The 57,671-nt window shown below is 46.9% G+C and carries 44 protein-coding genes (1 of these 44 running past the window's edge); 36 read left to right on the forward strand and 8 right to left on the reverse strand.

The features are described from left to right. The 5 genes from DSCA_RS25985 to DSCA_RS26005 all read left to right on the forward strand — a co-directional run. A protein-coding gene (locus DSCA_RS25985; RefSeq protein ID WP_155319220.1) for a phage tail protein crosses the window boundary here: on the forward strand, window positions 1-383 show its end. 5,626 nt of this gene lie to the left of the window's left edge; 383 of the gene's 6,009 nt are visible here — the last part of the coding sequence; the start codon falls outside the window, past its left edge; its stop codon occupies window positions 381-383. A gap of 256 nt (window positions 384-639) precedes the next feature. Continuing rightward, window positions 640-1,371: an InlB B-repeat-containing protein gene (locus DSCA_RS25990; RefSeq protein ID WP_155319221.1), complete on the forward strand. Its 732-nt coding sequence runs from the start codon at window positions 640-642 to the stop codon at window positions 1,369-1,371. A 61-nt stretch (window positions 1,372-1,432) separates the two neighbouring features. Continuing rightward, window positions 1,433-2,686 (forward strand): Lcl C-terminal domain-containing protein, encoded by a 1,254-nt coding sequence (locus DSCA_RS25995; RefSeq protein ID WP_167527958.1) that lies wholly within the window; start codon window positions 1,433-1,435, stop codon window positions 2,684-2,686. A gap of 338 nt (window positions 2,687-3,024) precedes the next feature. After that, on the forward strand, window positions 3,025-5,103 hold the full coding sequence (locus tag DSCA_RS26000; protein ID WP_155319223.1) for a trypsin-like serine peptidase: 2,079 nt from the start codon (window positions 3,025-3,027) through the stop codon (window positions 5,101-5,103). Between the two features lie 311 nt (window positions 5,104-5,414). Next, complete coding sequence (locus tag DSCA_RS26005) at window positions 5,415-6,482, forward strand: LamG domain-containing protein (protein ID WP_155319224.1); 1,068 nt, start codon at window positions 5,415-5,417, stop codon at window positions 6,480-6,482. 114 nt (window positions 6,483-6,596) lie between these two features. On the opposite strand, the gene DSCA_RS26010 is transcribed toward DSCA_RS26005, so the two are convergent. From DSCA_RS26010 to DSCA_RS26020, 3 genes are all read right to left on the reverse strand, one after another. After that, window positions 6,597-7,436 (reverse strand): hypothetical protein, encoded by an 840-nt coding sequence (locus tag DSCA_RS26010; protein WP_155319225.1) that lies wholly within the window; start codon window positions 7,434-7,436, stop codon window positions 6,597-6,599. A gap of 512 nt (window positions 7,437-7,948) precedes the next feature. Next, window positions 7,949-9,379, reverse strand: a complete 1,431-nt coding sequence (locus DSCA_RS26015; protein ID WP_155319226.1) for a hypothetical protein — start codon at window positions 9,377-9,379, stop codon at window positions 7,949-7,951. Between the two features lie 22 nt (window positions 9,380-9,401). Beyond that, on the reverse strand, window positions 9,402-9,665 hold the full coding sequence (locus tag DSCA_RS26020; RefSeq protein ID WP_155319227.1) for a hypothetical protein: 264 nt from the start codon (window positions 9,663-9,665) through the stop codon (window positions 9,402-9,404). Between the two features lie 420 nt (window positions 9,666-10,085). Between DSCA_RS26020 and DSCA_RS26025 the strand changes: the two genes are divergently transcribed. Beyond that, entirely contained in the window at window positions 10,086-12,017 is a 1,932-nt protein-coding gene (locus tag DSCA_RS26025; RefSeq protein WP_155319228.1) for an FG-GAP repeat protein, read from the forward strand. A gap of 218 nt (window positions 12,018-12,235) precedes the next feature. Further along, a complete protein-coding gene (locus tag DSCA_RS26030; protein WP_155319229.1) occupies window positions 12,236-13,366 on the forward strand; it encodes a linear amide C-N hydrolase in 1,131 nt (376 codons plus the stop codon). Window positions 13,367-13,955: 589 nt separating this feature from the next. On the opposite strand, the gene DSCA_RS26035 is transcribed toward DSCA_RS26030, so the two are convergent. Next, entirely contained in the window at window positions 13,956-14,984 is a 1,029-nt protein-coding gene (locus DSCA_RS26035; protein ID WP_155319230.1) for a C-terminal binding protein, read from the reverse strand. 925 nt (window positions 14,985-15,909) lie between these two features. Between DSCA_RS26035 and DSCA_RS26040 the strand changes: the two genes are divergently transcribed. Next, complete coding sequence (locus tag DSCA_RS26040) at window positions 15,910-16,512, forward strand: hypothetical protein (protein WP_155319231.1); 603 nt, start codon at window positions 15,910-15,912, stop codon at window positions 16,510-16,512. A gap of 535 nt (window positions 16,513-17,047) precedes the next feature. Here the strand turns inward: DSCA_RS26040 and DSCA_RS26045 are convergent. After that, window positions 17,048-18,091 (reverse strand): IS110 family RNA-guided transposase, encoded by a 1,044-nt coding sequence (locus DSCA_RS26045; protein ID WP_155314958.1) that lies wholly within the window; start codon window positions 18,089-18,091, stop codon window positions 17,048-17,050. 698 nt (window positions 18,092-18,789) lie between these two features. Here DSCA_RS26045 and DSCA_RS26050 point away from each other — a divergent pair. Continuing rightward, window positions 18,790-19,107 (forward strand): hypothetical protein, encoded by a 318-nt coding sequence (locus tag DSCA_RS26050; RefSeq protein ID WP_155319232.1) that lies wholly within the window; start codon window positions 18,790-18,792, stop codon window positions 19,105-19,107. A 535-nt stretch (window positions 19,108-19,642) separates the two neighbouring features. Here DSCA_RS26050 and DSCA_RS26055 read toward each other — a convergent pair. Next, a complete protein-coding gene (locus tag DSCA_RS26055; RefSeq protein ID WP_155314958.1) occupies window positions 19,643-20,686 on the reverse strand; it encodes an IS110 family RNA-guided transposase in 1,044 nt (347 codons plus the stop codon). Window positions 20,687-21,185: 499 nt separating this feature from the next. Between DSCA_RS26055 and DSCA_RS26060 the strand changes: the two genes are divergently transcribed. From DSCA_RS26060 to DSCA_RS32730, 21 genes are all read left to right on the forward strand, one after another. After that, a complete protein-coding gene (locus tag DSCA_RS26060) occupies window positions 21,186-21,941 on the forward strand; it encodes a hypothetical protein (RefSeq protein WP_155319233.1) in 756 nt (251 codons plus the stop codon). A gap of 251 nt (window positions 21,942-22,192) precedes the next feature. Continuing rightward, complete coding sequence (locus DSCA_RS26065; RefSeq protein ID WP_155319234.1) at window positions 22,193-22,885, forward strand: DUF2971 domain-containing protein; 693 nt, start codon at window positions 22,193-22,195, stop codon at window positions 22,883-22,885. Window positions 22,886-23,158: 273 nt separating this feature from the next. Then, entirely contained in the window at window positions 23,159-24,052 is an 894-nt protein-coding gene (locus DSCA_RS26070) for a DUF2971 domain-containing protein (protein WP_155319235.1), read from the forward strand. A 173-nt stretch (window positions 24,053-24,225) separates the two neighbouring features. Beyond that, entirely contained in the window at window positions 24,226-25,140 is a 915-nt protein-coding gene (locus DSCA_RS32045; protein WP_197904666.1) for a PD-(D/E)XK nuclease domain-containing protein, read from the forward strand. A 268-nt stretch (window positions 25,141-25,408) separates the two neighbouring features. Then, window positions 25,409-25,783, forward strand: coding sequence for a hypothetical protein (locus DSCA_RS26080; protein WP_155319236.1), 375 nt, complete (start codon window positions 25,409-25,411; stop codon window positions 25,781-25,783). Window positions 25,784-26,132: 349 nt separating this feature from the next. Beyond that, window positions 26,133-26,675: an AbiU2 domain-containing protein gene (locus DSCA_RS26085; RefSeq protein WP_167527959.1), complete on the forward strand. Its 543-nt coding sequence runs from the start codon at window positions 26,133-26,135 to the stop codon at window positions 26,673-26,675. A 547-nt stretch (window positions 26,676-27,222) separates the two neighbouring features. Next, the gene (locus DSCA_RS26090) at window positions 27,223-28,887 is read left to right on the forward strand and encodes an IS1634 family transposase (protein WP_155315006.1); all 1,665 of its coding nucleotides are present in this window, start codon (window positions 27,223-27,225) and stop codon (window positions 28,885-28,887) included. Between the two features lie 42 nt (window positions 28,888-28,929). Next, window positions 28,930-29,697 (forward strand): DUF5677 domain-containing protein, encoded by a 768-nt coding sequence (locus DSCA_RS26095; RefSeq protein WP_155319238.1) that lies wholly within the window; start codon window positions 28,930-28,932, stop codon window positions 29,695-29,697. A gap of 125 nt (window positions 29,698-29,822) precedes the next feature. Then, window positions 29,823-31,109 carry a coproporphyrinogen-III oxidase family protein gene (locus DSCA_RS26100; RefSeq protein ID WP_155319239.1) on the forward strand — a complete coding sequence of 429 codons (1,287 nt, stop codon included), beginning with the start codon at window positions 29,823-29,825 and terminating at the stop codon, window positions 31,107-31,109. Then, window positions 31,109-32,002: a radical SAM protein gene (locus DSCA_RS26105; protein WP_167527960.1), complete on the forward strand. Its 894-nt coding sequence runs from the start codon at window positions 31,109-31,111 to the stop codon at window positions 32,000-32,002. Before DSCA_RS26100 ends, DSCA_RS26105 begins: the two co-directional genes overlap by 1 nt. 136 nt (window positions 32,003-32,138) lie before the next feature. Beyond that, window positions 32,139-32,816, forward strand: coding sequence for a M15 family metallopeptidase (locus DSCA_RS26110; protein WP_155319241.1), 678 nt, complete (start codon window positions 32,139-32,141; stop codon window positions 32,814-32,816). Between the two features lie 425 nt (window positions 32,817-33,241). Continuing rightward, window positions 33,242-33,484, forward strand: a complete 243-nt coding sequence (locus tag DSCA_RS32725; RefSeq protein ID WP_331457174.1) for a transposase — start codon at window positions 33,242-33,244, stop codon at window positions 33,482-33,484. 661 nt (window positions 33,485-34,145) lie between these two features. Beyond that, window positions 34,146-34,811 carry a hypothetical protein gene (locus tag DSCA_RS26120; protein ID WP_155319242.1) on the forward strand — a complete coding sequence of 222 codons (666 nt, stop codon included), beginning with the start codon at window positions 34,146-34,148 and terminating at the stop codon, window positions 34,809-34,811. Window positions 34,812-35,201: 390 nt separating this feature from the next. Then, window positions 35,202-35,687 carry a hypothetical protein gene (locus DSCA_RS26125; RefSeq protein WP_155319243.1) on the forward strand — a complete coding sequence of 162 codons (486 nt, stop codon included), beginning with the start codon at window positions 35,202-35,204 and terminating at the stop codon, window positions 35,685-35,687. A 294-nt stretch (window positions 35,688-35,981) separates the two neighbouring features. Continuing rightward, window positions 35,982-37,646 carry an IS1634 family transposase gene (locus DSCA_RS26130; protein WP_155319244.1) on the forward strand — a complete coding sequence of 555 codons (1,665 nt, stop codon included), beginning with the start codon at window positions 35,982-35,984 and terminating at the stop codon, window positions 37,644-37,646. A gap of 267 nt (window positions 37,647-37,913) precedes the next feature. After that, the gene (locus DSCA_RS26135; protein WP_155319245.1) at window positions 37,914-40,004 is read left to right on the forward strand and encodes an ATP-dependent nuclease; all 2,091 of its coding nucleotides are present in this window, start codon (window positions 37,914-37,916) and stop codon (window positions 40,002-40,004) included. Then, window positions 39,986-41,911: a UvrD-helicase domain-containing protein gene (locus DSCA_RS26140; protein ID WP_155319246.1), complete on the forward strand. Its 1,926-nt coding sequence runs from the start codon at window positions 39,986-39,988 to the stop codon at window positions 41,909-41,911. Before DSCA_RS26135 ends, DSCA_RS26140 begins: the two co-directional genes overlap by 19 nt. Before the next feature lie 444 nt (window positions 41,912-42,355). Beyond that, the gene (locus DSCA_RS26145; RefSeq protein ID WP_155319247.1) at window positions 42,356-44,536 is read left to right on the forward strand and encodes an NACHT domain-containing protein; all 2,181 of its coding nucleotides are present in this window, start codon (window positions 42,356-42,358) and stop codon (window positions 44,534-44,536) included. A gap of 78 nt (window positions 44,537-44,614) precedes the next feature. Then, a complete protein-coding gene (locus tag DSCA_RS26150) occupies window positions 44,615-45,151 on the forward strand; it encodes a GNAT family N-acetyltransferase (RefSeq protein WP_155319248.1) in 537 nt (178 codons plus the stop codon). 223 nt (window positions 45,152-45,374) lie between these two features. Further along, a complete protein-coding gene (locus tag DSCA_RS26155) occupies window positions 45,375-46,118 on the forward strand; it encodes a hypothetical protein (protein ID WP_155319249.1) in 744 nt (247 codons plus the stop codon). Window positions 46,119-46,410: 292 nt separating this feature from the next. Then, on the forward strand, window positions 46,411-46,653 hold the full coding sequence (locus DSCA_RS32730; protein ID WP_331457174.1) for a transposase: 243 nt from the start codon (window positions 46,411-46,413) through the stop codon (window positions 46,651-46,653). 844 nt (window positions 46,654-47,497) lie between these two features. Here DSCA_RS32730 and DSCA_RS26165 read toward each other — a convergent pair. After that, on the reverse strand, window positions 47,498-48,901 hold the full coding sequence (locus DSCA_RS26165; RefSeq protein WP_155315350.1) for an IS1380 family transposase: 1,404 nt from the start codon (window positions 48,899-48,901) through the stop codon (window positions 47,498-47,500). Between the two features lie 134 nt (window positions 48,902-49,035). Between DSCA_RS26165 and DSCA_RS26170 the strand changes: the two genes are divergently transcribed. Then, on the forward strand, window positions 49,036-49,566 hold the full coding sequence (locus DSCA_RS26170; RefSeq protein WP_269434690.1) for a GyrI-like domain-containing protein: 531 nt from the start codon (window positions 49,036-49,038) through the stop codon (window positions 49,564-49,566). A gap of 411 nt (window positions 49,567-49,977) precedes the next feature. Further along, entirely contained in the window at window positions 49,978-51,369 is a 1,392-nt protein-coding gene (tnpC, locus tag DSCA_RS26175; RefSeq protein ID WP_155319251.1) for an IS66 family transposase, read from the forward strand. Between the two features lie 649 nt (window positions 51,370-52,018). Here the strand turns inward: tnpC and DSCA_RS26180 are convergent. Beyond that, window positions 52,019-53,062 carry an IS110 family RNA-guided transposase gene (locus tag DSCA_RS26180; protein WP_155314958.1) on the reverse strand — a complete coding sequence of 348 codons (1,044 nt, stop codon included), beginning with the start codon at window positions 53,060-53,062 and terminating at the stop codon, window positions 52,019-52,021. 328 nt (window positions 53,063-53,390) lie between these two features. Here DSCA_RS26180 and DSCA_RS26185 point away from each other — a divergent pair, with 328 nt between their 5' ends. From DSCA_RS26185 to DSCA_RS26200, 4 genes are all read left to right on the forward strand, one after another. Continuing rightward, complete coding sequence (locus DSCA_RS26185; protein ID WP_155319252.1) at window positions 53,391-53,795, forward strand: VOC family protein; 405 nt, start codon at window positions 53,391-53,393, stop codon at window positions 53,793-53,795. Window positions 53,796-54,239: 444 nt separating this feature from the next. Then, window positions 54,240-55,643: an IS1380 family transposase gene (locus tag DSCA_RS26190; protein ID WP_155314716.1), complete on the forward strand. Its 1,404-nt coding sequence runs from the start codon at window positions 54,240-54,242 to the stop codon at window positions 55,641-55,643. Between the two features lie 290 nt (window positions 55,644-55,933). Continuing rightward, window positions 55,934-56,311, forward strand: a complete 378-nt coding sequence (locus DSCA_RS26195) for a M15 family metallopeptidase (protein ID WP_155319253.1) — start codon at window positions 55,934-55,936, stop codon at window positions 56,309-56,311. Between the two features lie 71 nt (window positions 56,312-56,382). Beyond that, entirely contained in the window at window positions 56,383-57,180 is a 798-nt protein-coding gene (locus DSCA_RS26200; protein WP_155319254.1) for a GDSL-type esterase/lipase family protein, read from the forward strand. The last annotated feature ends 491 nt before the right edge of the window (window positions 57,181-57,671 follow it).

The raw sequence follows: 57,671 nt of genomic DNA on the forward strand, positions 1-57,671 counted from the left end.
ACACTCTGGAGGCGTCCATGTGCACGCAGCCCGATGACGCCGACAGCGACGATGACGGTATCCTGGATGGGATCGAGTACGCCGGCGAAACCAACCCCTGCAACGCGGACAGCGACGACGACGGCATCCAGGACGGCACCGAGAGCGGCCTGACCGACGCTGACATCGGGCCGGACACCGACCCGGGTGTTTTTGTTGCCGACGCCGATCCGTATACGGTCACCGATCCCACCCTGGCGGACTCCGACGGGGACGGCACGGATGACGGTGATGAGGATACCAACCACAACGGCCGGGTCGATGCGGGTGAAAGCGATCCCAACGAGATAGAGGAACTCGCGAAACCGTTGCCGTTCATACCGTTGCTGCTGCTGGGGGATTGATACGAAACGAAAATCGACACGGACCGGCCCTTTTGTTCGGGGTGGTCCGGTCCGATATCACGGCATTTTAATCCGTCGGGTAAACAGGTGTGGCTGGGGCATGCCGGACTTGATCCGGCATCCGGAAAATACCGGAGAGCGCCAACGCTTCCCTGCGTGCCCTGTCTTCGCCGGGATGACGGGCGGTTGCGTATTCAATCCACTGAGCAATGCTGGAGGGATATCTGTTTGAAACGCTTTTGATTTGGAGGAAACCATGAAAAAGTGTTTTTTGACCGGTGTTCTTGTATGGCTGTCATTTTTTCTTATTTCCCCAATCCATGCCGCCACCTGCGATCTGACCGGCACCTGGAACTATACCCTGTCCGACTGCTGGGCCTATGGCGGTATTAACTGCAATCCCGGGCCGGAAGCATCGGGAACCTGCATCATCTCTCAGGCCGGCGACGACTTCGCTTTCGCCTTTACGTCCGGCGCTGTCTGCGATCCTCCGGAAAGCTGTACTTTTTCCGGAACGGCAATCGATAATGTGTATACGTGCGCTACCACGGATATTGTTGACGATGAAAACGGATCGGTGACCAGCACGATCGTGTTTACCGCCGCATCGGCGACATCCGCTGACGGCACGGGAACTTCCCGGTACACCCATCCAAGCGGCCTCTGGGAATGCAACTGGGGCAATACCATTTCATTGACCAAAGCCAGTGACTATGTGCCGGTCATCACCTGTACCCTCACGGTGGATCAGACCGGCGATGGCAGCGTCACCCTCGATCCGGCCGGCGGTGTTTATGATTTCGGCACGATCGTGACCCTTACGCCGGATCCGGATGCGGGATGGGCGTTCGATTCCTGGTCGGGAGATGCTCAAGGGTCGCAAAATCCGTATGACATCGTCATGGATGAAGATAAGACCGTAACGGCCATTTTTACCCGAACGGGAGGGACGTCGTCCGGCGCCTTGCATTTGCTTCTCGACGATTGAAAACCCTTGCCTTCCATTGGGGACGGATTGCGGTTCTATGAGGATCGACAAGGGAGGGCTTATGATGTCTCGTTCATTTCCACGTTTTTTTCTCGTTTTGCTTCTGGTTGTTTTTGTCTCCACCATTACTGGAACGGCCGTGGCCGGTCGCGCGGCCCTGCCCCGAACCGGCCAGACCCAGTGCTACGGCAGTAATGGATCGCTCGTGGCCTGCACCGGTTCCGCGCAGGATGGCGAGCTGCAGGCCGGGCAGGAGTGGCCGGCGCCCCGCTTTGTGGAAAATCCGGACGGCACCCTGACCGACAAGCTGACCGGTCTGACCTGGCTGAAGGATGCCAACTGCCTGGGGACCCATTACCAGGCAGACTACGGCAACCATGACACCGTGACCTGGGAGCAGGCCCTGGGATTCGTGGCCGGCGTCAACAGCGGCATGTATAGCCTCTGCGGCGCGGGCCATACGGACTGGCGTCTGCCCAATGTGCTGGAACTGGAAAGCCTCTGGCAGGACGGGGCCGCCAATGCGGGCTGGCTGGAAAGCCAGGGGTTCGCGAACGTGGGCGGCGGGTACTGGTCCTCCACCACCAGCAGCCTTTACCCGGATGGGTGCAACGCCATCTTCGTGGACCTGGAATTCGGGCAAATCGCCAACGTCGATAAATCAAGCTACGGCACTGTTCTCCTCGTGCGCGGCGGTCAACTCGACGGCACGCCCGACAAGAATTTCCCAGCCAACGTGTGGCGCACCGGTCAGACCGCGAGTTGGCATGCGGGCGACGATGGCGCCATTCGTGCGGGGGTGGCTTGGCCGACCCCACGGTTTACGGACAACGGCGATGGAAGCGTGACCGACAACCTGAGCGGCCTTGTCTGGTTCAAGGATGCCAATTGTATCGCGAACCATTATCCGGAGGTCGATGCGGATGGCCTGGTGGATTGGTCCTCCGGTCTGGCTTTCGTGGCGGGCATCAATGACGGCACCTATGGGCAATGCGGCGCCGGAAAGACCGACTGGCGGCTCCCCAACCGCAAGGAGATGCTCAGCCTGATCGACTTTTCCCACTACAACCCGGCCCTTCCCAGCGGTCATCCCTTCCTGAATGTGGGCCTGGCGTCGCCGGCGGAATACTGGACCGCCACCACCAAGCTGCTCAGCACCGACAAGGCCTGGGAAACCTGGATCCGGGCAGGTGACACCGGTGCAAGCGACAAGGAGGCGAGTACGCGCTATGTCTGGCCGGTTCGCGGGGAAAGCCGTGTCACGCCGCAGCCCACGAACCTGGCGCCCGGTTATCTTCTGTTGCTGGATGACTGATGCCGCCCCGGCGCCGTTATCTCATAACCGATATGGACGCTACCGTTTTAGATGACGTAGCAGCCGCACAATCGCTGCCTATTTCGGACGATGAAACCCATCCATGCCATCCTGACACCGATGTCATTCATACGGTTGCTGCTGCAGGAGGATTAACGCTCAGCCCCTTTGCTTCAACACGGGGTTGGGCATTTCTGGTTGTGGCCTTCCCTTGACCTCACAGGTTGAACTGCAATAGCATGAAGCGATCTTCCCCATTGAAAGATAAATTCCGGGAGGGTCATTTGGGAAGGACCCGTAAAACGCATTCCAACATGCTTCAAGGAGGCTGGGGGGCCATGGCTACAATCAGGAGACCCATAGCAATAACGGTAATGGCACTGGTGCTGGCATTCTATTCCGGCATGCCGGTTTCGGGTGCGGCCAGAAAAAACATGGAACCCGGTGCCAGGCGGTACCCGGTGGCCATGCTCCAGACGGTTGACGTTCTGGAATTGGCCGGTGTCGACCAGAAATCCGTGGCCCGGGAGGATGCCGCCCGCGGGCTGGACAAGGGGCCCTACCGGGTGGGGATCGCCAACCCGGTGGATGTCGTTCCCGGTGCGCCGGCCGGGGTTGAGCCGCCTGCCGTGTCCGGGCAGGTCCGGGGCACCTGGGAGCTCGTCGAACCCGGCGTTTTCATGTGGCGCCTGCGGGTGGTGTCGCCGGATGCCAGGTGGCTCAGCTTCGGGTTCAGCGCGTTCCACCTGCCGCCGGGCGCCACCCTGTTCGTCTACTCACCGGATTACGAGTGGGTGGCCGGCCCCTATTCGGCCAGGGACAATGACGCCCACGGTCAGTTCTGGACCCCCATGATCCGGGGTGACGAGGCGGTCCTGGAACTGACGATCAAGGCATCGGCATTGGATCGGCTGCGCCTCTCCCTCGGTTCGGTCACCCACGGATACCGGGGTTTTTCCGATGCCGCTGACGACCCGCTGGCCAAATCCGGCGCCTGCAACGTGGATGTCGCCTGCGCGGAGGGCGACGACTGGCGCGACCAGATCCGCAGCGTGGGGCTCTACACCTATTCCGACGGCGGCGGCAGTTACGTGTGCACCGGCAGCCTGGTCAACACCACCGCCGCGGATGACACCCCTTACTTTCTGACGGCCAACCATTGCCTGAGAACCGGCACGGTGGCGGCCTCCACGGTGTTTTACTGGGAATACGAGAGCGCGACCTGCCGGACGCCGGGCAGCATTGACAGCGGCACGCCCCTGCCCAGGCCCGCCGCCGCCCAGAGCGGCGCCCTGCTGCGGGCCACCTGGGCGGATTCGGATTTCACCCTGCTCGAACTGGACGACCCGCCCGAGGACAATTTCGACGTCTACTGGTCGGGCTGGGACCGCACCGGCGCGGATCCGGCATCGGCCGCCTGCATCCACCACCCGGCCGGCGATGAAAAACGCATTTCTCACGAGAACGACCCCCTGACCACAACGGATTACGGGGGGGAGAAGGAGGCCGTCGACGGCACCCACCTGAGGGTGGCCGACTGGGACAGCGGCACCACCGAGCAAGGCTCCTCGGGGTCGGGGCTGTGGGATGGGAACTTCCGGATCGTGGGCCAGCTGCACGGCGGGGACGCCGCCTGCGGCAACGACCTGGCCGACTGGTTCGGAAAGTTCTCCGTGTCGTGGTCCGGGGGCGGGGCCTCCGCCAGCCGCCTCAGTGACTGGCTGGATCCGCTCGACACCGGCGCCACGGCCATCGACGGCAACGAGGGCGACGGGCCGCCAGCGCCCAGCCGGACCACCTACCGGACCCGCGTCGTGTCCATGGCCTTCGAGGACATCAGCGCCACCGGCACGGCCCTGGGCCTGGGTGACGACGACCATGCCATGGTCACCGATCCCTTCAGCTTTCCCTTTTACGATGACGTCCATACGACCATTGCCATCGGGTCCAACGGCAGCCTCTACTTCCAGGACGCCACCCAGGACTACCAGAACGCGGCCATTCCCGGCCCGGATGCATCAGGCGTGGACCAGTTTCTTGCCGTGTACTGGGATGACCTCGACCCGTCCGCCGGCGGCGAGGTTTACTACCGGATCACGGGTGCCGGCCCCGACCGCCGGCTGATCGTCCAGTGGGACGACGTGCCCCATCACAATTCCGATGCCGGCGGCACCTTTCAGGCCATCGTCTACGAGGCCAGCGGGGATATGGTGGTTCAGTACCTGGACACGGACTTCGGCGATGCCGGGCTCGACAGCGGTGCCAGCGCCACGGCGGGCGTGCAGGACAGCACCGGCAAGGGGGTCCAGTACAGCTTCAACCAGGCCGTGCTCACCGACGGTTTGGCCGTGCGCTACACCCGCACCGACAGTGTTTCGATCACTCCTGCGGTCAACCTGCTGCTGCTGGACCCGTAAATAGTCTTCTCCGCCCACGGCTGACCCGGCCTTCCCGGCCGCTTCCACGAAGCACGGATGCCTCCCTCCGTTTTCTGATTCCATCCATTGATAATGTCGCCCTAAAAATCGAACCTGGTTTTCGTCACGCGAGGACAGTGAGGCCGGGATTGATCGACGCTCAAAGTGCTGGCTGGTCCTTTACCGTTAACGGCCTACAAGTCGGTGAAATCCAGATAGATATAGAGGCTTGGGACGATGAGGGCAACAGCAGTGGAATCATAAGCCGTATCATTACACGGAGTCCGGAATCATCGGAGGAAGGCCTCAGAATGCACCTGAAATTTGACGGCGACGCCAGCGATTCAAGTGAAAATGGCATCCATGGCGTGGTTCACGGAGCGACGTTAACCGATGATCGTTTAGGAAATCGTGACAGTGCCTATGCTTTTGATGGCGACTGGGATTATATTGAGGCTGGTACAGTTTCCGATTTTAACTGCATACATAACGGTGCAGATTTCACCATAAGTGTCTGGGTCAAACATGATACCACGGATGGATCTTCCGGAATACTGGGAAATACAATTGGCGGAGATAGAAGAGGCTTCTTATTAGGTGTAAACGGAAGAAACGTGAGTTTTTCAGTTGGGAGAACGACGCCTTATCCAGTGATGGGGAAAAATTGGGAAAATGTTTTTGCAGAAGGCCTGAATTGGAATCATATTGCAATAAAATACAATAGTATAGTTGGCCAGTATAACGTGTATGTGAATGGGGATAATGTAAATGAGCCAGTTTCACCTATAAATCCACACCAAGATGGAGATGCGTTTTACACGCTGAAAATCGGCACATCCAAAATAGTCCCTTCCTATGGTTGGGCGACTGCAGATATCGATGATTTGCAGGTTTACAGCCGAGCCCTGTCTGATGCAGAAATACAGGAAATATACCAACCCTCAACTGACTCTGATAACGACGGTTTGCCAGATGTTTACGAGCAAAGCATCTGTACCAATCCCCTCGATGCCGACACCGACAACGACGGCATTCTCGACGGTATGGGAGATGAGGACCAGGACGGAGTACTCGGCCTGGCCGATGATGAAACCCACCCCTGCTTTGCGGACACCGACAACGACGGTATCCTGGACGGGACCAAGTCCGGCCTGACCGCCGATGACATCGGGCCGGACACCGACCCCGTGGTTTTCATTCCCGATGCCAACCCGACCACCACAACCAATCCGCTATTAACGGATACGGACGGCGACGGCATTCCCGATGGGGATGAGGATTTCAACCACAACGGTCTTGTCGATGAGGGAGAAGGCGATCCCAACAAAAAACAAGCGGTCGCACTTCCGTTCATTCCACTGCTGCTGTTTGGCGATTGACCCGATGATTTAAAAAAGGGGAGGCCACGCATATTCCTCCAACCCGGAAATGCCTGGCCACCCCTTTTGCTGCCATGGACGATGGTCCACGACTCCTGCGTTGCAATGTTGGGGTTAATTGAGTGGCACGACAACGACACTTTTCTTTGGAATCACGGAAACCGCAGAAGAGGGCGGGGAAAATATAATTCGGCTTGAATAGGCCCGCGCATTGTTGTTGCTTGTCCTCACCTGAAAGGCGAAGCGTAGATCATCTGCCTGGCTGACCAGATCCTGATATATACCTGCGGGAACGATGCTGTAGCCCATTTCAGCGGGGAGGTTGGGCCAATACAGGGCAACCATTTCGCCACTATTATACGCTGCCACACCCGCTCTTATCTGTATGGTGTAGGATTGGGCGAGCAGGAGCAATTGTTCGGGGATTTTCCATGTCCAGTGCACGTTCCCCGATGCGTCCGTGTGAATCTGGAACGTGCGGGAGGAGATGATCGGCAGGTCCAGAAGGAAATCGAAATTGATCGTTGCGGATAGATTCTCCCCGTTTATCATCGACACCTCAAGCGTATACGCACCTGTGACCAGGGGGCTTTCGATATCCGCAAAAAAATCGCTGATCTGTTCCGGATCATTGAAATACCATCCAGGCCCGCCAGCGAAAAATCCAGCGCCGATGTATTCATACGGTCCCTCAAACAGTAATTCGCCCAGTGTAACGGGGCTTCCGTCGGGGTATTTGAGGACAACGGCGGTAACCGTGCTTTTACTTTCGACGTAGTTTCCTGAATCGTCCTGGATTTCAAATGCCAGCCGGTTATCTGTCGCCTGGGACTCATGCACGCGGTGCTGAATGACATTCCATGCGAACTGATAAGCCAGACATGTCCCTGCCTGAAAAAAAACATAAAACAGGGCCAGAAAAAAAATAAGTCCAACCGGTGTGATTTTTTTCATGAAGGCGTCCTCCTGAAGGTGTATGCGTTGATTCGATGACGTTATGTTCAACTTCAAACCTACCCGGTAAAGATAAAGCCAGGTGCATGAAGGCAATCCACTGAAATCTGGCAGCAGTTTCCGGTGTGCTTTCCACACTGGCAGTCAAGACCACCAATTACACCCGCGGCAATGGTGATGGACGGCCGTCCGCCTCCCACTGATTTATAGGCAACCATGGACTTTAGTTGAAAATTTGATTTACAGGGTAGTCGTTGTTGCGTAGCAAATGATCCGAAGTGTGTCAATATTCCTGGAAGTGGTGGATCACGATGGATAGCATGCTTTTCGATTCGACGGGTTTACTTCCCCTCGGAATGCTGCACCGCTTTTTTTATGTCCAAATTTGAAGACCAACCTGCCGTTTTCGTCGTATCCGGGCGAAGACTGGATACCGGATCAAGTCCGGTATGACGCTGTTGTTACCTTATCATTTGCAGGGTGACCAACATTGATGCCATCGTAACAATCCGTCAGTCGGAATCCAGCAGGAGCATCATCGTCGCCGGGGTGCTGCCGGCCCCGTCAACATACACCTCGTCCACCAGGGTCTTGATATATCCGTATTCACCGTCATCCAGATACACGCGCGACCTCAGCCCCCGGTGTTCCCCGTAAGGCGGGTATTGGGCGGTGTCCACGGGGTAGACAAAGGTTTCGCTGTCGCATTTGAAAATCAGCTTGCTGTCGGTGTATTGAAGGGAGATGGTGTAGTCCGTATCGGTATGGATGGGTGTTGAGAAGGGGTGCCATTCCAGGTCGGCCCACAGGCTTTCATCTGAACTGTCGGAGCGGCCCACATATGCTGCGGCCTCCATGCTGCCGTCGTCGTGCAGCTGCAGCCGCATGTCGGCGAAGACATCCCCTTCGAAACCGTTATACGCCAGCCCGCTGCCCTCACCCCGGCTTTCATTGTAAAAGTATCCCTGGATCCTGAAGATGCCGCGTGCGCCGGTGGATACCTCACTGTCACTGTTGATCCGGACCCTGGCTTCGACATAGGTTGCATCGGCGTCCGACAGGTAGGCCGTCACCTGGGACCGCTGGTCGAACCCCTGCCGATGGAAACGGAGGCGCCCGCTCTCAATCTCCATTACGGATTCAAAAGAAGCCCACCGGGAGTCGTCCAGTTCGCTGTCGAAGGTGTCATAGGCGCTGGTCTGGCCGTTGATATATACATTGTCGATCGTGGCCGCGACGTAGCCGTTTCCTGCCGCGCCGTCAAAGCCATAGGCGCCCGTGGTCAGCCCCTTGAAGGCGTTGAACGGGTCCCTTTGCCGGGCGGGCCCCGAGTTGAAGGTGGCGTTGACCCCCGCCACCGTAAACGTAAATCCATTGGACCCGTCGTAGGCCAGTTCAACGGTGTAGCTGACGCCGTTCGTCAGCCCCGGTACCGCCAGCGTCCCGCTGCCCAGTTCGTTGAAGGTCGTGCTGTTGTCGTCCAATATTTCCGTGACCTCCCACCAGGCCTCCAGGCCGTTTCCGCGGTTGCCGATGTGAACACCGGCCCAGACGTCACCGGTGCTCCCGCCGGAGACCCGGGTGTTGTAAAAACGGCCGTTCACCCTGGCAAAGGCTTCCGGCGTGTCCCCGGAATCCAGGATCGTCTCATTGATGGTGACGTCACACCGGATGGTGTGAATCGTCGACTGGTTCTGGAACTGGAGGTGGTTCCTTGCAATCAGCCGGTTTGGGGTGTTGCCGATCCTGGATACCAATTTGCCGCCGGCCACCTCCCTGACCATTTCAGTGTAATCCGTCCACTGGTTCATCCATTTCTGATCATCGACATGCGCGCCTGAAAAGTTATCATAAAGCATTCGGGCGCTCACGATCTGCCCAAGCAGGAGCCCCTGAACAACAAAGGTCAAAAACCAGACCGCCATTCGTTTTTTCTTCAACATGATCACCTCCTGTGATGTTGGTTCAACGTCGCTTTTTAAAGCGGGTGGTGCGAATAAACCGATGGTGGCTCAACGTGAACTGACCAGATTCGCCGGCCGGGCACCTGTTGGCCTTTTTGGGAAAGAAGGGCCTCTGCCCGAAACGGAGTATGAACATTCTGATCGTTTTTCCGATCTTCAGCTGTGCGCGCAAAGCCAGGGCAGGATCAACTAAAAAAGGATACTGTATCAAGGCCGTTTTGATGTCAACATCCATTTTTGTCGATGGATTTTTCACTTTTGACATGCTCACTGCTCAAAAAACAATCGCTCGCCTTTCAGACATTCTTTTCACTGCAACAAGATAGAGAACTTTAACCCGGTAAAAAAAGCGAGGTGCGATGAACTGGTTTAATGTCGAGTTGATCTGACACCGCGCATGAATCAGCGGGGCCGGCCGGATCAACTGCGTGCAACAATCACATAGTCCTTGACCCCGGCAGAATACTTACCCTATATTTTGTGTTGGGTTCATCTTCACCCTTCTTATTCTGACCCACCGTGCTAACACCTGAACCGGAAACCCGTTGCGGACGGGTACAACTGTTTTCCGATTCCCTCACGCGCCTATTCAGGCTCAATTCTGGCACCACTCCCGGCTTCTCATTTTTCATGAGATCGGAAATTTAAAACCACATGCCTGAACCAATTAAATAAGGGGGCAAACATGAAGCGCGTGTATCAGATTGTTTTTGCATTGGTTATTACCGCCCTGTGGGGCTCGACAGCGACCGCAGCAGATTGGTGTCAAGCAGCCAAACTGACCGCCAGCGATGGTGCGTTTATGGATCAGTTCGGGGCTTCAGTCTCTATTGACGTTGACGCGTTGGTGATCGGGTCGCGATATGACGATGGCAATCAAGGCTCGGCCTATGTCTTTGAAAAACCGGCCGGCGAATGGTGCGATATGACCGAGACGGCCAGGCTGACGGCCAGTGACGGTGCGGCCAATTTCCAGTTCGGCTGCAGCGTGGCCATCAGCGGTGATGTCGTGGTTGTCGGTGCTCGAGGAAGCAACGGGTACATGGGGGCAGCCTATGTGTACGTGAAACCGGCAGGCGGCTGGAGCGATATGACCGAAACCGCCATACTTGCCGCCAGTGATTGCGCTGCGTCCAAAGTATTCGGCAGCTCCGTGGCCATCTGTGGCGATACGGTCGTGGTCGGTGCCGATGGCGACACCGACAATGGCTATAAGTCCGGTGCGGCGTATGTTTTTGAAAAACCTGTGGGGGGCTGGCACAATATGACCGAGACCGCCAAGCTGACTGCCAGCGACGGCGCTGCATATGATGATTTTGGCGCTTCTGTGTCTATCAGCAACGACACGGTCGTGGTCGGAGCGAATGGCGATGACCTGATCTGGGCGGGGCAGGGCTCCGCCTATATTTTTGTTCGACCTTCAGGCGGCTGGACCGGTATGACCGAGACCGCCAAGCTGACTGCCAGTGACGGATCCGCATCGGATTATTTTGGCGCATTCGTGTCTGTCGAAGCGGACACGGTAGCGGTTGGTGCACCCGGTGTCGATATCACCAATGATGTGACCATCCATGACGTGGGCCGTGTATACGTCTTTGAAAAACCCGCAGGCGGTTGGGGCACCATGACCGAAACGGCCAAGCTGGCTGCCAGTGACGGTGATGCAAACAGCGGTTTCGGCGCCTCGCTTGACATTGGTCTGGATACGGTGGCGGTCGGAGCATGGGCAAGCAACGGCTACATCGGCGCAGTCTATATTTTTGAAAAATCAGCGGAAAGCTGGACGGATATGACTGAATCCGCCAGGCTGACGGCCACCGACGGGGCGGCCTATGATGATTTCGGCTATTCTGTGGGCATCAGTCAGGAAACGGTGGTAGCAGGCGCGCACCTGGACGACGACAATGGCAACGCTTCCGGCTCGGCTTATGTATTTACCGCTTCAGCGTCACCGCCGGACTGTGACTATCTGTTGCAGGATACCCACGGATACCAGTGGTGCCTGGACGTGGTCCTCGAGGACAGCGTGGGGCTTTATATGGAAGGGACCTGTGATACGGGCACGCCGCCGGCCAGACAGGGGCAGGCCCTGTACAACTGGAGCGGGCACCTGGCCATGAAAGCCGGACAGGTCAGCGATGGGCAACTGATCCAATACCACATGCGCTGGGGGCAGTCCGGCATGTGGATCGACCAGACCGGCGCCTGCGGTCAGGTTGACGTCAGCATGATATCCTCTGCCGGCAGCCGGGCCCCCTTTGCCGCGCCAGGCAAAGGCCCCATCCCGGAAGAAAGGGCTGCATCCGGTATGCTCGACGCCCGTGAGGCCCAGGGTGACGAAGACTACTGCCTGGCGGATTCCGACGGGAACCTGTGGTACCTGTATGAAATCGCCCGGGACGACCGGGGCATCTTTTTTACCGGGACCTGTGACGCGGGCAGCGAAACCCTGGACGTCATGGCCACCTATGTCTGGCCCAGAAGCGGTCTGGCGCTGACCGCCTATAATGGCAGTGCACCGAACAGGCTCTGCAGTTTCCGGTGGTACCGGACCGGCCAGTGGATCAATTCATCCGGGGCCATGAACACCCTGGCCATTGATTATTGCAGCCCATGACGGCGGCGTCCGTCCTATCACGAGCTTGCCGGACGCTAACCCACCATTTTAGCAGCGCCGGTGGCCCGGGCGGCATTTGAATTGTCGCTGCAACGGGGCAGCCTGGCCCGATCACGATCCTTTCCCCAGAAAGCGCGGAACGGTTTTTCCCGGAAGCGGGATGAGGCGTGACCAGGATAAGGGCCTCTGGTGAAAAGGGCAAGCGTAAGGAGGAAGGAATGAAAATTCGGTTAATGCGGTTTGCGGCAGTGGTCCTGGGGGGCGCGATTCTTTTTATGCAGCCGGACGCTGAGGCCTGCACCACTTTCCAGCTCACACATGAAGGACAGGTGTTCGTGGGAAAAAATTATGATTGGATGGTGGAAGACGGTCTGATAATCGTCAACAAGCGCGGGGTTTCCAAAACCGCTTTCCAGGCCGCGGTGGACAACACCGGCCTGGGAACACCGGCAACCTGGACGTCAAGGTATGGAAGCATTACTTTCACCCAATATGGACGAGAGTTGGGACCGGGCGGTATGAACGAGGCCGGACTCGTCGTCGAGTCCATGGGGCTTTTTCGCAACACACCGAACCGGAAATATCCGGAGCCGGACGACAGGGACTCTGTCCTGGCCGGGCAGTGGCGGCAGTACCAGCTCGATAATTTTGCGACTGTCAAAGAAGTGATCGAAAGTGACGCCATTCTCAGAATCAGGCCACAAAAGGGGATTCACTCTCATTTCATTGTCAGCGACAGGCAAGGCAATTGCGCTACAATCGAATTCCTTGACGGGGAAATGGACTGCCACACAGGAGAGACACTGCCCTACCGTGCCTTGACCAACAACACCTATGCGCTTTCACTGGACTGCCTGAAGAACGATACGATCCCCGAGCCGGACCAGTTCAAATCCATCGAGCGGTTCATTCGCGCCGCCAAAATGGTTGAAGACTACCATCCCGGGACTTCGGCGGCACCCGTCGACTATGCCTTCGAAATTCTGAAAAGCGTGAGTTGGCGTGTAGACCGGGAGTGGAACGGCACCCCGTTTACAAGCAACACCCGGTGGAGCATCGTCTACGACCAGAAAAACCGGCGCATCAATTTCAGAACCCACGGCAATCCCAGGATACGCGTCATCCGCCTGGATGCATTTGATTTTTCGTGCAAAACGCCCGTTAAAGTTCTCGATGCAACCGCGGCCCTCTCCGGGGATGTATCAGACAAGTTCGTCGACTACACCCGGCAGGTCAATCGGGATCTGATTGAAAACGCCTTCACCAAAACCGTATTCTTCCCGAGTTATTCGGCCACCCAGCTGGATGTCCTCGCCGATTATCCGGAAACCTTTGTGTGTGAGCACTGACCCCTTCGTCACGGGCCGGGCATCGCAGCCATCGGCGGAAGCTGGGTCTGTGGCTGTCACAGCGCAGCGAGTTCCACAGACCCCGCCGATGGAGAGAAGCGCAGGGGTTAACCCGTGACGCGGGCGGATTCTTAGCAGGCGCTCACAGGGCACCGCATCTGCTTCGTTACCGGGCATTTGAAGTACAACGTGTACGTCTTCATGCCCGACGCCTTGCATCTGCGGCCCCCTGTAAACGCCTGCAATTCGGTGCTTTCAATGTATTGATCATCTCAGCCCTATGAACGGGTAGGATTCTTTTGTTTCGTTTTCCTGGCCGTGCAAGAAAATGAAAAAACCAGCTTTCACCAACCATGTTTCCAGTTCCCGGACTGTTATGAAATGATTCCTTAAACCGATCTTTTGGCCCCGACCAACGCGTGCCATTGCTCAGTATTCCGCTTAAAGTGCAGGTGTTGACCCTGAAGCTGAACGCGCCTCACCGGCCGGATGGAAATTCACTGCCGGCGGGCCGTTCTGAAAGGGGCCATTGCAGCCTGCGGCATGCAGATCCGGTATCTAACCACATCGTCATTGCCGTTTTGGCCGGCTATGTTTTACCCCACTTCTGAAGCCATTTCCGCTTTACCTCCCGGTTCACCGCATATAGTGGCCACTCCCCGTTCAGCGTTTTTATTACCTGCGTCATCGCCTTGTGCCAGAACTCGGGTGAATCGGAGGACGTGGAATACCAGGCGCTGTGGCCGGTCAAAATGACGTTGGGCATCTTCAGCAAAGGGTTGTCGGCAGCAATGGGTTCGTCCACAGTGGTGTCGATCCCCGCCCCGGCGATGCGGTTCTCCCGAAGCGCCTCCACCAGGGCCGATTGATCCACAATTTCCCCTCGGGCCGTGTTGATCAGATAACAGGTCGGCTTCATTTTCTGAAATGCCCCACGGTCAAACATGTTAACTGAGGATTTCGTGAGCGAGGCGTTGATGCTGATGAAGTCCGAGGTTTCAAGAAGCGTATCGAAGTCCACAGGTGTGACGCCAAGGCTCAAAATGGCAGGATCCGGAACACTTGGCGCATGGGCGATCACGTTCATTCCCAACCCTTTGATTTTGAGCGCCGTCACCACGCCGATTCTCCCCATCCCGACAATGCCGACAGTCTGGTCACGCATACGGAAAACGGGATGGATGACGTCGGCGATATCCTTTCTTCTCATGGGAACGAAATTCACGCTTTTTTGCCGAACCGCCCGATCCACTGAAAACAGTTTCCGGCCCAGGGCAAGGATAAGGGCTACGACCAGCCCCGATACTTCGTCAATGCAATAGTCCGGGGTGTTGGTGACAACGATGCCATTGTCGGTGGCGGCAGCCAGGTCGATCCTGCCGTATCCTACGCCCAGACTGGCCACGATGCGACACCCGGCCATCGCATTCAACACCTTGGCCGTCCAGGACTGTACCGGCCCTGAGCCAATTACCGCATCGGCATCCTTCGCACAGTGGATGAGTTCATCCTCCGTTCGGGCCATGACGTTGGTGAGCGAGGCGCCCGTGGATTCAAGAAGGCTTTCTCCAAAATCCATACCCGAAACGTGAATCGTATTCACTACCTTGAATTTCATTTTTGCACCTCCCCTATCGCCAATCGACGTGATTGGTGATCTCTATTTGTTCGTAATTGTCATGCGCTCCCTTTTCGGCAGGACAATTACGATTCAAGAATGATTAATTTATAAAAATTCAAGTCGTTAAGAAGGCTGGCAACAATTGTGAGGTTCGATGATGTCCTGTCAGGCGGCAGGAAAGATAAAAATAGCGGGCGGTTCGAAAAAGCGCTTTTCGTTTCCCATAAAGAAGTGATGATCCAGTGATAAATTTTAAAACATAAAACGGATACGGGTCAAGCCCCTGGCCAATGATGTTTAAAAACCGGACCGGGAGTCGGATATGCGGTCCAAAGAGGTGAAAAAAGAGTCAAGAGACATCAGCATCGGTTGATGACCAAAAAAAATTGATAATTGAGGCTGTCCCTGTAATTCACGAGTTTATTTGACAATCGCAGCATTTATTGGATATAGCCCAATAAGCAAAACGAGAATAAAAAATGAGATAGATCATATTCATATGGGGTTCAGGGCCAGATACAAGAATTCGACCCTGCCTGATGACTATCGATCTCAATATATCTGGAATTTTTTGGTCAATGATCGACCACCATATATAGCGGTGTTCCACATTTTTTTAAAAATCAAGACTGTCCATTTTTTCGTTATAATATGCTGATAGAATGAAAGTATGGACATCTATTGTAATTGATATCATGGAAAAATTTTCCATCTATCAACACTGATAAGCTGGACCGCTCCGCGCTCCAGCTTATCGTCGCCGGCTGCTTCGCCATGGGCCTGAACGTGTCGCGCTGCGCGCTCCACTTATCAGGCCCATGGAGCCGACTGCGATTCTCGCCTCCGGCCCGAAATAAAAACCATTTCGTCCCGGAGCCTGCGAGTCTCGCGGCTCATCCGGCGACGTTAAGCGGCAAAAACAATGACTGCAATGTCTTTAACAAAAGAAGAATTAAAAACGCTTGCATCAAGTCACTCAGGTTTCTTAGGGCTTGATTTATCAAGAATTAGCAGTGTGTTTATTGCTCAAACATTTCAAATGCAGGCAAATCGTGTAATTAATGTTATTCAAATGCTTGATGAAGTCAGATATTTGGAAGGAATAAAAGAATCATCTTCAACAAAAAAGACAGAATTATTCAGGCATCCACCTTTAAAAGGATTAAGGAAAAAACATTTTTTGGATTCTCAGTTTATACCACAGAATATGGATTCACATTATGGATTCAGTTACGGTGGCAACAAAAATTTGGATAAAACGATTAATGAGTTAATACAACAGAACAAATCTGGATGGATTGATGATGAATTCATTGGGGAGCTGTCTCATAGGATAACATTTGGAGCCATCGAAGAAAGAGCAAGAATTAAGAAACTGACAGGAGAATGGATAGTTTTCCAAATATATCAGAATAAAAACTACTATCTTACTCTAGGATCTCATGATGAAGGTGATGAACGTATATGGGAGAGAGTAAAAGACGTTTATGATCTTGATTTCCCATTCCTAGCGAACAGCGCTTAACATCTATATGGCCTCCGGTTGTCAAGGAAAAAACTTCTCCCATGGATCGGAATAATCAATTTCTAAGCGAACCTCTTCCGTCTCTTTTCTCGGATCCCTTGACAAGCAATTCGTTGGTTCCGGCTTGCGTCTTCGGTCGCGAGCGTCAGCGCGTTTGGATAACGCGTCTGCACCAAACATCTATCAGGATTGACTGATTTGCCAGATGGTTCTTTGACAATCAGCGTGCCACCTTAAGGCGGCTTCAGAATATATTTCGATTCCCTTATTCCGGCGCAGTCAAAGGTATCGGCTCGTCCGACGGGCGGACGTCCAGTTAGGGTGTCACTCGGATAAGGGGCAGAACACGATCACCACCGGTCAAGCTATCCGTATGCGTGGATGGAACCGAAAGGTGCCGCCAATCAAAGCATTGAGCTTCGGGCATCGGGTCCACTCTTTTTTCGCAGTCGGGCTGCATGTCTTAAATCGAGAGACTCAGATCCGCCCGTTTGATCTCAGTTATGCGATAAGTTGACACCTTCCGGTTCCACATCTATTGATCGAAGAATCGTTTCATGTTGAACGCCTCCTTGTTTTTGAGCATAAAGTAAATGGCCCGGCCCAGCTTGTGGGTGAAGATTCCCAGAGCCTTGCCTTTATTGTATTTGTGTTCCAGTTTGGAAACGAAATACTTTGCCTGGGATGAATCCCTGAGCATGAGGATCGCGGCTTCCTTGATCGCCCATTTGAGATGGTGGTTGCCGATCTTCTTGTTGCTGTGCCCGGCCCACTTGCCGTCGGACTCTTTTACCGGCCGGATCAGCCTGGCATAGGATGAGAAATCCTGTACCCTGGGAAACCGCCTGACATCATGGACCTCGTACAGGATTACCAGGGCCAGGATCTGCCCGACACCGGGGATTGAGCGCAGCAGATATAAAGTGTGGTAATCATGCTGGCGGGCGGTTTTTTCGATATGCCATTCAAGCTTTTTAAGAATCTGATTCATGGCATCGATCATGGCCAAGTCGACTTCGATGCTCTTTCTGACAGCCGGGTCTTCAAACCTTTCGGCGACACCGCCATGGTTGTATTTGCGTGACAATTTTTTCCTGAACGCCGGCAGGTTGTACTGGGTATTGGTGTTGTTAATATGGGCTACCAGTTCGCTGCATCGTCTCGACAGATACATGCGCCGGCGCAGCAGATCCCGTGTTGCCCGCCACTTGGCCGGATAGGGATAAGCGGTGGGAAAATTGCCGCCTTTGAGTAACATGGCGAGTTTGTAAGAATCGATTTTATCGTTTTTGGTTTTGCCGCCGTGGATGGCTTTCATGTATAATGCGTGTCCAAGGACGAAATCGATTTTGTGATCGGCGCACAGATCGGCCAGCCAGTACCAGCAGAAGACACATTCAACACCGACAACAACGTCTTCGATAAACGGGAACACCAGTTCGAAAAAGAGTTCCGGGTCGGTTTTGATATTCAGGTGAACAACAATTTTTCCTTTATGGTCGAGGATGCAGACATACATTTTCCTGGCATGCAGATCGACACCGCAGTAATACTTGTGCTGTCGGTTGTAAAATTTCATGATGTGCCTCCTTTTGCTTGGGTAAGTATTTGTTAGGGGTAACAAAAGTTTACCGTTGCAAGTGAAAGGGGGCAACCCATCATCATGTTTTCTGTTCGAGAATGGGGTATTAAAAAGCTCGTCGGAGAACAGGAAATATGATGATGGGTTTACACGACAGCCCCGTTTCTTTGGGAGGCCATAACTAGTATCAAGCGCATACACCCGACCTTACCCGCCGTTCGTTCCTCACTCTGGGCAAGGCGGGTGATGCCAGTGTTGGCAAGATATAAAATATATTTATTGTTTAGTTCCGCGTTTAAATCATCGGGTGTTCTTTCAAAGATTTGCTTGGGTTGAGATAGGTGGTTTTCGAAATGTTTTTTCTTTTTGTGGTGAATTCAAAGTTCTGTATGCTCGGAAAGATGCTGCGGTAGATCAAAGATCCAGCAGGATGGAGATTCAATCAAATTCCGCGTCAACCAGAGGCGGTTCACTCAAAGGAAAAAGCCTGGGGTATATCAGATGATCAGAAGATTACAATTTGAAAAAACCCAAAAAGAAAGATGAGATTCCCAGGTAACTCCACCTTAAAGGTCCAAAGGAAATTTATTGGTGGGCACTTGCCAACAAATGCATAAACCGGAGGTCCCCCGCCGCTCCGCTCTGGGGGACCCCGGTTATGCTGGCGTTATGTGCCAAAAACTAAAGAATAGATTATGCCGAAGAAAGGTTTTATCCCAAATAAATTGAAACCTTGGATTGAAGCAAGAGGAAAATTTCGTTTGAGTCATTCACAAATTCAAATGGCTCGCGAATTGGGATTGAATCCGAAAAAGCTTGGTGGTATGGCCAATCATAAGCAGGAGCCGTGGAAAATGCCGTTACACGAATACATAGAGCATTTATATCAAAAACGGTTTAAAAAGCCTGCTCCTGTTGTCACCAAACCATTAGAGGAAGTTGATCGTGAGAAGAGAAAAAGGAAACAACAAAAGAAAGTGGTAGCAATGAGTAATAGCATTGATATCACATAACATCTATATGGCCTCCGGTTGTCAAGGAAAAAACTTCTCCCATGGATCGGAATAATCAATTTCTAAGCGAACCTCTTCCGTCTCTTTTCTCGGATCCCTTGACAAGCAATTCGTTGGTTCCGGCTTGCGTCTTCGGTCGCGAGCGTCAGCGCGTTTGGATAACGCGTCTGCACCAAACATCTATCAGGATTGACTGATTTGCCAGATGGTTCTTTGACAATCAGCGTGCCACCTTAAGGCGGCTTCAGAATATATTTCGATTCCCTTATTCCGGCGCAGTCAAAGGTATCGGCTCGTCCGACGGGCGGACGTCCAGTTAGGGTGTCACTCGGATAAGGGGCAGAACACGATCACCACCGGTCAAGCTATCCGTATGCGTGGATGGAACCGAAAGGTGCCGCCAATCAAAGCATTGAGCTTCGGGCATCGGGTCCACTCTTTTTTCGCAGTCGGGCTGCATGTCTTAAATCGAGAGACTCAGATCCGCCCGTTTGATCTCAGTTATGCGATAAGTTGACACCTTCCGGTTCCACATCTATTGATCGAAGAATCGTTTCATGTTGAACGCCTCCTTGTTTTTGAGCATAAAGTAAATGGCCCGGCCCAGCTTGTGGGTGAAGATTCCCAGAGCCTTGCCTTTATTGTATTTGTGTTCCAGTTTGGAAACGAAATACTTTGCCTGGGATGAATCCCTGAGCATGAGGATCGCGGCTTCCTTGATCGCCCATTTGAGATGGTGGTTGCCGATCTTCTTGTTGCTGTGCCCGGCCCACTTGCCGTCGGACTCTTTTACCGGCCGGATCAGCCTGGCATAGGATGAGAAATCCTGTACCCTGGGAAACCGCCTGACATCATGGACCTCGTACAGGATTACCAGGGCCAGGATCTGCCCGACACCGGGGATTGAGCGCAGCAGATATAAAGTGTGGTAATCATGCTGGCGGGCGGTTTTTTCGATATGCCATTCAAGCTTTTTAAGAATCTGATTCATGGCATCGATCATGGCCAAGTCGACTTCGATGCTCTTTCTGACAGCCGGGTCTTCAAACCTTTCGGCGACACCGCCATGGTTGTATTTGCGTGACAATTTTTTCCTGAACGCCGGCAGGTTGTACTGGGTATTGGTGTTGTTAATATGGGCTACCAGTTCGCTGCATCGTCTCGACAGATACATGCGCCGGCGCAGCAGATCCCGTGTTGCCCGCCACTTGGCCGGATAGGGATAAGCGGTGGGAAAATTGCCGCCTTTGAGTAACATGGCGAGTTTGTAAGAATCGATTTTATCGTTTTTGGTTTTGCCGCCGTGGATGGCTTTCATGTATAATGCGTGTCCAAGGACGAAATCGATTTTGTGATCGGCGCACAGATCGGCCAGCCAGTACCAGCAGAAGACACATTCAACACCGACAACAACGTCTTCGATAAACGGGAACACCAGTTCGAAAAAGAGTTCCGGGTCGGTTTTGATATTCAGGTGAACAACAATTTTTCCTTTATGGTCGAGGATGCAGACATACATTTTCCTGGCATGCAGATCGACACCGCAGTAATACTTGTGCTGTCGGTTGTAAAATTTCATGATGTGCCTCCTTTTGCTTGGGTAAGTATTTGTTAGGGGTAACAAAAGTTTACCGTTGCAAGTGAAAGGGGGCAACCCATCATCATGTTTTCTGTTCGAGAATGGGGTATTAAAAAGCTCGTCGGAGAACAGGAAATATGATGATGGGTTTACACGACAGCCCCGTTTCTTTGGGAGGCCATAACTAGTATCAAATCACTTGACCGGACGGCATAAGCGCCCTCTATAGCGCTCTTTTCGGTCTATCAAACAAGATTATCGTTAATCAGCTGTCAGCGTTGGCCGCCGGTCAGTTCTGCGATAAGCTGGACCGCTCCGCGCTCCAGCTTATCGTCGCCGGCTGCTTCGCCATGGGCCTGAACGTGTCGCGCTGCGCGCTCCACTTATCAGGCCCATGGAGCCGACTGCGATTCTCGCCTCCGGCCCGAAATAAAAACCATTTCGTCCCGGAGCCTGCGAGTCTCGCGCCTCATCCGGCGACGTTAGGTCAGGAAAACAAATGCCAAAATGTAAGTACTGCAATCAAGAGAAACCTCTTGTCAAATCCCATATAATACCACGCTCTTTTTTTGAAATTAAGGAATTCAATAAAAAGGCACCCAAAAAATCATTATCTCTAATATCTGATTCTGAAGATTTTAAACCAATGAAGCGGCCTGTTGGCATCTATGATGTCCATTTGTTTTGCAGTGATTGTGAAAACAAATTTATGAAATATGATGATTATGCATTTAAACTTCTAAATGAACAGAGGGAAAATCGCAAAACTCAGAAAGACGAAAAGGGGCTAGTGGTAGGGCAGTACTACGAGAACTTCGATTATCAATTGTTAAAATTATTCTTCATGTCCATTCTGTTGAGGGCTGGTCTCAGTGCTGATTTCTTTTTCCAGCGCGTAACTCTTGGCCCTTTTGCAGAGGTTTTAAAGGAGGCCATTGACTGTGCAGATGCAAAAGAGCCAGAAGATTTTGCCGTATTTCTTGCATACTATGCACAGATTAAAAGAGGGCCTGTTATTTTTCCGCCAGATATGAAAAGAATTGATGGTATTAATTTTTATTTTTTTCATATAGGCCGTGTAATATTTTACATTAAGGTTGATAAAAGGAAAACCCCTTCTACGTTATATCCAATAATAATAAAGCCGGATAGTCTACTATTCTTATTAGAATTTGATCTGAGAGACTCAAATGCATATGAAATACTTAAACGTACAGTCGATAACCCTACTAATTCGACATATTTTAAGACCTAACAAAGCAAATGCAGCCGACGCAAAAAGCCGCGCGGCTGATTAGCAGCGATAAGCTGGACCGCTCCGCGCTCCAGCTTATCGTCGCCGGCTGCTTCGCCATGGGCCTGAACGTGTCGCGCTGCGCGCTCCACTTATCAGGCCCATGGAGCCGACTGCGATTCTCGCCTCCGGCCCGAAATTAAAACCATTTCGTCCCGGAGCCTGCGAGTCTCGCGCCTCATCCGGCGACGTTATGTACATTGGAGTAACACATGACAAAAATCTATAAATATTTTGATCTTGCGAAGTTTACTTCTTTATTGCAAAAAGAAGCGCTACATTTTTGTCGTGGCGACAAATTTGAGGACCCATTTGAGGGGTCATACCCATTAAGTGCGATTAACATTTTTAATGGCGGTGATAACGGTTATGATTCTAAAGAATGGAGAAAATTTGTTGCGGTTTCCTGCTGGCACAAAAGTGACATCGAGTCCGACGCCATGTGGAGGCTCTATACATCTAATAAACAAGGTGTTGCAATTGTAACTACTGCTGAAAAACTTAAACAGGCTGTAGACGAGCATGCATACGTAAAAGAAGTTCAATACATAGATTTCATTAAGGACGATGCTGAGATACAAATCCCTTCAGATGTCTTCGAATATAAGAGGAAGGCATATATCCATGAAAATGAAATACGAGCGATTATTACCAAATATCCTCGAATGGAAATAAAAAATGGTATGCCTGAAACATCCAAACCATTACCTGGCAAAGAAATTCCAAAAAGTGGAATCCTTATAGATTTGGATTTACCGTTGTTCATAGATAAGGTCATTGTTACACCATACTCGGAATCTTGGTTTTTTGATGTCATTAATGGATTGGCCGAAAAATATAATTTGCCTGATGGTACCGTGATGGAATCTGAATTGAAAGTTGATCCAGTATACGCCAAGATATAGAGCACATAACCCGGCGCTTGCAGCCGACGCAAAAAACCGCGCGGCTGAAGCGCGATGATAAGCTGGACCGCTCCGCGCTCCAGCTTATCGTCGCCGGCTGCTTCGCCATGGGCCTGAACGTGTCGCGCTGCGCGCTCCACTTATCAGGCCCATGGAGCCGACTGCGATTCTCGCCTCCGGCCCGAAATTAAAACCATTTCGTTCCGGAGGCTGCGAGTCTCGCGGCTCATCCGGCGACGTTAGCCTCAGATTCAGGGAAGTAAGGTAAGGATTGTGTATCAAAGAACTCTTTTTAAATATATACCTTTCAATTCCCCTGAGTTAGGTGATAGTAGTTCTGTTCAGGGAAAAAGAAAAAACGACTTTGAAAAAGGAGAAATTTGGTATCCACGTGCTGATAAATTAAACGATCCTTTTGAGTGCAGTCCATATTTTCAAAATTTCGATTATAATGAAGAGCAAATAGAGGAAGCAGTTGAGTCTTTATCTGATTCTGAACTAAATTCAATCGAGTCTGTGATTGGTAAATACAAGAAGAACGATTTAATAAAAATTTTGAAAACACCAAATGTTTTCAACCATAATAGCTTTGAGAGAGTAACAGATATTGGTAAGAATTTAGTTGTTGAAAATGTTTATAAATATATTCACCAAATTATATTCGTTGAATATTTCAAATTGAATTTTTCGAATAGTTTATTAAAAACAGGTGTTTTAAGTATGACGGGAGATCCTTTTAATTTACTTATGTGGGCACATTATGGAGGGAATAGCTCAGGTATTTGTATAGAGTTTGAAAGAAATCCCGAAAACATCCTTGGAAAAAGAAGTACAAGACGTGTTAAATATGTGAAAAACAGACCAACAATAAAATTTCAAAAAAGAAAAAACTATGCAAAACAAATTATATACACGAAATCTAATATTTGGCGCTACGAAAAGGAATGGAGGACATGCCAACCAGAGGGAGATAAATCATACCCTTTTCCTGGTAAAGTCTTGAGAATATTGTTCGGACTAAACTGTAACGAAAAGACCATAGAATTAACAAAAAAGATTTTCGGGAAAAACGTAGTATACGAAAATATTATTATAGGTGATGATTTCTCAATTCAGTCTGATAATGGAATTCACCACTCTATTTCTCAAGTTGAGCTTAGCTGGTAAATTGAAGCACATTTTAAAATACCGGCTAACAATTTGTTACACACTCGACCGGGAACCCGGGGCGGCCTTTTTCCATAGGCCATGTCGAGTTGAACGTGGCTAAAAACCAATCTGCATTGGGTTCCCGGCAGGTGAACAAGTCGATATGCTAATGGAATAAAACGAAAAGAATTATGTCCTCTACAAAATGTAAAGCAAAAACTCGTTCTGGAACACAATGTAATTTAACTGCTGATACATCTGGTTATTGCCATCTTCACGATCCCGAAAAAATTAAGTCTCACGCTGAACAAAAGAAAGCGAATTGGGACAAAGGCAATAAAATGCGTGAAATCCTTGAAGTTGTGCACAGAACGTGTAGCGCAAAAGGATGGAAATCATACACCAGTAATTTAGACGAGGATAATTGGAAATATGCTACTGTGTCAGTCGAACGATACGTTTCAAGTGGCTATTCAGGTGATACCATTACCGGAATTTTTGAACTTACATTAGAAAATGGTGTCCAGATATCAAGAAGCGGCACATCTTTTTATAAGTACGGATTACAGGATTTGTATGATGCAATTTTTTCTGACCTGAGTAAGCTACCATGGCTTGAATCTCCAAAAAAGAAAAAAAACACGCCTGAAGCCGATATCGTGAGTTTAGAAAAGTTAATTAAAAGATTTCATATTGTAGCAAGGATATTGAAAAATAGGTACAATGACAGAGAGACAATTGTTATTGAGGATGAATATGATGCTCAAGATTTATTGCATGCCTTACTAAGGACCATTTTCAATGATGTAAGACCTGAAGAATATACGCCATCATATGCAGGTTCAGCTTCACGAATTGATTTTTTACTTAAACCTGAAAAAATTGCGGTCGAAGTAAAAATTACCCGGAAGTCATTAAGAGATAAACAGATTGGTGAACAATTAATCGTCGATATAAAACGATATCAATCGCATCCAGAATGTGAGAATCTTGTATGTTTTGTCTACGACCCAGAAAATTGGATTAAAAATCCAACTGCTCTTGAAAACGACCTTACAGGAAAACATGGGAATTTAAGCGTTAAAGTGTTTATTGTGCCACATTGAAAACATAAAAAGCATATCAAAGGCATTAAGAGCGACGGCAAGAAGCCGCCGCGCCTTATGCCTGGCGATAAGCTGGACCGCTCCGCGCTCCAGCTTATCGTCGCCGGCTGCTTCGCCATGGGCCTGAACGTGTCGCGCTGCGCGCTCCACTTATCAGGCCCATGAAGCCGACTGCGATTCTCGCCTCCGGCCCGAAATTAAAACCATTTCGTTCCGGAGCCTGCGAGTCTCGCGGCTCATCCGGCGACGTTATGTGTGCGAATAGATAATGAAAACATTACCAAAAACGATACACATCGTAGGGCGAGTTTGGATCTGGCTTGCGGTCTCTTGGATAATACTATCGTATTTCCTTAATTTAATATTTTCGGATGATCCTATTACCGCTCGAATTTTAGTTTTTATAAATGTCTGGAATGTATTTGTCGCAATACTAATCATTTTACCGGGATACCTTTTAACTGAAGCTTCAGAAAAAATAGCAAATAGATATGGCGATTCTTTTGAAAAAACTATTGATGGAAATCAATCAAAGAAAATTTCATTTTTAGCCGAATTTTTTAAATCGAAAATATTTTTATCGTTGGCCATAGTTGGTTATCTAATATTAATGGCCATTTTTGTACTTTCCCATAATGGATAAGCACCTCAAGCACATAACCACGCCATTCACTCAGATGGGCAGGGTCGTGGCATTTTAAGCGTTTTCAAGGATTTTGTGTTTTATTGCCTTTTACAAAGGTCCGTTCACCCTGCCCACTGGTGATTGCGGGCGATAAGCTGGACCGCTCCGCGCTCCAGCTTATCGTCGCCGGCTGCTTCGCCATGGGCCTGAACGTGTCGCGCTGCGCGCTCCACTTATCAGGCCCATGGAGCCGACTGCGATACTCGCCTCCGGCCCGAAATAAAAACCATTTCGTCCCGGAGCCTGCGAGTCTCGCGGCTCATCCGGCGACGTTAAGCAAATAATGGGTACTGTGATCTAAACAATCATGCAAACATACAAATTAGAGATAGCCCTTAAAGAACTTTATAGTCAAGTATTCAGAATTGTACAGAATATTCATTTTTATAAAGAAATGTTTATGAGCGATTTCAATGTCGAACTCTTGAATGATAAAGCACCACTTGCATTAAATATTATTCAAGTCACCTTGGCTAATGATATAATGTCAAGTATATTCAGACTATTAGATCCTTTAAAGAGTTGTGGCGAAGATAATTTAACGCTTTTTATTCTTAAAGAACCCCTCAAAGAGATAAATGGTACCTCACAGGAATTTGAAAAATTAGAAGCTATTAAGAAAAATTATAAGAACTACCGCCATAAAATTTTGTCACATAATGATTTAAATCGTGTAATCAGTTTTGATGATTCAGAACGTATTATTTTTCCATGGAAAGCCATTGAAGAATTTTCTGAAGCATCATCAAAAATTATTAAATATGCATACTTATCTTTATTAAAAACAGAAGTATCATTTGATATTGATTATGATATTGGTGAAAAATTATTGAAATCACTTGGTGCTTAACAAGGGCCTTGCACACCGAGCGGGCTTACGGCGCAGTTTTATAAACAGTAATATTTAATCGGTCTTCCTCACTTTTCGGCGGCCTTTGTTGTTCGCCGCCCGCCGGGTGAAGGCCAGCGATAAGCTGGACCCTCCGCGCTCCAGCTTATCGTCGCCGGCTGCTTCGCCATGGGCCTGAACTTGTCGCGCTGCGCGCTCCACTTATCAGGCCCATGGAGCCGACTGCGATTCTCGCCTCCGGCCCGAAATAAAAACCATTTCGTCCCGGAGCCTGCGAGTCTCGCGCCTCATCCGGCGACGTTAGCTTTTCACAATAGAGGATTGAAAAATGGAAATTGATGGCTTCCTCGCCTCGTCTGTTGACACTGATAAAACTTACATTCCGCACCCGTGAGAATCGATTTTAGGAAATTTTTTATCGTTCAAAAATAACCACATAGGCGATTTAACATATTGTATTTACTGTAAAATAAAAATACCTAGACATTTCAACTAGTTGCTGGTACGTTACCCCCAATCTTGACAACAACAGTTCAAAGGAGGGGACATGCCACCGCTTGACACTGAAAGTTTGACCATCACCGAGGTCAGGCATCTGCCGATCGTCAAGGCTTATGCACAAAAAATCGGTCTGGTGGAGACCATCGACCGGATGGTCGGTTCTCAAATGGAATTGAGCCCCGGCATGGCTGTATTCGGCATGGTGCTCGACACCCTTTCGGGACGGACACCGCTTTACCGTCTGACCGAATTTTTTGAAGAAAAGGATACGGAGCTTCTCCTGGGCACCGCTATCGAACCGGAACGCTTTTGCGATACCAACTTGGGCCGGTCCATGGATCAGATTTTCGAGACCGGTACCCAGAAGGTGTTTTCTCAGATCGCGCAGAATGCATTGACAGTTTTTGCCGTCGATCCGCGACGACTGCATTTCGATACGACCTCCGTGAGTGTATTCGGCGATTACCATCTGGTTGATCCACCGTTTGAGATCACCTATGGTTACAGCAAGGACAAACGACCGGACCTCAAACAGTTTCTGGTATCGATGCTGTGTGTCGACCGCAACATCCCCATTTTGGGGACCACGACGGACGGCAACGCTTCGGACAAGACCTTGAACAACGAACTGCTGACCAATATCTCCGCATACATGGCCAGACACGGGCTTGAACCGGGCGCGTACGTCTATGTGGCCGACTCTGCATTTGTCACCGAGGACAATCTGAAGAAAGCCGACAGGCGTCAGACCTGGTTTCTGACCCGCCTGCCGGCGACCTACAAAGAGTGCGGCCGGATCATTCGTGAAGCCGTGGCCGCCGATGACTGGATCGACATCGGCCGCCTGGCCGAAGAACGCGACCGCCCCAATCGCTCAGTTGCCCGCTATCGGGCCTATGACGGCACCGTCGAGCTTTACGGAAAAACCTACCGGGCGATCGTCGTGCATTCCAGCGCGCATGACAAGCGGCGTCATAAACGCATCGATCGCATGTTGAAACAGGACCGCAAGCAGCTTGAAAAAGACTGCAAAAAGCTCGCGGACACCGTGTACTATTGTCAGGCCGATGCGCAGGTCGCGTTAGACAAACTGATTCGTCAATCCGCGTCCAGCTACCACCGGCTTCAAGCTGGTGTTGAAAAAATCCCCAAATACGGTCGCGGCCGGCCTGCGGCCGGTAAGCCCCGAAAGGTTTTGCGCTACGAATATCGCGTAACGGCGACGGTTGTGGAAGCCCCGCAAAAAGTGCAACCGCTCAGGGAAGAAGCCGGTTGCTTTGTCCTGTTGACGAATCTTTTGGACCAACAAGGCGACTGGTCCGCCCCGGAACTGCTCTCCCTTTACAAGAGCCAGATCGGCATCGAGAAGAACTTCAGCTTCCTGAAGGACCCGGCCATCGTAAACAGCATTTTTCTGAAAAAGGCCCAGCGGATCGAAGTGTTGGGCCTGGTATTGCTGATCTCCCTTTTGATCTGGCGTTTGATGGAGCGTTCCATGCGCCAGTATGTCGAGACCAATGACTGTGAGTTGCCCGGTTGGGTGCGACGCAAAACCAGAAAGCCGACCAGCTTTATGATGACGACCAAGTTCTCTTCAATCATGGTCGTTTCCATCGGGAACCACAGACAGTTGGCAAAACCATTGAAAGCTGTTCAGCTTGAGTATTTGAAAGCGCTTGGCGTCACAACTGACACATTCACAGCCCCATAAAGCGATGAAAAATAGTCGAATCGTTGCTGCTTGGGGTGCGGAATGTACGATAAAAAGTTTGTCACTGAAAAATATTCTGATTTTTTCGATTATGCAAAAGACATAAACAGATACTGCATGGCATTCTTAAAAAAACTAAAAGTAAGTGATAAATATGATAGCATATTCATTATACATACACTCTTTTTAAGACTTTTAGAATATTTCCAAGGAGTGTTCATTCTGCTTGAGCGTGGAATGATGCCTCCTGCAAAGGTTCTAACAAGAGGAATGTTGGAGATTGTTTTTATTTTGGCGGCATTAGAAAAAAATCCCGCTCTATTGTCCTGCTATTTTGATCAGTTTCAAGATGGTCGAAAGAAAGCTTTAAAAGCAGCATTACAATTTAAAAATGATTTGTTGCGGAATGACGCAAAGAAGCACGATATCGAAAAGCATTACGTAAAGCTGAAAAAAGAGCTCTGCGATAAGGAACTAAGAGTACTGAAGCCAAAGGAATGGGCAATAGAGGCCGAAATGGAGGATTTTTATAATCTCTATTATGTGTCTTACAGCAACGCCATACACTCTAATTTGGCTGCTCTTGATGACCACCTTGATGAAACGATGAACGGACTTTACTTGTCATTTGGCCCCTCAGACAAAGATCTTTACGAAGTTATGAAATGCTGCATTTACATAATTGTTAATGCAGCTCAAATTACGGCCTCTGCCAACCAGGAGGATATAACGAATGAGCTTGAGGGCTTTAAGACTGAGTTGCCGGCATTTGATGAAAAATATTTAAAGGATGAGCTAACAACTGCGTAGACAGCGGACCGGGAAAGCGATGCCATTTTTAACTTTTGCGTAGTCATCATTCACCTTTTCATTTACGAAGGTCCAGTTGCTTTCCCGTCCGGTCACGCAGGGCGTTCGATTCCTAAAGAGAAAATATGTTACCAGCAAAATTTATCTGGAAGCCTCTGATTCAAAAACTTGTAACAGGGCACCGGAAAAGATTCCGAATGTTTCCATACGAACCTTCCTACCCAACTGATCTCAAAAGAGTTGGCCTGTATCTCCATGTACCATTTTGTAAAAATCTTTGCCCATTCTGCCCTTACAACAGAGTTGAATATCAAGATACATTATTTGAACAATACGAAAAATCTGTACATGAAGAAATAGAGCTATACACACCACACCTTAAAGGAAGCGATTTCGTTTCACTTTATATCGGAGGTGGCACCCCTACTGTTAACTTGCCTGGCTTGTTGCGGATTCTTAACCACTTAAAGAATAATTTTTCTTTGTCTTGTGATATCTGCATTGAACTTCACCCTGCCAATATGGAAACCGAATGTCTGAAGGAATTAAAACAGTTCGGAGTTACGATGCTCTCGGTTGGCATTGAGTCAACAACGGACCGTATTTTGCGTAACATTGGCAGGAATCATGATGGTGAAACAGCCATAAAATCACTTCGCAGGGCCGTTGAAACAGGTTTTGATGCTGTAAACGCAGATTTAATGTTTGTCTTACCTGGACAATCTCTTAAAGATTGGGAGAATGATTTAAATGCGGTAATAAATGAGGGGGTTGACCAAGTAAGCACTTATCCACTTTTTTCATTCCCCTATTCTGACCTTGGTCAGTCTCAACAAATCAGGAGTGTCAAAAGACCAGATAGCAGCCTAATTCGTTCAATGTTAAAACTAACGGACTCATTATTAATATCTTCGGGATACGAACGTTGTGCTGTATGGAGTTGGCTGAAACCTTCAATGAAAAAATTCAGTTCCATCACAAGGCACCATTATGTAGGTTTTGGCCCTAGCGCTGCCTCAATGACGGGCAAAGATTTCTATGTTAACACATTTGATGTAGCTTCTTATGCTGAAACTCTCCCGAAGAAAAGACCTATTGCGCTATCAATGGCTGTGGATCTGCGTCTTGAAATGGCCTATTGGCTCTATTGGCGAGTATATGAATTAAAAATTCAGCAGAATGATTTCAAAGAATTGTTTGGCAAAGAATATTCCTTAGAATCAAACTTTCAAAATATACTTAAACCATTTCAGCGTGCTGGCATGATTGAAAAATGGAATGGGGGCTATCAAGTGACCAATTCAGGGGCATATTGGATACATCGGCTGGAAAATGAGTATAGCCTTAATTATATTAACAGGCTTTGGGGGTCCTGTAGGAAAGCTTCATGGCCAAAGGAGGTTTATCTCTGATGGCAGCAAAATATTTAAGCTGGCTTTCTTATGGGTTCAAGACGTTCTTATTGAAAAAGGAAATACCCTATCTTTTTGGAATGGTCATTACAGATAAGTGCAACTTGAACTGTTTTTATTGCGAAAGCAAGAATTCAGGTCGGTATCATTTTTCTTACGATCACGCTAAAGCCACTATAGAAAATGCTTATCAACGAGGACATAGATCCCTCTATTTTACTGGTGGAGAACCAATGGTTTGGGAGGACAAGGGTCATACCATAGAAGAGTTAATACAATTTTCACGTGAAATAGGATTCTTGGAAATTTTTATTTTTACCAATGGAACCATTCCTTTAAAAATCAAACAATGTAATTATATCGTTACAATCGATGGGCCAAAGGCAATTCACAATGAAATCAGATATGATACGTATGATATAATCCTTAATAATGTTGAAAATGCAGTAACCAGAGCTATTTTTGCATCGATCACATTTAGTAAATCAAACTATCTTTATTTGGATCAATTCGTAAAAGAAATTTCTGCCACAAAACTTTTCCGAGGGATTTCATTTAACTTATTAACCCATTGGCCGGAAATTGTCGCTGAACACGGTGTTACGCAGGAGGAACGTAAAAAACTCTTGGATGATTTATGGTCTTTAAAGAAAGAAGGATTTCCGATAGTGATTTCTAAAGCAGCTTATAAAGCCCTAAGAAATAACAATTGGAAAAGGCCTATTCCTCAGATAGAGCTTGGCACTAAGGATAAGATCTTTAAATGTTGCAGGGATGTAGACAACCCATCTGTTTGCAAAAATTGTGGATACGCAAATTGTGTTGAGGTATCGCAAATACTTGCTCTAAAGCCATCCGCTATGTGGCAGGTAATTAAAATGGTAGGAGAATAAATACGATTTAAATCGAACCATAGCATTAAGAGCGACGGCAAAAAGCCGCCGCGCCTTATGCTCACCGATAAGCTGGACCGCTCCGCGCTCCAGCTTATCGTCGCCGGCTGCTTCGCCGGCGACGTTATAAATCAATATGAATATTTCCAAAACATATATACTGCTCATAAGTGTGGTTCTTGTATTTATTGCAAGGGCCACTTGTCATGCAAATGAAACTGAAAAGAAGTTCATTGAGGCAGGACTAGTTGATATCCATACCATTGATGAATCGATTCGAGTTGATCTCGTGAATTCCGATTCTGATAAAAACTATTTCAGGGAGAATTTTTATGATGGCCTTAATAAGGCTTATCTCCGTAGAGAAGTCGCTCAAAAATTATCCATAGCTCAAAAAGAATTAAAATCTGAATTCCCCGATTATTCAATTTTGGTCATGGATGCTGCTCGCCCAAGAAGTGTATCTCAACTTATGTATGATAAAATGAAGGGAACAAAGTTTGAAAAATTTGTTGCCAATCCTGATAAAGGATCAATGCACAATTATGGTATCGCTGTTGATGTAACAATAGTTGATGGAAGTGATAAAGAAATTGATATGGGATTTACACCTTTTTACAATAGCAACCTTTCAATCTACTGGGGTTATGCAAAACTCAAGATGTTTGATCTTAGCGAAGCACAAAAGAAGAACCGGGAACTTCTATCGAAAACAATGAAAAAGGCCGGATTTTTTCCTCTAAGTTATGAATGGTGGCATTTTAACGGATTGCCAAAGGATCTGGCCCGCAAAAAATATAAAATAATTGAATAATTTATAACATTTTGCTGCACGGGAGCGCAAAAAGCGCGCGCCCCGTGAGCATAGCGTTGGGCAGCAAAACTATGAAAAAACGAATTACAATCATTTACCTTATCGGAATGCACCTGCTACTGACAGTGGTTCTGCTCAAGAGCGATTTTATCGAACGGTTGCAGACCAAGCTTGGCATCCGACAATCGGAATTGTCTGCAGAATGTACAGGGGGTCGGGCCGCGCTAACCATTCGTAAAAAAATAGTATTTGTAAAAAAGAAGCCCTGAAAACAGGCCTATATTACACTTTTAAAGGGCAAAAACAGCATTATAGGCATAGTAAGAGCTAAAAGACACTATATCCCAGGACAAATATGGCACATTACCCACCGATGCCATAAACGGGAATTTTAGCTAAAATTCACCAGAGACCGGAAGCGATGGCTGCCATGGCTTTTTGAAGATAGGAAACGATATGGCCTGGTGATTCTCGATTATACGGTCATATCAAATCACATCCATCTGCTTTTGGCAGATGATGGCGCCCGCAATGCAATACCTGACTCCATCAAGCTGATTGCCGGTCGAACCGGGCAGGAATTCAACCAACGGAAAAAGCGAAAAGGAGAATTTTGGGAAGACCGCTGTCACGCAACAGCGATTGAAAACGCTGAACACCTTTTTTAAAGTGTCTTGTATACATTGATCTGAATATGGTTCGGGCCGGTGTTGTGAATCACCCATCCAGATGGCCTTTTGGAGGATTTAATGAGATACAACAGCCAAAAAGAAAAAAGATTCTGATCAATTACGATTGTTCGCGACAACTGCTCGGTTTCGATAGCTGCCATGATGTCCGGATTAACCATAGGAAATGGTTTGAAGCCTGCTTACAAAAAAAGATGATTGCCAGGGATGCGAAGTAGACTCGCAGCCTCGCAGTTGGAAGTAGGGCATTTATAGATGGCGTGAAGAGGCAAATGAGTATTGTAACCAAAGGCCGCAAGCGAATTAACGGTGGGGATTCATATCAGCTTCGTGAAAGCCACATGCCCTATGGTGCTCATTTCGGTGCCCAAAACGGTGATATAGAGGGTAAAAACACCTATGTTTGTAAGTGATACTGTATAAATATAGTGTGTTGGCGTGGCCCGACCCCATTTTACTGCGCGCTCCACTTATCAGGCCCATGGAGCCGACTGCGATTCTCGCCTCCGGCCCGAAATTAAAACCATTTCGTTCCGGAGGCTGCGAGTCTCGCGGCTCATCCGGCGACGTTGGGCAAAAGATTTATTGGTTAGGACAATTTTATTTTAACATTTGAAACGCTTCCTGGAGGCGATCTAAATTGAGTTTTTTATGGGCTATAGTAGATTTTATTTGGATTGTTCTGAGTTCTTGGCAGGGCTATGTCACTGGTGGTATTCTGGTGGCACTTTGCTCTATTTGGGAGCGCTGGCATAAAAGAACGATTCCTTGGAGTAAATATAAATGGGGAGTTCTTATTTTTCTGTTTATATCGTTTTTTACCGCATGGTATGAACAGCGAGAGAAAGCCATTAAATTAGAGTCTGATAGACACAACCTTAATATTTCATCACCAGCATTTCAGAATGGAAAAGGAATATTAAGAGCATTTATGTCGTATAGACGATCTATTGGTCCTGAAGCCAGTTGTAGAATTTTAATAACAGCGCCAGCGGACAGTGCCAATATTGCTAGTACCGTTGCTTCTCTTGCTGTTCTCGGTTCAAACTGTCCTAATGGAGATCTACAAAATATCGGAGTTAAACCCTGGGAAGTCGAGAAAGTGTCACAAAATGGGATTGTTCCAGGAAAGATTGTTTTACATGCATTACCAAATACAAAGGGAGCTGATCGTTTAGTAGACGATTTAAGTAATTTAATCCAAACCACAAGGAGTTATGAGATTCCTCGTCCTGTAGACATATCAGATAATATTATATGGTTACAGTTTGGTTCTGGAACTAAATGGAATACCCAGTTGCACTAATTATTACTTTAGCTCCAGGAATTCAATTTTGATGAAGATGCCCAACAAATTGCTCCAGCCAACAGAAAAAGCCGGGGCATTATTCGTGTCAGTAAAATATTCTGTCATGCTTGTCTTCATGAAGTATTAATCAGGCTTTTTCTGTTGCTGAGCATGGCGATAAGCTGGACCGCTCCGCGCTCCAGCTTATCGTCGCCGGCTGCTTCGCCATGGGCCTGAACGTGTCGCGCTGCGCGCTCCACTTATCAGGCCCATGGAGCCGACTGCGATTCTCGCCTCCGGCCCGAAATAAAAACCATTTCGTCCCGGAGCCTGCGAGTCTCGCGGCTCATCCGGCGACGATAAGCATTAAGAAAGATTTCACTACAAAACTATCAAATGTGGAAACAAATGAGACATAAATATTTGTTTATATTTTTAGCACTTCTTTTATGTCTGATGAGTCCTGTCTCAGCGTATGCAAGCGGCATGGAAGGCTTTGGTTTTTTATTAGTGCTATTTATCGCGTTTGTATCAACAATACCTGGTGCTATTATAAAGAATGTATTATCCCATTATATGAAAAAGAGAGAGGATTTTAAAAATATTGTACCTTTAGTTATGGTAGCCGAATCTATAATAATGGTGATTTCTTCTCTATTGGGCAGTGCGTTAGTTGCTGGTTTCGAATCTTCACATTACCGCCCTATATTTCTTTATCCTGCTATCCCAATTCATATTATGCTTGCAACCTTTCCAAATCTCTTTCTATTAAAGGAAGGAAAACAAAAGTTTTCTAAAATATTTTCAAAATTTGAAAACATTATAAATGCTGTTATGTTTAGTATCTTTACACCAGCGGTTTTTGCAGCATTAATTTCAATCGTCGCATACTAATTGAAAAAGAACTTAATTATTGAATATATCACTCGCCTAACCTTTTGCTCCACCAGATTCGGGCCAAAAAGCGGCCTTCTCTGGTGAGCAAGGCGATAAGCTGGACCGCTCCGCGCTCCAGCTTACATTCCGCACCCGTGAGAATCGATTTTAGGAAATTTTTTATCGTTCAAAAATAACCACATAGGCGATTTAACATATTGTATTTACTGTAAAATAAAAATACCTAAGCATTTCAACTAGTTGCTGGTACGTTACCCCCAATCTTGACAACAACAGTTCAAAGGAGGGGACATGCCACCGCTTGACACTGAAAGTTTGACCATCACCGAGGTCAGGCATCTGCCGATCGTCAAGGCTTATGCACAAAAAATCGGTCTGGTGGAGACCATCGACCGGATGGTCGGTTCTCAAATGGAATTGAGCCCCGGCATGGCTGTATTCGGCATGGTGCTCGACACCCTTTCGGGACGGACACCGCTTTACCGTCTGACCGAATTTTTTGAAGAAAAGGATACGGAGCTTCTCCTGGGCACCGCTATCGAACCGGAACGCTTTTGCGATACCAACTTGGGCCGGTCCATGGATCAGATTTTCGAGACCGGTACCCAGAAGGTGTTTTCTCAGATCGCGCAGAATGCATTGACAGTTTTTGCCGTCGATCCGCGACGACTGCATTTCGATACGACCTCCGTGAGTGTATTCGGCGATTACCATCTGGTTGATCCACCGTTTGAGATCACCTATGGTTACAGCAAGGACAAACGACCGGACCTCAAACAGTTTCTGGTATCGATGCTGTGTGTCGACCGCAACATCCCCATTTTGGGGACCACGACGGACGGCAACGCTTCGGACAAGACCTTGAACAACGAACTGCTGACCAATATCTCCGCATACATGGCCAGACACGGGCTTGAACCGGGCGCGTACGTCTATGTGGCCGACTCTGCATTTGTCACCGAGGACAATCTGAAGAAAGCCGACAGGCGTCAGACCTGGTTTCTGACCCGCCTGCCGGCGACCTACAAAGAGTGCGGCCGGATCATTCGTGAAGCCGTGGCCGCCGATGACTGGATCGACATCGGCCGCCTGGCCGAAGAACGCGACCGCCCCAATCGCTCAGTTGCCCGCTATCGGGCCTATGACGGCACCGTCGAGCTTTACGGAAAAACCTACCGGGCGATCGTCGTGCATTCCAGCGCGCATGACAAGCGGCGTCATAAACGCATCGATCGCATGTTGAAACAGGACCGCAAGCAGCTTGAAAAAGACTGCAAAAAGATCGCGGACACCGTGTACTATTGTCAGGCCGATGCGCAGGTCGCGTTAGACAAACTGATTCGTCAATCCGCGTCCAGCTACCACCGGCTTCAAGCTGGTGTTGAAAAAATCCCCAAATACGGTCGCGGCCGGCCTGCGGCCGGTAAGCCCCGAAAGGTTTTGCGCTACGAATATCGCGTAACGGCGACGGTTGTGGAAGCCCCGCAAAAAGTGCAACCGCTCAGGGAAGAAGCCGGTTGCTTTGTCCTGTTGACGAATCTTTTGGACCAACAAGGCGACTGGTCCGCCCCGGAACTGCTCTCCCTTTACAAGAGCCAGATCGGCATCGAGAAGAACTTCAGCTTCCTGAAGGACCCGGCCATCGTAAACAGCATTTTTCTGAAAAAGGCCCAGCGGATCGAAGTGTTGGGCCTGGTATTGCTGATCTCCCTTTTGATCTGGCGTTTGATGGAGCGTTCCATGCGCCAGTATGTCGAGACCAATGACTGTGAGTTGCCCGGTTGGGTGCGACGCAAAACCAGAAAGCCGACCAGCTTTATGATGACGACCAAGTTCTCTTCAATCATGGTCGTTTCCATCGGGAACCACAGACAGTTGGCAAAACCATTGAAAGCTGTTCAGCTTGAGTATTTGAAAGCGCTTGGCGTCACAACTGACACATTCACAGCCCCATAAAGCGATGAAAAATAGTCGAATCGTTGCTGCTTGGGGTGCGGAATGTACGCTCCAGCTTATCGTCGCCGGCTGCTTCGCCATGGGCCTGAACTTGTCGCGCTGCGCGCTCCACTTATCAGGCCCATGGAGCCGACTGCGATTCTCGCCTCCGGCCCGAAATAAAAACCATTTCGTCCCGGAGCCTGCGAGTCTCGCGGCTCATCCGGCGACGTTATGTGATGATCTACAGTCGTATATGAGCTGAACATTATTGATGGAGATTTTTCTGTGAAAGTATTCAAATTGAAAATAGAGAATTATCGCTTGTTAAAAAGCTTTTCTATGGATTTGGAAAAGGAGCTTTCCTTAGTAATCGGGAAAAACAATACCGGTAAAACCTCCATTCTGTCAGTTCTTGATAAATTCTTAGGCCAATCCGAAAGAAACAAATTCTCATTTGACGATTTCAATATTGATTTCAAAAAGGAACTGAAAGCCATAGTTGAAGCAGAAGAAGCCATTTCGGAGGAAAACTATAAACGATTAGGTATAAGACTCAGGCTTTTTATCGACTACACTGAAACAGACAACCTGTCCAATGTCAGTCGGGTAATGATGGACTTAGATCCAGACAACAATGTTGTCGTCCTCGGTTTTGAATATACTATCGATTTCACAGGGTATTCCAGGGTTAGAAAAGAGTATAGGGAATTTGAAGCGGAAGAAAAAAAGAAGATACAAGCCAAGCCGGATTATACCATTAGAAACGTATATGACTTCTTGCGATTGCATCAGACGGATTATTTCAGGATAAATAAACGTTCATTAAGTTACGATCCAGCTACCAAGCAGGAAAGTGACGGTCAATCTATTGATTTGGATACCGAGAAGATAAAGATTAGCGATATAATCAATTTCAAATACATTAGCGCCAAAAGAGATGTTGCGAATAAAGAAGTTGATAAAACCCTTTCTGGTCAAACATCAAGGATTTACAGGCGTACCGAGACAAGTGATGGACAGAACAAAGCAGTTGAGGATTTTAAAGACAAACTGAGCGAAACAGACGCTCATTTAAGCGGAATTTACAAAACGCTTTTTGATAGCATAGTTAAAAAGGTAAAAGATTTTGGCGGTGTAAAAATCAATGAATCGGAGATTGAAATAATTTCTACCCTCCAACATCGGGAATTACTCGAAGGAAATACCACTGTTGTTTACAAACATGATGCGGATAATCATTTGCCTGAACACTACAATGGGTTGGGATACATGAACCTTATCAGCATGATTTTTGAAATTGAAATTCTTGTGCATGAGTTCAAGCGAGAGAAGGACAAAAGACCTGCGGATATAAACCTGCTATTTATAGAAGAACCGGAAGCACATACCCACCCCCAGATGCAATATGTTTTCATTAAGAATATAAAAAAACTGATTGGTGAAGGCATTAAACGGGAAGATGGAGAACACAAGGAGTTACAATACATCATAAGTACTCATTCTGCGTGTATCGTTGCAGACAGTGATTTTAATGACATTAAATACCTAAAAAGGGATAAAGGAGGCGGTATAATAACAAAAAACCTGAAAGACCTGAAGAATGAATATGATGCCGAAACAACACAATACCAATTCCTAAAGCAGTATTTGACAATAAGTCGGGCAGAAATATTCTTCGCTGACAAAGCCATCCTGATTGAAGGGGATACAGAACGAATACTTGTTCCAACCTTAATGAGAAAGATAGACATTGAAGAAGAAAAGAAATTTGTAGCATCAGGTGAAAAGGATGAGGACCTGCCATTGCTTTCTCAAAACATTTCAGTCGTTGAGGTTGGTGCATACTCCCAGATTTTTGAAAGATTTATTGACTTTTTAGGGATTAAAGGGCTGATCATTACAGACCTTGATGCCGTTGATGGTGACGGAAAAAAATGTGAAGTAGAGGTAGGTGTTGATTATTCCAATGCGGCTATTAGATATTTTTTCAATAACCCTTCTCTGGATAATCTGAAAGGCTTCGGTCTTCTGAATAAATTATTCAATAAAGTAGCTGGCGTCTGGACGAATCAGGCTGATGGAAGACTCTGTGTCGTGTATCAGACAAAAGAAAACGGATACAACGCAAGGAGTTTTGAGGATGCATTTATTAATATAAACATGGGTTATGTAAATGATAACAAAGATAGCTTTAGAGGCCTTCAAAACAGAGAGCATTTAGAAAATGACCTTGGAGCTTACGAATTAGCCGATAAATGCATTAAGAAAAAAACCCACTTTGCATTAGATATCATCTATCACAGTAATGAAGAATTGAGTAACTGGCAAGTCCCCTCCTATATCAAAGAAGGTTTGCTATGGTTGAAGAGAGATTGAAATTAGAACCGGATGTACAAAAAATTTTACAGTGCATTGATAACAAGCGTAACTTTTTGTTAAGCGGAGGTGCTGGAAGCGGCAAAACTTATTCTTTGGTTCAGGTTATCCGTCAGGTAATTGCCGAAAATCAGACCGCCAAAGTAGCCTGCATGACATATACCAATGCCGCTGTTAAGGAAATTGAAGAACGGGTGAACCATACAAATTTAAATGTGTCCACTATTCACGATTTTTTATGGGACAATATCAAACACTTTCAAAAAGAGCTAAAGTCCGCCATCATTGCTTTAGCGAATGATGAAGGGTCAAAAATCTCAATTGATGAAGGCAACCTCATACCGGCTGATTTTTTTGATGATTGCGAAGAAGGAATTCAGTACAAAGAATATTTAAAACTCAAAGAAGGCATCATTTCCCATGACGAGTTATTGATCATAGCGAATTACCTTTTTGAAAAATATCCAAAGCTCAACAAAATTGTTAAAGACAAATATCAATTTATTTTCATTGATGAATACCAGGATACAAACAAGGCGGTCGTAGATATTTTTCTGAATCACTTTAAAAAAAGCAAGAAGCAAAACATTATTGGTTTTTTCGGAGATGCCATGCAATCCATCTATGATGATGGAATTGGGAATTTGGATGAATATAAAGGAGATGCGACAGATAAGGTTATTGAGGTAAAGAAAGCTAAAAACAGAAGAAACCCACGGAAGGTAATTGACTTGGCGAACAGATTAAGAACAGACGGAATAGTGCAGGAGCCTTCCGTTGATGAAAATGCACCGAATATGACAGATGGCCAGGTAAAAGAGGGGAGCATCCTGTTCATTCATTCACCCAACGAAAATCTTTCAGCAGTGAAGCAATACTTAACCGGAAACCACTGCTGGCACTTTGAGAATGCTCAGGAAACGAAAGAGCTGAATTTAACCCATAATCTGATCGCTGACAAAGCAGGTTTCCGGGCACTGATGGATATTTATGATAGTGATCCTGTGCTTAGATTAAAAAGTGATATTTTAAGCAAGATTAAATACAATAAAAAAAATAATAAACCTGAAATTGAAATAGCCGAAAATGACAGTTTTGATGTTGTTGTTGATAAATTTAAATTAAAGAACAGACAAAGGCAACTCAAGAAAGATATTTTGCTTCAAGACCCTACAAGCGCAGAACTATATCAACAATTAAAAGACAGGCCTTTCTCAGATGTCAGAAAGATATACTTAACCAAGGACGCTTTAATTGATGACAAAAAACAAGACGAAGAAGATGAAAACAAAAAAGGTTCCAAGCGAGACAACCTGATAAAGCATCTCTTTAAAATTCAAAATAATATCGTTCTATATAAAACCGGGCGCTACAATGAATTTTTGAGAGCTACAGACTATAGAGACAAGATCACCCGAATCGCAGACAAACGAAAATTAAAAAATAATATTGATAGCCTTGTCAATGTAGGAGATAAAACGATTGAAGAAGTGATCAATGATGCGCAAGAAAAAGGAATTTGCCTTATAGATGATAAGCTTGAGCATTTTAAGGCAAAGAATGAGTACCTGTATAACAGAGTAAAAGGAGTTCAATTCAGCGAGTTTCAAAAGTTGTATGACTATCTTGAAGGTAAAACACCGTTTTCCACACAGCACAAAACAAAGGGAACGGAGTTCAATAATGTCCTTGTCATTTTAGATAACGGAGGTTGGAATAACTACAACTTTCAAAATTTATTCTTAAATTCAGGTACACAAAGCGTTATTAAAAGAACACAAAATATATTTTATGTGTGCTGCACCAGAACAAAAGATAATCTTGCTGTTTTTTATCAAAATCCAAGCCAGCAAGTGATAGATAATGCGACTGAATGGTTTGGAGTTAACAATGTCATCAAAATATGATTGAAAATGACTTTCGTTTGGTATTGGATATAGTAAGTTTAAAATGAATTTTATTAGCGGAGATATAAACGTAGATATTTTAAAAGAATCAAAAAAGAGAACACATAACAAGACAAATTAACTCGGATGCAAATTCCGCTGCGCTCCATTTGCACCGGTTATTTGCACCGATAAGCTGGACCGCTCCGCGCTCCAGCTTATCGTCGCCGGCTGCTTCGCCATGGGCCTGAACGTGTCGCGCTGCGCGCTCCACTTATCAGGCCCATGGAGCCGACTGCGATTCTCGCCTCCGGCCCGAAATAAAAACCATTTCGTTCCGGAGGCTGCGAGTCTCGCGCCTCATCCGGCGACGTTAGGCCGAAACGATGCTGTGTATTTAACGACGGCATATTGAATGCTTTTAAACTTAGAAATCATTTCTAATACGTTATATAATTTTTAATTATGGAAATGCCAACAGAAAATATAATCAAAAAATGCTTTATGTCTGTATTTGATGATATCAATTTTGCCTCTGAAGCATTTTTTCAAGAAAAAAAGCTGCTAACTATAAGTAAAAATAAATACGCCGACTATATCTCAAGGCTAGTTGGCACTATATCACTTTATCGTTCTAGAAGAAATTTAAGTGTTGAAGATATATATATTCCTGTCAAGGTATCTAACCGAATCCAGAGAGATAGCTACAAAACTACTGAAGAAATAAAAAATTCTGTTATGCATCAAGTCTCAGGCAAACTGGGTTATAGGCAACAAAATGAACAGATATATTCACCACTTGATGCCATTGAAAAGTCTAATGGTGGCTTTCTTTTATACGGAGACGCTGGGGCTGGAAAAAGCACACTTTTTAAATGGGTAACACTTGAAGTTGCACGTGGAAAAAAAATTAGACAAAATAATGTGTTGCCGATATTTTTTTCTGCATCTGAATTGGAGTATAATAACAAAACCGTACTCAAGGCATCAGTGGATCTATTGTCGTGGCTAAAAATAGGTGAACCAGAAAGGGTTATTGATAGGTTGCTTGAGCATGGTAAATGTATGATTCTGATTGACGGATTAGATGAAGTAAATAAGGATTTCTATAAAAAGACAATTCAAGAGCTAAATAGAATCTTTGCAAAATATCCTAAATCTTATTTATGTATATCAACAAGACCATTTTATTGTGATGTAGCTATGCCAAGTTTTGAGGCATTCGAGATTCTACCATTTAGTTCCTATGATAGAAAACAATTCATAAAGAACTGGTACAAAAATATAGATGAAAAAAAAGGATTGAACCTTATTTCAATTTTAGAAAATAAAATTGAGTTATTAGATCTTGGATCTAATCCATTATTGTTGAGTCTAATCTGTGCACTATTTAAAGAAAACCTTAATATTCCTAGCGACATTGTAGAATTATATAATCGTTCGATTGACGTATTCTTGGGCAAATGGGATGATTTTAGATTTATAGAAAGAGAAACTGCATTAAAGGATTTGTCTAGCACAAAACGAAAAGTTTTTGTTTCATGGTTAGCAGCAATAATGCATTTTAAAGGAAGAATTGTATTTACAAAAGATGATATTGAGCAATCAGATTTTGTAAATCGCCTTTCCAAAATGTTAAGCTGTGAACTCCCAGAAGCGGAATATATTCTTTCTTCATTATATCGTGATTTTGGAATTCTTTGCGAAAAGGCCCCAGGTTATTATACTTTTTCTCATTTCACAATTCATGAGTATTTAGTTGCTAATTATTTGGTTGATAATCGTAAAGAAATTGATTGGATAAAAAGGTATTTTAACAGCGAAGAATGGTTCGATATTCATATTTTTTTAGCAAAAAAACTCCATAATTCAGATCTATATTTAAAGTATCTTTTCAAAAGAGCTCGGTTTGATAGCTTTAATGATGTTTTACTTTTACGTGTAATTTGGGATGCAAAGCCAATTTGCTCCGAAAAAGTTCAAAAAGAAATAATTTTATACTTGGTAAGCTATGTTGCAAAAGCAGCAAAAATATCGATATCTATAGCGAAAGTAGAGTACGATGAATGTGCAATGAGTGAGGACGACACACCAATACTTTATATATATTTAAATAAAAAATTGAAACAATCTTATTATAAAATTCAACAAAATCTTATTGATTTATTGAAACAAAGAGGAATTCCGTTATCAAAAATACATAAGCTAAACAGCATAGCGGGGAATCATTATAAAAATACAAGAAACCTAATAGAAGATTTGAAAAATATCTTAGGGGGCGATTTATTTGTACGAAATAAGACTGATATACTGACTTTATGTAATATGTCATTTTCTAATCGTAAATATTTTTCATCATCTAACTTAATACGGTTTTGTTTGCTCGATTTATTACACATTCTTCAGAGCTCCAATGTCCCTTTTGAGCATTTTGAGACAGGTAAAAATTTATTGTTCAAGGAATTAGAAAAGTACTGGGGTTACGCTATAAACCGAATAGAATTTAGAGAAGAGTTGTCGAATACGATTTCAGACGATTTTGATAAAAAACGCGAAATACAAATAATGCGAAAAGAAAAAAACGAATATCAATCAAAACTATATGATGAGTATTTAGATAAGACAGAATATGGAGACACAGAATAACTTGATGCCTAACCCATTTTTGCACAGGACGCCAAACAACGGGCACCTGTGAAAAACCCGTTGTGTGATGGATCAAAAATGGATCAAGAAATAGGAAAATACATAATTCGTGATTGGCATATGGAGGATGCTTTATCGATCTCTAAGTATGCCAACAATAAAAAGATCTGGATGAATCTACGGGATGCTTTTCCGCATCCATACGGCATTAAAGATGCGGAACTTTTTATTTCACGGGCGATTGAATCCAATCCAACAACCATATTTGCCATTGCAACCCAATCTGAGGTAATTGGTAGCATCGGGTTGGTGATCGGCAAGGATGTACATCGATTTACCGCAGAGATGGGCTATTGGCTTGCAGAACCATTTTGGGGAAAAGGTATAATGACGCAGGCCGTTAAAAAAATGATTTCTCATGGAATCCATGTGTTAAAGTTGCATAGGATTTACGCTGAGCCGTATACGACAAACCCAGCCTCGGCAAGGGTTTTAGAAAAGGCAGGATTTGCTTGTGAGGGTGTTCTGCGATCGAATGTTTTTAAAGATGGCAAAATTCTCGATCAATTCATGTATAGTTATGTTGCAAAGGCCGGCACACAACCAGTCCGTTGAGGGGACGCGGTGAATCTTGGCATTTGAATTGTCGTTTGTTCGCGGCGCCCCTCACTTGGCCGGTATTTAAACCTAAAGTAGACGATCTCGAATTTGAGATGCAGTATTCAAACTAAACAAGGTAGAGGAATTGGGTACTGCGAAGATTCCGACCTGATTTTTTCAGAGCAGCCACTTACGACTTTGACTTACTTGGGAATAAGCTAAAAGCGAGGAGGAAAGCATGCTGAACAAAATCTTGGTTTCGATCCTGGTGATTGGTCTGTTTGCTGTAACCGTATTGGCAGATGAGGTCGTTTATACACTGGATGGCGATTGGGACTATCAAACAAAAGTCGCTGGAACATATACGCTATCAGTTAATCCGACTGGAGGCGTCGATGTCGAGATAGACGTTAATAGTGGAATTGAGGGCGGGCTTAGTGCATCAAGACATGTTTTATCAGGGTTTTCCATAAATTCAGATGCGTATGTTGAGTTGGAGTTCTCCGCATTGGACTACACGGTTACCAGCACCGAGGATACAACCGTCAGTTTATGTCTGGAACTTGAATTCTCGGATGATGGCGGTAACGAATATGAATTAGCCATGTCAGTAGGGGCAAATAGTGAAATGACTGCCTTCGTAACTTGGTATGGTGATGATAACGTAGAACCCAACCAAATGATTCCAACAAGCATTCCAATACAGGAAGGTTCCCTGGGACTCTATTTTCATGATAATTCTGTCAGCCCTTATTTTAGAAATAGCCGCAATCAGATAATCTACCCATTTACAGATTGGAATATCTCGAGCATCGTCGCTCCTCAGAGTTTTGCCGTTGACAATGATTTTGAGGCCAATACGACTACCGGTGGGACGGTCACGGGCTCTGTGAATCTCAAAAGGGTTGTCTTTGGACAAGGTGCGCCGCCTTCGGTTTTATCTTTATCGCCTGGGGTCTTAATGCTTTTGGTGGACGAATAAGTCTGATTGATCGTGGTGTGGTTTCCGGTCAAATTCTTGTATCTGACTCAAGGCGCTTCGGCCCGTATAATGTACAGGGGGTCGGGCCGCGCTAACCATTCGTAAAAAAATAGTATTTGTAAAAAAGAAGCCCTGAAAACAGGCCTATATTACACTTTTAAAGGGCAAAAACAGCATTATAGGCATAGTAAGAGCTAAAAGACACTATATCCCAGGACAAATATGGCACATTACCCACCGATGCCATAAACGGGAATTTTAGCTAAAATTCACCAGAGACCGGAAGCGATGGCTGCCATGGCTTTTTGAAGATAGGAAACGATATGGCCTGGTGATTCTCGATTATACGGTCATATCAAATCACATCCATCTGCTTTTGGCAGATGATGGCGCCCGCAATGCAATACCTGACTCCATCAAGCTGATTGCCGGTCGAACCGGGCAGGAATTCAACCAACGGAAAAAGCGAAAAGGAGAATTTTGGGAAGACCGCTGTCACGCAACAGCGATTGAAAACGCTGAACACCTTTTTTAAAGTGTCTTGTATACATTGATCTGAATATGGTTCGGGCCGGTGTTGTGAATCACCCATCCAGATGGCCTTTTGGAGGATTTAATGAGATACAACAGCCAAAAAGAAAAAAGATTCTGATCAATTACGATTGTTCGCGACAACTGCTCGGTTTCGATAGCTGCCATGATGTCCGGATTAACCATAGGAAATGGTTTGAAGCCTGCTTACAAAAAAAGATGATTGCCAGGGATGCGAAGTAGACTCGCAGCCTCGCAGTTGGAAGTAGGGCATTTATAGATGGCGTGAAGAGGCAAATGAGTATTGTAACCAAAGGCCGCAAGCGAATTAACGGTGGGGATTCATATCAGCTTCGTGAAAGCCACATGCCCTATGGTGCTCATTTCGGTGCCCAAAACGGTGATATAGAGGGTAAAAACACCTATGTTTGTAAGTGATACTGTATAAATATAGTGTGTTGGCGTGGCCCGACCCCATTTTATTCTTGCTTCTGCTACGGCAGTAGCCAGGGCCAGGGCGGTCAGGTGATTGCGGTCGTTATGTGCATGAAAATAAAGGAACATCATGAAATATGAATGGAGAAAAAAAGAAAAAGGAATCTACTTGCCACCAAATAAGCCAGTAGTAATTGAAATTCCAATTTATAAATCCTAAACGAGGCGATTTTGGTTTTGAACAGAAGTATCCTGGTAAAACACGGTAGAAAAAGCGGAATCGGCTGAGAATTTGAGACTATTTCTCCGGACAAGCCGTCCTGACCGAGTTTATTTCAGGCATATGTTCACATTTCTCTGCTTTTACGCGCACCCCTCCGCCGGTTTTACTCCGAATTTTGTTTTCCTGCCGGTTATGCGATAACCGGCGCTGTGCGGCACCGTTCGAACAGGTCCGGCAAGCGGAGGCTTGCCGCACAGGCCTTGGATACCTTCAAAATCGTTTCTCCACTGTGGGATACAATCTTGCCGGCGATATCGATCAGCCGTCTGCGCACCGTGGAGGCATAGGAACCGATCGATAATACCGGCGCACTGACATCTTGTTTAAACGATTCGAGCAGAAAATGACCGACCAGCATCATATAGTACCAGGCTGCATTGGGAGCGAATCGTTTGAAAGGCAGTTGTTCGTGACCGAAATCCTTCAACGCCCGGTTGGCCAATTCGTCGCTGCCGCGTTCATGATAGCAGGCGACGAGCCCATTGGTGGTCAGATATTCCACCGCCCCAGCTTTTTCCAGCATACCGTCGATCGCCTGGCCTTGACCGATGTTGGTGATAATGACGGTATCAGGGCGAAAGCCGGGAAGGTAAAGCTGTTTGCTGTCATCGTGCATCAACCGACAAAAAATCGCGCGGCGGAACCGTTTCCAGTTGCCTTGCCGGCAACCGAACTCGGCATATTGCCAGGCTTTCTTCTTGCCGGATTCGAACCGTTTCCACTTGGACGAATCCCAGTTGTCCGCCATATGCTTGATGTCTTTATACACCTTGCCGCCGCAGGCATAACCGACATGAAGCGTTTCGCAAATCTCGAAGATTTTCTGGTCGAAAAACCCGCTGTCCATGCGGATGATAATCGGCACATCCCCACGGTATTCGCATCTGATTTTAAGAACCATGTGCCGGATCATATTCAGGACCGTATCGCCGTGATTGGAATGTTTGTCCCCACTACGAAACACCGCATCGACAATGAAGCGCCCCCAATTCATCTGCAGGGGCTGAAAGCCCTTTTTCTTCTTGTATGTGGGCTTCACGCCGTGCCGGCATTTTGCATCGTCATTGTCCATGACCATCGTATCGATACCCAATTCGATCACATCGGGTTGCGTAATCCGCAGACGCCAGATGAAAAGGGTCTGCAAAAGGCGGCGGAACAAAAAGACGCGCGTCCAGGCGAATGCTTTGAAAAAGCGTTTGATTTGATGAGAAGAGGCCATGTCTTCGATTGGCGTCTCAATGCTGCCGGCATAGCCTTCATCACGGGAAATCTGGTCGAAGTATGCCAGGCGCCGACTGGTTCCATCGGCAAAAAAGCAGAGAACTTGTTTGAAAAGCTCTGTAATCTCAATTCCTTTTCGGTTTTTTCGGATGGATCCGAACCAGCGGTCGAACCAGCCAAAAACTTGAATGCCGTGCATATACGCCACGAACAGGGCCAGCCCGGCTCTTCCGGTCAACCGGTCGGAAGTCGTTTCGATGCGTCGAATTTTGAGTTCATTTTGTCGGTAGTTTTTGCTATGCTTGCTCATAGAGTCCTTTACCTATTGGGTGTGTTTACGCTTGTTGTAAACTTGGCGGTTTTTAACAAGCATTATAACACGTTATCCAATTTTAAAGGACTCTTTTTTTATGAAAATCGCGTATTTTAGGTAAATATTACACAATAAATGGAAACGGGAATCCAAACAGTTCATTTTTCGGAGAGTGCATTGAGGCATTGTATGCCACTTCTTACGCAATTAGGATGTCGTACAAAAAAGGTTTAGAACCTGAAAATTTTTATGAATATACGGTGTACCCCCTGGAAGGCATTTGGGATATTTCTGAAAAGGCAAAAGAATCATTTGACGGAACATTAGATAAGAACGAACTTGTCTTTACTCTGATGATTAGGCAACCCGATTTTGTCAACCGAGAATACGCCGTAAAAGCAAAAGAATGGGCTGAAAAGAAAAAATCCAATCCTCTTATTGAAAAACTTAAATTCAAGGAACTATCTGATGGAAAATGCGTACAAATGATGCATCTTGGTAGTTATGATAACGAACAGGTATCATTTGATATTATGGAAGAATTTTGTTCGCAAAATAATTTAAAACGGAAATCAAAACAGCATAAAGAAATATATATTTCTGACCCAAGAAAAGTAGACCCAGAAAAATTAAAAACGGTTTTACGTTTTGAAGTTGAATAAAAAAATCACATAACCATGCTTTTGCAGCGGAGCGCAAAAAGCGCGCGCCCGCTGAAAAGCGACGATAAGCTGGACCGCTCCGCGCTCCAGCTTATCGTCGCCGGCTGCTTCGCCATGGGCCTGAACTTGTCGCGCTGCGCGCTCCACTTATCAGGCCCATGGAGCCGACTGCGATTCTCGCCTCCGGCCCGAAATAAAAACCATTTCGTCCCGGAGCCTGCGAGTCTCGCGGCTCATCCGGCGACGTTAGCTATGGGCATTGAAATGTGGTAAGCATTCACGGGGTACTTTGATGGTCCGATTGGCTTCGCAAGTCCCCGAAATCAATACACAAAAGTAAGGTTCCTAACCATCTGGAATAATTCAAAATAAATCTAGATTTTTCTTTTTGGCTATGATAGGGTGCTTTTCATGGCACTCAAAAGACCTTTTTCGGAACTCGATTGGCAACTGACGCCAGAGCCGGTGCGTCATTACATCATGGCTCTGGAACGGACGCTTTTCGATATGGAACAGCGGATTGCACTCCACGAAAAACGGCTCGAGAAGCTCGAGGTTCGGACCCGGAAAAATTCTCACAACTCCAGCAAGTCACCGTCTTCCGATCCACCTTTTGCGAGGAAGAAGAGAAAGCAAAAAAAGAGCAAAAAGGCTAAAGGCGGTCAGAAAGGCCATAAGCCGCACCAGCAGCAAGTGCTGGACCCGACCGAGAGCTATTGGTTGACCCCGCAACGTTGCTCATGCGGGCATTCGGCTTTCGATCAGGAAAAGATGAAAACGTTTTACGTACATCAACATATTGAGCTTCCCGAAATCGAAATGCAAGTCAATCACTATCTTCTCCAGCAATGCGATTGCCCTAACTGCGGTAACGTGGTCAAAGCCATGCTGCCACCTGAGATGTCCACCGGTTACGGTCCTCGTTTTACCGCCTTTATCGGTGAACTGAGCGGCATCAAGGGCATGAGCCGAAACGATGTCAAAAAGTTGTGCGAATCTGTATTAGACATTCCCATTGCCACCGGAACCATCCAGAAAATTGTCGACCGCACCTCAAATGCGCTATTGCCAGTCTACGAACGCATCGGCCAGATCGCCCGACGCTTTTGGTGTAACTACATCGACGAAACATCCTGGTTTAAGCAAAATGATCTGCACTGGCTGTGGGCCATGGTAAATGAACGGGTGGCATTTTATCGTATCGACCCACACCGGTCTAAGGCGGCCTTCGAAAACTTAATCCAGGATTGGAACGGCATTCTGGTCAGTGATGGATACGGCCTATACCAAAAATGGGTGCACCGCCAAACCTGCCTGGCTCACCTGATCCGCAAGGCCGATGCCCTGACGGAAAGAAAGAAACCCGACCTTCGCCGCTTCGGAGAAATCGTCGCCGCCTGGCTGAGGCAACTGGTATCGTTTGCCAAAGAACCTCCCGACTCAAAACAGTGGTCGGATTTTTATACGTTCTTCTTGTTCACCGTCTCCCTTTGGGAGGAGGACAAGACCGATGCTGGTAGACTTGCCCGTCAGATCGTACGGGAAATGGACAGTCTGTGGACCTTTCTCGATCACCATGGCGTCGAACCTACAAATAATCGCGCTGAGCGGGCCTTACGTTTTGGTGTGCTGTGGCGAAAACGCAGTCTGGGAACCCAAAGCGAAAAGGGTAATCGGTGGGTCGAGCGGATCTTGTCACTGAAAGAGACCTGCCGTTTAAATGAAAAGCCCACGTTCCCATTTCTCGTGGAATGTATTGCTTCCTACTTTCGTAATATAATGCCTGACCTTTCCTGGATTTGATTCATACGGGAATATCCCGTGAACGCGTACGATAATGAAATGGAAAATATGCGTTATTATTTAAATATTAAGAAATGACATTAGAAAAACAAATCATTATAAAACAATCGCTAACATCTATATGGCCTCCGGTTGTCAAGGAAAAAACTTCTCTCATGGATCGGAATAATCAATTTCTAAGCGAACCTCTTCCGTCTCTTTTCTCGGATTCCTTGACAAGCAATTCGTTGGTTCCGGCTTGCGTCTTCGGTCGCGAGCGTCAGCGCGTTTGGATAACGCGTCTGCACCAAACATCTATCAGGATTGACTGATTTGCCAGATGGTTCTTTGACAATCAGCGTGCCACCTTAAGGCGGCTTCAGAATATATTTCGATTCCCTTATTCCGGCGCAGTCAAAGGTATCGGCTCGTCCGACGGGCGGACGTCCAGTTAGGGTGTCACTCGGATAAGGGGCAGAACACGATCACCACCGGTCAAGCTATCCGTATGCGTGGATGGAACCGAAAGGTGCCGCCAATCAAAGCATTGAGCTTCGGGCATCGGGTCCACTCTTTTTTCGCAGTCGGGCTGCATGTCTTAAATCGAGAGACTCAGATCCGCCCGTTTGATCTCAGTTATGCGATAAGTTGACACCTTCCGGTTCCACATCTATTGATCGAAGAATCGTTTCATGTTGAACGCCTCCTTGTTTTTGAGCATAAAGTAAATGGCCCGGCCCAGCTTGTGGGTGAAGATTCCCAGAGCCTTGCCTTTATTGTATTTGTGTTCCAGTTTGGAAACGAAATACTTTGCCTGGGATGAATCCCTGAGCATGAGGATCGCGGCTTCCTTGATCGCCCATTTGAGATGGTGGTTGCCGATCTTCTTGTTGCTGTGCCCGGCCCACTTGCCGTCGGACTCTTTTACCGGCCGGATCAGCCTGGCATAGGATGAGAAATCCTGTACCCTGGGAAACCGCCTGACATCATGGACCTCGTACAGGATTACCAGGGCCAGGATCTGCCCGACACCGGGGATTGAGCGCAGCAGATATAAAGTGTGGTAATCATGCTGGCGGGCGGTTTTTTCGATATGCCATTCAAGCTTTTTAAGAATCTGATTCATGGCATCGATCATGGCCAAGTCGACTTCGATGCTCTTTCTGACAGCCGGGTCTTCAAACCTTTCGGCGACACCGCCATGGTTGTATTTGCGTGACAATTTTTTCCTGAACGCCGGCAGGTTGTACTGGGTATTGGTGTTGTTAATATGGGCTACCAGTTCGCTGCATCGTCTCGACAGATACATGCGCCGGCGCAGCAGATCCCGTGTTGCCCGCCACTTGGCCGGATAGGGATAAGCGGTGGGAAAATTGCCGCCTTTGAGTAACATGGCGAGTTTGTAAGAATCGATTTTATCGTTTTTGGTTTTGCCGCCGTGGATGGCTTTCATGTATAATGCGTGTCCAAGGACGAAATCGATTTTGTGATCGGCGCACAGATCGGCCAGCCAGTACCAGCAGAAGACACATTCAACACCGACAACAACGTCTTCGATAAACGGGAACACCAGTTCGAAAAAGAGTTCCGGGTCGGTTTTGATATTCAGGTGAACAACAATTTTTCCTTTATGGTCGAGGATGCAGACATACATTTTCCTGGCATGCAGATCGACACCGCAGTAATACTTGTGCTGTCGGTTGTAAAATTTCATGATGTGCCTCCTTTTGCTTGGGTAAGTATTTGTTAGGGGTAACAAAAGTTTACCGTTGCAAGTGAAAGGGGGCAACCCATCATCATGTTTTCTGTTCGAGAATGGGGTATTAAAAAGCTCGTCGGAGAACAGGAAATATGATGATGGGTTTACACGACAGCCCCGTTTCTTTGGGAGGCCATAACTAGTATCAACTGCTTACACACGGACCGGGCGGGCAATTGCATTTTTCTGAAACACTACATTTGCTTTTATTGCAATCTTTTTTTGAAGATCTGTACAAGCACAACCCGCCCGTCAGGTGAAGCGAAACGTTAGGAAGGGAATCATGAAACCGAAAATCAGCATTATCACGCTTGGTGTGGGGGATCTGGAGAGGGCCACTCGCTTCTATGGCGAAGGTCTCGGTCTGCCAAAGCACGACTTTGAAGGCGGCAATATATCCTTTTTCAGTCTGGAAGGAACCTGGCTAGCGCTCTACCCGCGGGAAGAGCTGGCCAAGGACATCGGGTTAGCCGATCCCGCTCAGGTTGGCTTTTCCGGTATTACACTGGCTCACAATGTTGAAAGCAAATCAGAAGTTGATGCTGTCCTTAGTCAGGCAGTATCCGCAGGCGCGCAACTTATTAAACCAGCGGCGGAGGTTTTCTGGGGCGGTTACTCCGGTTACTTTCAAGATCCGGAAGGTCATTACTGGGAAGTAGCCTACAACCCTTATCAGGATCTGACGTAATGGCGGAACCATCGGCAGTTCCTAACAATCACAGGCACGGCGTCGGCTACTACATTGCGGCTTCGCCTCCATTCCGTAGCCGCGCGTGCTGTTGGCGTTATAAATCAATATGAATATTTCCAAAACATATATACTGCTCATAAGTGTGGTTCTTGTATTTATTGCAAGGGCCACTTGTCATGCAAATGAAACTGAAAAGAAGTTCATTGAGGCAGGACTAGTTGATATCCATACCATTGATGAATCGATTCGAGTTGATCTCGTGAATTCCGATTCTGATAAAAACTATTTCAGGGAGAATTTTTATGATGGCCTTAATAAGGCCTAAAATACGCGATTTTCACAAAAAAAGAGTCCTCTAAAATTGGATAATGTGTTATAATACTTGTTAAAAACCACCATGTTTACAACAAGCGTAAACACACCCAATAGGTAAAGGACTCTATGAGTAAGCATAGCAAAAACTACCGACAAAGTGAACTCAAAATCCAACGCATCGAAACGACGTCCGACCGGTTGACCGGAAGAGCCGGGCTGGCCCTGTTCGTGGCGTATATGCACGGCATTCAGGTTTTTGGCTGGTTCGACCGCTGGTTTGGATCCATCCGCAAGAACCGAAAAGGCCTTGCCATTACAGAACTTTTCAAACAAGTGCTCTGCTTTTTCGCCGATGGGACCAGTCGGCGCCTGGCATATTTCGACCAGATTTCTCGCGATGAGGGCTATGCCGGCAGCATAGAGACGCCAACTGAAGACATGGCCTCTTCTCATCAAATCAAACGTTTTTTCAAAGCATTCGCCTGGACTCGCGTGTTTTTGTTCCGGCGCCTTTTGCAGGCCCTTTTCATCTGGCGTCTGCGGATTACGCAACCCGATGTGATCGAATTGGGTATCGATACGATGGTCATGGACAATGACGATGCAAAATGCCGGCACGGCGTGAAGCCCACCTACAAGAAGAAAAAGGGCTTTCAACCCCTGCAAATGAATTGGGGACGTTTGATTGTCGATGCGGTGTTTCGCAGTGGGGACAAACATTCCAATCATGGCGATACGGTCCTGAATATGATCCGGCACATGGTTCTTAAAATCAGATGCGACTACCGTGGGGATGTGCCGATTATCATCCGCATGGACAGCGGGTTTTTCGACCAGAAAATCTTCGAGCTTTGCGAAAGGCTTCATGTCGGTTATGTCTGCGGCGGCAAAGTGTATAAAGACATCAAGCAAATGGCGGACAACTGGGATGCGTCCAAATGGAAACGGTTCGAATCCGGAAAGAAGAAAGCCTGGAAATACGCCGAGTTCGGTATCCGGCAAGGCAACTGGAAACAATTCCGCCGCGCGATTTTTTGTCGGTTGATGCACGATAACAGCAAACAGCTTTACCTTCCGGGATTTCGGCCTGACACCATCATCGTCACCAACATCGGTCAAGGTCAGGCGATCGACGGTATGCTGGAAAACGCCGGAGCGGTGGAATATCTGACCACCAATGGGCTCGTCGCCTGCTATCATGAACGCGGCAGCGACGAATTGGCCAACCGGGCGTTGAAGGATTTCGGTCACGAACAACTGCCTTTCAAACGATTCGCCCCCAATGCAGCCTGGTATTATATGATGCTGGTCGGTCATTTTCTGCTCGAGTCGTTTAAAGAAGATGTCAGTGCGCCGGTATTATCGATTGGTTCCTATGCCTCCACGGTGCGTAGACGGCTGATCGATATCGCCGGTAAAATCGTTTTCCACAGTGAGCAAACGGTCTTAAAGGTGACTAGGACCTGCCTGGAAAACCTACGCTTGCCGGAGTTGTTTGAACGGTGCCGCAAAGCGCCGGTTATCGAATAACCCGCAGGGAAAATAAAATTTGGAGTAAAACCGGTGGAGAGGTGTGCGCTAAAACAGGCTAAAATGCGCATATGACCACAACAAATTCGGTCAGGATAGCTTGTCTGCAGAAATAGTATCAAATTCTCAGCAGAACCCGATTTCTCTACCATGTTTTACCAGAATACTTCTGTTCAAAACCAAAATCGCCTCGTTTAGGTAAGGCTTATCTCCGTAGAGAAGTCGCTCAAAAATTATCCATAGCTCAAAAAGAATTAAAATCTGAATTCCCCGATTATTCAATTTTGGTCATGGATGCTGCTCGCCCAAGAAGTGTATCTCAACTTATGTATGATAAAATGAAGGGAACAAAGTTTGAAAAATTTGTTGCCAATCCTGATAAAGGATCAATGCACAATTATGGTATCGCTGTTGATGTAACAATAGTTGATGGAAGTGATAAAGAAATTGATATGGGATTTACACCTTTTTACAATAGCAACCTTTCAATCTACTGGGGTTATGCAAAACTCAAGATGTTTGATCTTAGCGAAGCACAAAAGAAGAACCGGGAACTTCTATCGAAAACAATGAAAAAGGCCGGATTTTTTCCTCTAAGTTATGAATGGTGGCATTTTAACGGATTGCCAAAGGATCTGGCCCGCAAAAAATATAAAATAATTGAATAATTTATAACATTTTGCTGCACGGGAGCGCAAAAAGCGCGCGCCCCGTGAGCATAGCGTTGGGCAGCAAAACTATGAAAAAACGAATTACAATCATTTACCTTATCGGAATGCACCTGCTACTGACAGTGGTTCTGCTCAAGAGCGATTTTATCGAACGGTTGCAGACCAAGCTTGGCATCCGACAATCGGAATTGTCTGCAGAAATCACCCAGCACTTTCAACGAATGCTTTGCTATCATAAGCGAGTAGACGGAAACGTGCCGGACGGATCGGTGATCTTCATCGGCGATAGCATCACACAAGGCTTGTGCGTCTCAGCAGTTACGTGCCCTTCGGTGAACTATGGGATCGGAAGTGACACGACTCTTGGCGTTCTCAAACGTCTCCCAGATTACAGGTCAATCGACAGGGCAAGTGTGGTCCTTCTCGCCATCGGCATAAACGACATGAAAAGACGCTCAAACGACGAGATACTCGAAAACTACCGACTCATTATTGAGAAAATCCCAAAGACCACTCCAATCGTTTTCAGTGCCGTGCTTCCTCTTGATGAAGAGTCGAGGGAGGAACGGCAAGGCCGAAACCAAGATCGCATCAAGCTGCTAAACTCAAGCATCCAAAAGCTTGCCAACACCAGCAGTCGTGTCTTTTTTGTAGATGCAGGCTCCCTACTTGTTGATGCATCAGGTAACCTTGCAGATAAGTTCCACGACGGTGATGGTGTTCATCTGAATTCAAAGGGAAATGAAATCTGGATCAACGCACTGCGAGATGGAATACAGAGAGCCCAACGAATAAGGATAGATCGTGAGAGCGAAGCGAGTCGCGATCTTATCCGGTTGTTGAACAAGCCCGATATTGAGGAATGATCTATTTATAAAGGAAATTACTCAACTTTCGGGATTCGCTAAAAATTGTATTGTTTTATAATAACAGTAAGATATCTTTGGTAACGTCGAAAAAGTACAAGCTGCATTGCCAATAAAACACTGCTATTTGTATCGAACACGATACGTAACCAATTGAATTTACATGTAGCTAAACGAATCCCGAAAGTTGAGAAATTACTTTTTCGGAAGAATGCAGGTAATAAAGCTCTTTGATAATCGTGACTTTTTTTGGGCGTACCGGTGCGACGGCCTTATCGTCGCAAGGCCGGGAAAAACGGTTAATCTTCCGCTAAGGATCGAGCTTTAAAATCCAAATAGAATCAGCGGCTCAGTTCAACGAGAATTATGTTTTGGCTATGCAAAACATGAATTCCTTATTCGATAAGTACGCCAAAGTGGAATAGTAGATACTAAGGGAGCTTAAGTCAATCAAACAAATTGTATTGACTAAACAACAGTTTATGATAGTC

The organism is Desulfosarcina alkanivorans (assembly GCF_009688945.1).
Lineage (GTDB): Bacteria > Desulfobacterota > Desulfobacteria > Desulfobacterales > Desulfosarcinaceae > Desulfosarcina > Desulfosarcina alkanivorans.

Coding starts and splice junctions, on each gene's coding strand:
- DSCA_RS26025 (WP_155319228.1), top strand. CDS start 10,086: ATGAAGCGCGTGTATCAGATTGTTTTTGCATTGGTTATTACCGCCCTG.
- DSCA_RS26045 (WP_155314958.1), bottom strand. CDS start 18,091: ATGAAATTTTACAACCGACAGCACAAGTATTACTGCGGTGTCGATCTG.
- DSCA_RS26140 (WP_155319246.1), top strand. CDS start 39,986: ATGGTTGAAGAGAGATTGAAATTAGAACCGGATGTACAAAAAATTTTA.
- DSCA_RS26055 (WP_155314958.1), bottom strand. CDS start 20,686: ATGAAATTTTACAACCGACAGCACAAGTATTACTGCGGTGTCGATCTG.
- DSCA_RS26000 (WP_155319223.1), top strand. CDS start 3,025: ATGGCTACAATCAGGAGACCCATAGCAATAACGGTAATGGCACTGGTG.
- DSCA_RS26195 (WP_155319253.1), top strand. CDS start 55,934: ATGGATGCTGCTCGCCCAAGAAGTGTATCTCAACTTATGTATGATAAA.
- DSCA_RS26020 (WP_155319227.1), bottom strand. CDS start 9,665: ATGTCAAAAGTGAAAAATCCATCGACAAAAATGGATGTTGACATCAAA.
- DSCA_RS25990 (WP_155319221.1), top strand. CDS start 640: ATGAAAAAGTGTTTTTTGACCGGTGTTCTTGTATGGCTGTCATTTTTT.
- DSCA_RS26150 (WP_155319248.1), top strand. CDS start 44,615: ATGGATCAAGAAATAGGAAAATACATAATTCGTGATTGGCATATGGAG.
- DSCA_RS26030 (WP_155319229.1), top strand. CDS start 12,236: ATGAAAATTCGGTTAATGCGGTTTGCGGCAGTGGTCCTGGGGGGCGCG.
- DSCA_RS26155 (WP_155319249.1), top strand. CDS start 45,375: ATGCTGAACAAAATCTTGGTTTCGATCCTGGTGATTGGTCTGTTTGCT.
- DSCA_RS26185 (WP_155319252.1), top strand. CDS start 53,391: ATGAAACCGAAAATCAGCATTATCACGCTTGGTGTGGGGGATCTGGAG.
- DSCA_RS26080 (WP_155319236.1), top strand. CDS start 25,409: ATGAAAACATTACCAAAAACGATACACATCGTAGGGCGAGTTTGGATC.
- DSCA_RS26060 (WP_155319233.1), top strand. CDS start 21,186: ATGCCAAAATGTAAGTACTGCAATCAAGAGAAACCTCTTGTCAAATCC.
- DSCA_RS26110 (WP_155319241.1), top strand. CDS start 32,139: ATGAATATTTCCAAAACATATATACTGCTCATAAGTGTGGTTCTTGTA.
- DSCA_RS26095 (WP_155319238.1), top strand. CDS start 28,930: ATGTACGATAAAAAGTTTGTCACTGAAAAATATTCTGATTTTTTCGAT.
- DSCA_RS26100 (WP_155319239.1), top strand. CDS start 29,823: ATGTTACCAGCAAAATTTATCTGGAAGCCTCTGATTCAAAAACTTGTA.
- DSCA_RS26090 (WP_155315006.1), top strand. CDS start 27,223: ATGCCACCGCTTGACACTGAAAGTTTGACCATCACCGAGGTCAGGCAT.
- DSCA_RS26180 (WP_155314958.1), bottom strand. CDS start 53,062: ATGAAATTTTACAACCGACAGCACAAGTATTACTGCGGTGTCGATCTG.
- DSCA_RS26085 (WP_167527959.1), top strand. CDS start 26,133: ATGCAAACATACAAATTAGAGATAGCCCTTAAAGAACTTTATAGTCAA.
- DSCA_RS26050 (WP_155319232.1), top strand. CDS start 18,790: ATGCCGAAGAAAGGTTTTATCCCAAATAAATTGAAACCTTGGATTGAA.
- DSCA_RS26065 (WP_155319234.1), top strand. CDS start 22,193: ATGACAAAAATCTATAAATATTTTGATCTTGCGAAGTTTACTTCTTTA.
- DSCA_RS26105 (WP_167527960.1), top strand. CDS start 31,109: ATGGCAGCAAAATATTTAAGCTGGCTTTCTTATGGGTTCAAGACGTTC.
- DSCA_RS26010 (WP_155319225.1), bottom strand. CDS start 7,436: ATGAAAAAAATCACACCGGTTGGACTTATTTTTTTTCTGGCCCTGTTT.
- DSCA_RS26130 (WP_155319244.1), top strand. CDS start 35,982: ATGCCACCGCTTGACACTGAAAGTTTGACCATCACCGAGGTCAGGCAT.
- DSCA_RS32045 (WP_197904666.1), top strand. CDS start 24,226: ATGTCCTCTACAAAATGTAAAGCAAAAACTCGTTCTGGAACACAATGT.
- DSCA_RS26040 (WP_155319231.1), top strand. CDS start 15,910: ATGACTGCAATGTCTTTAACAAAAGAAGAATTAAAAACGCTTGCATCA.
- DSCA_RS26015 (WP_155319226.1), bottom strand. CDS start 9,379: ATGTTGAAGAAAAAACGAATGGCGGTCTGGTTTTTGACCTTTGTTGTT.
- DSCA_RS26165 (WP_155315350.1), bottom strand. CDS start 48,901: ATGAGCAAGCATAGCAAAAACTACCGACAAAATGAACTCAAAATTCGA.
- tnpC (WP_155319251.1), top strand. CDS start 49,978: ATGGCACTCAAAAGACCTTTTTCGGAACTCGATTGGCAACTGACGCCA.
- DSCA_RS26035 (WP_155319230.1), bottom strand. CDS start 14,984: ATGAAATTCAAGGTAGTGAATACGATTCACGTTTCGGGTATGGATTTT.
- DSCA_RS26190 (WP_155314716.1), top strand. CDS start 54,240: ATGAGTAAGCATAGCAAAAACTACCGACAAAGTGAACTCAAAATCCAA.
- DSCA_RS26005 (WP_155319224.1), top strand. CDS start 5,415: ATGCACCTGAAATTTGACGGCGACGCCAGCGATTCAAGTGAAAATGGC.
- DSCA_RS26125 (WP_155319243.1), top strand. CDS start 35,202: ATGAGACATAAATATTTGTTTATATTTTTAGCACTTCTTTTATGTCTG.
- DSCA_RS25995 (WP_167527958.1), top strand. CDS start 1,433: ATGATGTCTCGTTCATTTCCACGTTTTTTTCTCGTTTTGCTTCTGGTT.
- DSCA_RS26145 (WP_155319247.1), top strand. CDS start 42,356: ATGGAAATGCCAACAGAAAATATAATCAAAAAATGCTTTATGTCTGTA.
- DSCA_RS26200 (WP_155319254.1), top strand. CDS start 56,383: ATGAAAAAACGAATTACAATCATTTACCTTATCGGAATGCACCTGCTA.